The sequence below is a fragment of the Faucicola sp. SE7633 genome (genome assembly GCF_059264685.1).
Map to the genome: position 1 here is coordinate 1 of NZ_JCADBW010000012.1, position 57,448 is coordinate 57,448.

Genomic DNA, 57,448 nt, shown 5'->3' on the forward strand with positions numbered 1-57,448 from the left:
ACGTAACAGGCGCAATCACCTTGCCAGAAGGCGTTGAAATGGTAATGCCTGGTGACAACGTTGAGATGAGCGTTGAATTGATTCACCCAATCGCGATGGACAAAGGCTTGCGCTTTGCGATTCGTGAGGGTGGTCGCACCGTGGGCGCAGGCGTGGTATCGGAAGTTACTGCGTAATTGTGCTTTAGGTGATACACCGCAAAAAGAGCTGCCCGTGGGTGGCTCTTTTTTTTGGGTAATGCTGATCTAAAAAGCATTGCTTTTTGATGGATAGTGGCTTAACGTTTGCCCATCACTTTTGACAGCCGTATCATAGACTTGCGCGACTTGTCATAAATCGCTAAAGCCAATGGCGGTCTTTTTTTGAGAAAAAAAACCCAAGTCAAGGCTTGGGTCTTTGTGACAACATTGCATCAAATGATAAAGCGTATCAATGCACCGCGCTGATAAAATCCGATAAGATTTTGATATCGTTATCAGACAAACGCGAGGCAACCGTTTGCATCATGCCTTTTTCGCCTTTTTTGGCAGAATCGTTCGTACGCAACTGGGTTGGGTCAGACACCTCATCATCACGTCCTGCGGCGCGAAATAGCTTAAGCTGCGTTGCAATATACGCGCTGTGTTGGCCGCCAATACGCGGGAATGCAGCAAAGTCATTGCCATTGCCTTTGCCGCCGTGGCAACCTGCACAAGGTATCACACCACGAGAACTGTCACCGCCGTAAAACAACTTTTGCGCGGCCGATGCAGTTTCAGGGTTGGCGTAGCCCACGCCCCAACGTGGCTGGCTGGCGTAGTAGCCTGCGACGTTTGCCATGTCTTGGTCGCTAAGCGGCGCGACTTGGGCAGACATGATGGGGTTTTTACGATGGCCTGCTTTAAAGTCGGTTAGCTGTTTATAAAGATACTTGACGTTTTGTCCGCCTAGGTTGGGCTGTGCAGGCACGGTGCTTACCCCATCAACACCGTGACACGCGCCACACACCGATTCGGCAATCGCCTTGCCAGCGGCAATGTCATATTTGGGTACCGTCGGCGCGGCATGAACGCTTAGGCTTGCCAACAATAGGCTTGCCGCGGTGATTATTTTTTTCATCATTCACGATTCCTATTCAAATCGCTGGGTCAAATCGCTGGCAACAATCAGCTTGCAATCGGTACATGGGCGGTAGGGCTGGGTTAGCGTGCTTACCTGTACCGTGGCGTGGTCGATGGTCCATGTGCCATGTCTTACGCTGAGTTTACAAAGGTTATCGGCTATTATAGCAAGTGTTGAGACAAATTACCGCATTATTTGTTACACAATTATGGCATGACAAAAATTTATCCGTCATTGGCGCTCAAAAAACGTGCTGACAAGGTCTTTGACTTCCTCCCCTCCCTATCGTTCGGGGATTCCTTCTGCAAGACGGTTAGACCTGCCGCAAACCTAAGACAATGGCAAACGCCCGTACGACACACCGTACATCTTAGGTTCTTATTTTAAGCTAATCCTACCGTTAGGATTGTCTTAGACACGAATTAGCTTAAGTGTGTGTTTGGAAACGTCTTACCAGTTAAGTTACTGCGTACTCGCAATTTAGTCTTAACTTAACTGTGGAATGTAAGACATTGAATATAGTGAGATGAGCATAGCAAAACTCATCGCATTTAACAATTGCCGTAAAACCACCGCCTGAAGTCGCAGGTTTACGGCAACGAATGATAAACAGGCTAACATGCATGCAATTCAACATTTACTTTAGGGGATTATTATGCCATAAACCACCCAGACCTGCTACAATAGTGCCAATTTTTTTAAACCATTGAGTAAGCCTTGACCATGACAGACGCGAATTTTTCTCCCCTACCCGATGCGGCGGACGCTGCGACGCAAGCGGCAAATCGGCGTTGGTTGCAGCAGTGCCAGTTTTTGTTGTCTGCGCCAACGTTTAAGCTGTGTCCGCCTGATACGGGGCGCGAGGTGGCGTTTGCAGGGCGTTCTAATGCAGGCAAGTCGTCGTGTATCAATGCCATCACCAATCAGCGGCAGTTGGCGCGCGCGTCAAAAACACCGGGGCGCACCCAGATGATTAACTTTTTTCATATGGGAGAGCATGCGCAGCGATTGGTTGATTTGCCCGGTTATGGCTATGCGGCCGTGCCTGAGAGCCTAAAAAAAGACTGGCAGACTGAGCTTGAGCGTTATTTGGTGGCGCGTGAAAGTTTGATTGGGCTGGTGCTGCTCAATGATATTCGCCATCCATTGACGCATTTTGACCGCCAAATGCTGCATTGGGCGCATGATGGCAATTTGCCCGTGCATGTGCTATTGACCAAAGCCGACAAGCTGCCATTTGGTGCGGCAAAAAACACCTTATTGCAGGTCAAGCGTGAGCTTGATACATTGCGCCTAGCCAGCAGCGTGCAGCTGTTTTCGGCACACAAAAAACAAGGTATTGATGAATTGGCGGCTGTTTTGGCAAATTGGCTGGATTTTTCGCCGACCCATGGTTAAGATGGCTTAAAACGGTGGGCGGCTTGCACGCGCTCGGTTTGTTGGTTGATGGTGGCGATAAGTGGCGCGGCTTGGGCGCTGGGCAGGGTTTGGGCAAGGCGTTTGGCTTGGCTTAGTGAGGTGACGGCCTCAGTCAGCTCATCGTGCCAGTATTCAACTTGGGCGCGGTAACGCAAGGTATTGGCCTGGTACAAGGCTTGTTGGCTGCCTGCCGTGAGCTTGCTTAAGCGTTCACTGGCTTGGGTGAGGTTTTGCCAAACGTGCAAATCGGTGGGATAGTGGCGGCTGATGGGTAGCATCAAATCCATCACGGCTTGTGCGTTGCTGCGGCTGGGTGGCTGGCGCAAGTACATATCGGCAAGGGCGTATTTGACATCGCGGCGTTCAGGCAACAGTTGGCTTAGGCGCGTAAGCTTGTCTAGCGCGGCTTGGGTATTGCCTTGACGCTCATCAAGCGTGGCGGCAACCATCACCGCCAAGGGGTCAGAAAAATCGGCAATCAGCGGCTGCAAAGGCGCAAGCACACCACGCGCGGCATTGTATTCACGGCTGTCAAGGTAGCTCATGACCAGTGCAAGCCGCGCACCGTTGGCGTTTTGTAGGTTGTGTGCGTTGTTATTGACGGCTTGGATCAGCTCAGCGCGGTTGGTCAGTTTTGCCAAATAACGCGCACGCCATTGGATTTGGTCAAATACAGCGTTGCGCGTGGCGTGGTCAGCGGTGGTTTGCTGGGTCGCGCTGCTGGTGTTGGTGTATGCGCGTGCACGGTCGGTGGCCTCGCTTAGACGCTCAGCGGTCAAAGGATGACTCATGACAAAACTTGGGATAAAGCGTTGGGTCGGTGTGGGGTGCTGCTGATTGAGCAAGGCAAAAAAACTTGGCATGGCGCGCACGTCATAGCCTGTTTGTGCCATGATTTGCATACCCACGCGGTCGGCTTCACGCTCTTGCGCACGGCTAAAGGCCGCCAGTTGGTTGGCGCTGATGGTTTGTGTGCCAATCATCACCGCTGTGCCTGCATCGCCGTCACTGACCTTTGCCGCCAATAACCCTGCCAACAGACCCCCGACTTGGGCGGCAAGCTGTTTGTTTTTTTCATCGCTGCGCTGCTCAAAATGCCGCTGGCTGACGTGGGCGATTTCGTGCGCCAGCACGCTTGCCAGCTCATCGACATTGCGCGCTTTATCCAACAACCCGACATTTAGCCCAATCACCCCCGACGGCACGGCAAACGCATTGATTTGTGGTTCGTTGATGACAACAAGCGCAAGCGGTGCTTCACGGCGCACGCTGGCGTTCATCTGCCAACACAACTGCTCAAGACTGTGTTGCAGCCACGGGTCATCAATCAATGGCGCGTCACGATAAATTTGGCGCAGCGCCCATGCGCCAATCTGGCGGTTTTGCTGCTGGCTGATAAATCCCTCACCGCTGGTCATATCTGGCAGACGGCTTACCCATACGTTGGGCGTTGGGTTGGGCGAGGTTACACGCTGAAATGGAACGGACGCGGCAGGCTGGGTTATAATGCTATCCAGCACAAGCGGATTGGCACTTGGGGTTACAGATGGGACAGCTGCCGATATCGTAGCCAGTGTTGGCAGCACGGTCGCGCCATGCGCCGCCGACCACAGCAAGCTTGCCGCTAGTAGGCTCAAGGGTTGGCAATATTTTGACAGCGGCATAGACAGGGTAACTTAGCTTAGTCGATGTATTAAAATCAGTCGGTGTGTTGGGCGAAAATGTGCATCAGCTAACAGCATAGCATAACCCGTTTTGCGCCCGTGCCACAGTTTAGCCGTTTTTTGTAACCACTTTTACAGCCAATCTTTCGTTGCTCTTTCACTGTATTTATTGCAATCTTTTGATATTTGCTAGGAAATTGTACCTTGATGACCGCCAAATCTTTTGCCCATTTGCCCACCGTTGCCGATGATCTTGCCAGTGGTACGGATTTTACGCAAGACTGGCAGGCATTTGGGCAAGCGTTGGCGGCAGACACCACGCATGGCACGGTGGGCGGTATGGTGCAGCATTATATCGACGGCAAGGCGATGGCCTGCCCGTTACCACTGCTAAAATTAAAAATTGCGCTCAAATCCACCACTTGTGGCAACTGCGTGTATGTCAGCGCGACCGACCCAAACAGCGAGCACGATATTGGCGCGTTTTGTCGTATAGCAGGGCATGGGTTGGTTATCGCGCACACCCCTGCCCCATCCACCGATGCCAACGGGCAAGACACGGCTACAATCATTCACTTGCTGATAACCAAAAATTGCTAAATCGCACTTATCAAACATCCGTGTTTACGGCATACTGTGGCTTAAGCTATCGCGCACATTGATGCCGATGACACCTTTATTTTATCGTATTTCTAAATATTTTATAAATTAATTCTATTAGGCTAGCCATGGCTCGTAAGACTACTGCTAAAACCACTGCGGCAAACACTAACTTGCGCGATGACGATAACGTCACGCCAACGCTGTCCAAACGACGCGCACGCAGCAAACAGGTGGACACTATACCGCCTGATGATGCGCCGCTTAATGATATGGATGATGACATCGATGAGGCTGACGACCTTGATGATTTTGACGCTTATAGCGCGCAAGATGATGATGCCCAATCCTTTACATCGGCGGACTTTACCGACACGCTCAATAACGGTGACTATGATGAGCTGCTAGACGAATTCGACGAAGCCTATGAAGACGAATTTGGCCATGCGCCCAAGCACAAGCGGCGTAGCACAAGCAAAAAATCGCGGCGCTTGTCCACAGCAGAAACCTTGCCCGCCGTATCACCAGCGCAAGCCATCGTGCCTGCCATGCCGACCGCACTGACCGCCCCTGGGGTGAATTTGGGCGCGTATATCAACGCGGTGCACCAAATACCGATTTTAACGCCCGAGCAAGAACAGGAGCTTGCCCACCGCTATACCGATGAAGGTGATTTGGAGGCGGCGCGGCTGCTTGTCATGTCGCATTTACGCTTTGTCATTCATATCGCGCGTAGCTACTCAGGCTATGGTCTGCCACAGGGTGATTTGATTCAAGAAGGCAATGTCGGCTTGATGAAGGCCGTCAAACGCTTTGACCCCAACAAAGGCGTGCGCTTGGTGTCGTTTGCGGTGCATTGGATTAAGGCAGAGATTCATGAATTTGTCATCCGCAACTGGCGTATCGTCAAGGTGGCCACCACCAAAGCGCACCGCAAACTATTTTTTAATCTGCGTTCGCTGAAAAAAACCAATAATCAACTAACGCTTGAAGAAGCCGAAGCGATTGCCAAAGACCTAAACGTCACCGTCAAGCAAGTGCTTGAGATGGAAAGCCGTTTAACGTCGTATGATGCTTCATTTGAGGCGCAAAGCGATGATGAGGACGAAGGCCGCTACGCGCCGCAGTATTATTTAGAAGATGAAGCCAACCCTGCCGATTTGGTCGAGGATGCCGACTGGGAGCAAAGCAACAACGCCGCCCTACAACAAGCCATGCTGACCTTGGATGATCGCTCACGCGATATCGTCCAGCAGCGTTGGCTCAACGAACAAAAATCCACCTTGCACGAATTGGCAGCAGAATACAACATCTCTGCTGAGCGCGTACGCCAGATTGAAAAAAACGCCATGGATAAAATCCGTGAGGCAATGCTTGCCAACACGCACCTGCAATTGGACTTAGAATAATTGGACTTAGAATGATAGCCAGCTTGGCGAACCGTGTTGATAGTGTTGATAGTGTGGATGGCAACTTGATGGATTCGCCTTGCTTTATCAGCTTTAAGCATTTAAGCAGCAATGTGCACTTTAATTAGCAATTATAAATAGACAACTTTAATAAGACGATTGGGATAAAGACAGCAGCATGAACTGGCTAAGCGTGGCAAGCATCAATTTGGCAATCGCAGTAGCAAGCGGTGCGTTTGCCGCGCACGGGCTTAAGGCGCGCTTGAACGCTGAGCAGTTGGCTTGGTGGCATACCGGCACGCAGTACTTTTTTTATCACGCGCTTGGGCTGCTGATCGTTGCTGTATTGATACGTTTGCAGCTTGCGCCCAAATCGGTGGCGTGGCTGATGCAGTTTGGCATGGTGCTGTTTACAGGATCGTTGTATTTGATGGCACTGGGCATGCCGCGTTGGTTGGGCGCGGTTACACCGCTTGGCGGCACGCTTTTTATCGTCGCTTGGCTGTGGCTGGCATGGGCAGTTGCGGCAAATTATTGAGGGTATGGTTGAGTTGTTTAAGGAGGCAGTATGCCACAGGTGAGTTTAAACGGGCGCGTCATGCAGACGTTGCACCAAAATTTACAGTTATTTTTGGATGAAATGGCACAAACCCAAGGTCGCTTTGCGGTAGAAATCAACGGTGAATTGGTGCCAAAAAGCCAACTAGCCAACGTGACTTTGACCGATGGCATGGTGATTGAGGTGGTGCAGGCAGTCGGTGGCGGCTAGGTTTTGCTTTATTTTTGCCAAAAATGCATCAAAAAAGCAGCGTGACGGCTGCTTTTTTTGTTGGTTTACAATCGGTCTATTTGGTCATTTTGAGCAAACGGTTGGCAGTCAAGCCATGGATAAACACGGACAATGCCACCGTAACCACACAAATCACCCAAATTTTGATCTCCTCATTGGCGCTAAACAAATCTTGGTTGATGGTGTATGCGATATAATAAAACGTGCCGATGCCACGAATCCCAAGCCCACCTGTCACCAGACGTTCGCTCCAACTCATGGGTAGGTCAATCAGCCCCAACACGCCAGCAATCGGGCGTACAAGCAGCAAGAACACCAAGCTAACGACATACACTTGCCATGTCACATTTGCCGAACTGGCAAAAATCTGCCCCAGTAGCAGCCCCAAAAACACCATCACCAATGCCATAAACAAGCCTTCGGTTTGCTCGGCAAAGTTGTGCAGTTTTTCATGGTACTTGTTGTCTACCTCTTGGCGGCGAAACGTCAGTGACGCGATAAACACGCCTAAAAAGCCGTAACCGTGCACCAATTCAGACAAGCCATACGAAATGAGCATTAAGGCAATAACCATAAAGCCTTGCTGTACGCAGCCTGGATTTTTTTGAGAAAATAAACACTTTGCCAAAAACTTACCGACCAAAAAACCAACACCCACGCCCGCGCCGATTTTCCACACCACATCTACGCCAAACCAATGCAGCCAGTCATGTAAATCAAAGCCTTGGTTTTGGTTTGCCGATGCCGCCAGCGCCAAGGCCAAAAATACAAACGGAAACGCCAGACCATCGTTCAGCCCTGCCTCGGCAGTTAGGCTAAAGCGCGTCACGTCTTCATCTTCGTTTTGGTTGGGTGGTCCAACTTGAATGCTTGCCGCCAGTACAGGATCGGTGGGTGCCAACGCCGCGCCTAGCAGTACCGCCGCCGCGATACTCAAGCCAAACACATAATATCCCATCACGACCATCGCAAGGATACACAGCGGCATCGTCACCGCCAACAGACGCACGGCAGGTCGCCACGTCTTCCAGCGCAGTGGGCTGTCAAGCTTAATACCGCAGCCAACCAATGACAGCAGCACCACCAATTCGGTGACTTTTTCAATCTCCACGCTGTAATTGAGTGGGTTAAACGCAGGTAAACCTTTGACAAAATAGCCGATCAACATACCGAACACTACCAACATCATCGGCAGTGACACGGGCAATTTTTTGGGAAAATACACAAAAAATGCGCCAAACAAAAACGCCATCCCAACCACCAGCAGCAGCAGGTTGTAATATTCAATCATCCATCGACCCTTATCAATTGGGTTAAAATTTGGTTTACATTTGTTTTAACATCAAAATTTATCTATACCATCAAAATCTTATGAAACACAGCTAGCCACACAGTCGCGCCATCCAAACAGGCAACCAGCAAACAGGTGACAAGCATAGCGTCAAAAAAAAGTTTGCAAACCCCTAAAGTATGTCAAATTGTAGCAATTTTTTGACAAGTGCGAATCGTTATATTTTAAGCCAAATGGGCTAATGGATGGATGAATTAAAGCCGTTGTTTACGCACACTGGATGCCGCAATACCCATCGCCTCGCGGTATTTGGTCACCGTACGGCGTGCAATCGGGATGCCCTGCTGCTGCAAACGCTTGACAATCGCGTTGTCTGATAACGGACGTTTGGGGTCTTCCTCGCCAATCATTTGCTTGATGCGCGCGCTAATCGCGGTTGAGGACACGCCTTCCCCGTCAGCACCAACGTGGCTAGAAAAAAAGTACTTGAGCGTGAATAAGCCGCGCGGTGTCAGCATGGTTTTGCTGGTGGTGATGCGTGAGACAGTTGATTCATGCAAGCCCACGTCTTCGGCCACATCGCGCAGCACCATCGGCTGCATGGCAGTCGCGCCGTGCTCAAAAAAGCCCTGCTGACGGCGCACGATACACCGTGCAACGTTGAGCAAATTGTGGTTGCGCTCTTCAATGGCACGCATAAATAGCCGCGCATCGTTGAGCTGGTCTTTGAGGTACAGATTTTGCGCGCTGGTATCGGCGCGGCGGATTAGACTGGCGTAATAGCTGTTGATACGCAGCTTTGGTAGGGTGTCGGGGTTTAGCATCACCTGCCAGTGCGTGCTGCTGGCATTGGACGATGTTTTTGCGGCCATTACCAAAACATCGGGGATGTCATAGCCGTCCTCGGGCGCGATGTGTGGCAAACTTTGTTCATAGATGATAGCAGGATTTGGGCTCAGTGTGCGCAGCAATGCCAACGCGCCTTTTAAAGCCGCAAGCGTCATCCCTGAGGCTTTGAGCAGGGCAGGCAGTTGGTTGTTGGCAAGTTGGTCTAAATAATCAGGCTGTGATAACAGTGCGCGCGTTTCGGATAAATACGGCGTATCGGCAGGCAGCCGCGCCAGTTGCAACGCCAAACATTCTGCCAAATTGCGCGCGCCCACGCCCGTCGGTTCGCAGTTTTGAATGCGTTTGACGACCGCCTCAATGTCGGCAGGCTCAATATCAATATCGGTGCGCTGATAAAACGCCAACGTGGTTTGGATACTGTGCCACAGCGCATCGGTGGACAGCATAATAAAGCCGCGCTCATCCATGCTGTCAATCAGTTGCTCGGCAATCCATTGGTCTTGCAAGGATAAACGCTTAAAATTCATCTGCCAGCGCACATGATCTTGTAGGTTGTTGGCGGTGCTTGGCTGTGGGTTTGTGCTGTCATTGCCATGCGCGGTGACGTCGCCCTGCCCCATGCCGCGCTCATCAAATTGACGATCATCATAGCCGCTATCAGCAAAACCACCGTCGTTGTCAATGTGGTCATTCCAGCCATCGGCCGCAAAACTGGCCTGGTTGAGATAATCGCTGCTATCACCTGTCTCGCCCCAATCGTCGCCATCGCCATACCCATCTGAGCCATTTGGGCTTATGCTGACAGACGCGGCATTGGTTGGCGCATTTGTCAGTGAATCGCGCCGCTCATCACCTGCCCCGTCGCCATCGCCATCGGTATGCGTTACCATGTGCCATGCTTCGTCATGGGCGTGCGTATCGTCTGGGTCAAATTCGTCCTCACGCTCAAGCATGGGGTTGCTATCAAGCTTAAGCTGCACCTCGGCGGCAAGCTCTAGGCTTGACATCGGTAGTAGCCGAATCGCCTGTTGCAGCTGTGGGGTCAGCCCCGTGGTCAGCCGCTGGCTAAGATTCGCCTTTAGCGTCATGGCACTGCCCCACGCCCGTGCGCGTCATTGACGGCAGGTTGGTTGATTAACCTTTTGAATAAGCAAGCGATTTTATACATAAATCCTATATTTTGTCAGATTACGCTCTAGTATAGTAGAATGCTACATTCGCTTTGAGATGTTTGCCATGTCCATGCCGCGCCTGCTTGCACCCTTTCACACAACCGATACACCAACGCTTGCGCTTGCCGAACTCAATAGCCAAGGCGCGTTGTTTGGCAATTTGTGCCAAATTGAAGCGGCGGTACAAACAGCATCGGCAGGCAACGCCAGTTTGGTGGTGCTGCCAGAAAATGCGTTTTGTTTTGGCAATCAAGCACTTGCCGCGCCATTGTTTGACGCGCTCAAGGACTGGACAAGCCAGCTGGCACGCACGTATGGGGTCTATCTTTTGGCAGGTACGCTGCCTTGTCAATACCGTCCCGATGGCAGCAAAGTTTTTGGCGATAAGCTGCGTCAAGTGTCGTTATTGTTTGACCCTGCAGGGGATTGTATCGCGCGTTACGATAAAATTCATCTATTTAACGCGCAAGTTGCTGACAACACGGGCAGTTATGACGAAAGCCAGACCTTTGAAGCAGGCGATGCGCTAACGGTCGCAGCGACTGAGCTGAGTAACATCGGGCTGATGGTGTGCTATGATTTGCGCTTTGCCGAGCTTGCGATACGGCTGCGTGAGGCAGGGGCGACGCTGATAACCGCGCCATCGGCATTTACCCATGCCACAGGGCGGCTACACTGGCAGACGCTGGTGACGGCGCGTGCCCTAGATAGCCAGTGCTTGGTGGCAGGGTGTGGGCAGTTTGGCGAGCATGTTTTTGACAAACACGGGCAGCGCGAATGCCGCCACACATGGGGGCATAGCGTGATGGTTGATGCCAATGGGCAGCCGCTGCCCACCTCATCGGTCACGTTGCCAGCGCACGATGACCGCGCGGACAAGCACGCCATCGCCACGCGCTATCCGCTAAGCCATGCCGCCAATACTTGGCTACCCACCGCGGCAGACGAGGTACAAGCCATCCCTGCGCCACAGGCAGGGCGTGTACTGCTTGGCAACTGGCAACGCGATGCGCAGCGGCAATTTCGCCAACAACTGGACTTGGCGCACAGCCGCCAGCAGGTGGCAGCCGTGTGGCAAGCCACTACCTCCTAGCAGACTCCCCAAGCACCCTATCCATCCAATTCCTATAGGGCACACATCAGCGATTTAGAGAATAAGATGCAGGACAATTTTACTGATTATCTAAGACAAAGTGCCGTCTTGGCAAGCCTTGAGCCGTATATGCTCAGCATTCTTGCGCCCAAAATGCAGTTTCGTCAGCTAGACAAGCATGAGGTGTTGATTGAAGAAGGCGAATATATGGATTATATTTCGCTGGTGCTGGTCGGTGAGCTGGGTGTGATTAAAAACACACCCACGGGTGAGCAGGTTCATATCGAGAACGTATCGGCAGGCAACTGTTTTGGTGAAGTCGTGCTGATTGACAGCTCAATCAGCGCATTTACTGTGCGTGCCAATGAATTAACGGGCATTGCAACGCTGTCCAAAAAGGCGTTTGAAACCGTATTAACAGATTATCCACGCGTGGCCATTGAGGTGCTGCGCGGCATTGCGCTGATGCTTAGCCTACGCCTGCGGCAAACCAGTGAGCAGCTGGCGCAGCGGTGTTAAGGGGTTGGCAGCACCAATTTTAAAAACCGAATCAATTCGTTTGGCGTTTGGCGCGCGGATGGGCAGTATCGTACACGCTGGCAAGTTGGGCAAAGTCCAAATGCGTGTACAGCTGGGTGGTGCTGATGTCGCTATGCCCCAGTAATTCTTGCACGCCGCGCAAATCACCGCTCGCGCTAAGCAGGTGTGAGGCAAAGCAATGGCGCAACAAATGCGGATACAAGTCTTGCGCGATACCTGCGCGTTTGGCTTGCTGTTTGATACGCAGTTGGACGCTGCGCGTGGTCAAGCGCGTGCCTTGGCGTTCACTGATAAACACGGCAGCGTTATCGTCTTGTAGCCACAACGCGCGCTGCGGTAAATAGTCTTGCAACGCCTGCCAAGCCTTAGCACCCAAAGGCACAATGCGCGTTTTGCCACCTTTGCCCAGCACACGCACACGCTGCCCCGATGGATCGATGTCAGTGAGGTTTAAGCCGACCAATTCGCTGACGCGCAGCCCACTGCCGTAGAGCAGCTCAAACATCGCTTTGTCTCGCCGCCATAGCCGCGCCGCGCTTGCCGCCTCGGGCGCAGGTTGGTCAAGCAGTTGACTGACGGTGTCAGCATCTAAAATCTTGGGCAGTGGTCGCGGCTTGCGCTGCATTCGTAGCGACAGTGTTGGATTGACCGCCACTTGACCATTGGTCAGCAGCCAAGCAAACCACTGGCGCAAGACGGTCAGCTCATGCTGCAAGCTGCGTTCAGCAAGCGCGTCACGCTCGATGCGCAGCAGCATAAAATCTGACAGGTGCTGACGCTTGACGGTTTTGACAGACAGCGCGTGCTCAGCTAAATACGCCAACAACGCTTGTAGCGATTGGCGATAGCTTTTGAGCGTGGCAGGTGTGTAACGCGCACTGGCAAGCGTCTTGAGCCATGTCTCGGCTAGCTGACGGTTGGCCGCATCGGTGGCTGGCGGTTTGGCGTGCGGCTTAGTCATCACACGCTGGGTTATCAGTAGCGATACGGGTTGTAGTCATCGCTGTCAGGCTCGGCATCATAATCATGATGGTCTTGGTACAGCGTTTGCTGGGCGACTTCGGGCGAAAAACCTGCCCCTGCCATCAAGCCTTCGGGGCTAAACACGCCTTCATAGACAAACGTCGCTGGTCCTGTCATATAAACAGAATAGCCGTCTTGCCAGCGAATAATCAAGCTACCACCATATAGCTGGGCGCGGATATCTTCGCCTTCATCCAACCAGCCTTCGCGGATGCCTGTCACCACCGCTGCACATGCGCCTGTACCACACGCTTGTGTTTCGCCCACACCGCGCTCATACACGCGCAGACGGATGTGGCGATTGTTCATGACTTGAACAAAGCCAACGTTTACGCGCTCGGGAAACGCAGGGTGGCTTTCAATAGCTTTGCCAAGTTTTTCGACCTCAGCGGTTAGGATATCATCAACTTTGATGACGGCATGCGGATTGCCCATGTTGGCAACATAGAGGCTGACGGGCGTGCCATCGACGTTGAGGCGGTAGGCGTTTTGCACTTTGGTGATGGCTTTGGGCGTAAAGGGGATGTCTTCAGGCTCAAATTTGGGCTTACCCATATCAACTTGCACCCAGCCATAGTTGTCGGTGGACAGTGTGATAACACCACTGGCGGTTTCAACGCGAATACGCTGTTTAAATGACAGCTTACGCGCTTGCACAAACCGCGCAAAACAACGCGCCCCATTGCCGCATTGCTCAACCTCACTGCCATCAGTATTAAAAATCCGATAACGAAAATCCACATCGGGGCGCGTGGGCGGCTCAACAATCAAAAGTTGATCAAAGCCGATGCCCAAATGGCGATCGCCCAACAGTTTGACCAGCTCGCGCGATAGGTTAAGGCGTTGGGTGACCAAGTCAATGACCATAAAGTCATTGCCCAATCCGTGCATTTTGGTGAATTCAATCAGCATTTTTGTTCCTTAAAAATTTTGTTATTTGGCAATATCTTATCATGCGATAACAAGCTTGATAAGTTGCGTTGTGTCAAAATCCTTAATATGGGCAAAAAGCCGATATTTTTCAATCAGTTAATTTTTATCATCAACGCGCCAAGCCTCATACTCGGCTAAATATTATTTGATGATATGCTCAAGCTGCCACAGACTCTCAACGGTTTCGCGCTCGCGGATAAGGTGTGCTGCGCCATCTTTGATGAGCACCTCACAAGCGCGTGGGCGGCTATTGTAGTTGCTTGCCATGACAAAACCGTACGCGCCCGCGCCCGTCATGGCTAGCATGTCATCGGCAGCAAGGCTAAGCACGCGGTTTTTTGCCAAAAAATCGCCCGTTTCACAAATCGCGCCCACGATATCCCACGTTTTGGCAGGCTCGGCAGATTTTGCGTTAGCTGGCAAGCGCACGGGAATCACACCCATGTCGGCTTGGTATAGGGCAGGACGAATCATGTCGTTCATTGCCGCATCAACCACGGCAAAGTTTTTGTACGCGCTGGGCTTTAGGATATCGACACGCGTCAGCAATACGCCAGCGTTGGCAACCAAACTGCGCCCCGGTTCAAGATAGAGCTTCATGTCAAGGCGTTTGAGCGTCGGTAGCAGTTGCTCGGCAAATTGCGCCACCCCGACGGGCTGCTCATCGATATAGCGCACGCCAAGTCCGCCGCCCAGGTCGATATGCTGTAGCCGAATGCCCGTTTGTGCCAATGCCTCAATCAGCTCGACGATTTTTGCCAACGCATCGACAAACGGCTGTGCGTCTAGTAGCTGTGAGCCGATATGGCAATCAATCCCTATCACGTCCAGATTGGGCAAGCTGGCAGCTTGCTGGTACACGCGCAGCGCGTCTTGGTGACCAATGCCAAATTTGTTTTCTTTTAAGCCTGTTGAAATGTACGGGTGGGTTTGGGCATCGACATCAGGATTGACGCGCAGCGAAATTGGCGCGCGCCTACCCAATTCACCTGCCACGCGGTTGATACGCGCAAGCTCGGCTTCAGATTCAACATTAAAACACGCAATCCCGACTTCCAGCGCGCGCGCGATATCGGCAGGCTGCTTGCCCAATCCTGAAAACACCACACGGCTAGGGTCAGCACCTGCCGCCAGCACCCGCGCCAGCTCACCGCCTGTGACGATGTCAAACCCTGCCCCCTCCTGCGCCAACAGGTGCAAAATCGCCAAGTTACTGTTGGCTTTGACGGCATAGCAAATTTGGTGCGGCACACTGGCAAAACTGTCCGTGTAGGCGCGGTATGCTGCTGTGATTGCCGCCGCGCTATACACATAGCACGGCGTGCCAAACCGCTCGGCAAGCGCATCCAACGCCAGCCCGTCCATGCGCAGCACACCGTCGGCATAGTCTAATGCAGGCACACACGCAACATGGGCAACGGGGTCTAGCGCGATGGCAGAGGGGCTGGGCGAATTAGTAGGCATTGCGGTCATCCTGAATCATGGTGGGGGCAAGTGGGTTGGCGCTGGTGGTCGGTGTGGCAGCAGGCACACTGGCAGGGTCACCAGATTGAGCGCTGTTTTGATACGTCACGTTGGGGTTATCGGCAAGCGACGGGCTGACAGGCTGCGTGGTTGGGTCAGCGGTGGTGAGCGTTGCGCTCGTGTGCTCAGGTAGGTACAAATCGCCTTTTTGCCCACAGCCGACCAGTGCCAAACTGATGCCTAGACCCATGCCTAAACCCAGCCAGCAGCGGTAAGTGGCTAGCCATGTGTTGTGATAAAAACCGTTTGCCATACGACCTCACCCATGCGCACTGGCTTAAAACTATCAGCTTACAAAGCCGAACAACAGGCGCATTTGATGGGCAATTTGCCGCCATCCACACGCCAAAAAAAGATTATTGTAGCGGTTTTTTTGGGCAAAGGCTATGCCAATGCGTGGCTTGGCGGCACAGGCTGCTTTCGTTTGGCTGGATTGGCGCGCAGCTGTATTGCGTTTATTTTAAAAAATCCGTGTAAAAAATCCGTGCCCATCCCGCAGCCAACAGACGCAGCCCAAATTGGCGGCTAAAAATTGCCTGCAATTTGGCTTGACAGCGGCTAGGTTTTGTGGTTTTTTAGCATATATAAATTACACAACTATTACGGACAAACGCGATATTGACACGCCCTATTTGCCAAGGCAGTGACCACAACAGTTCTCATAAATAAAGCTGACAGGTAAGGAAAAAACAGCATGAAAAACCCAATTTTGGTACTCAACTGCGGTTCATCGTCGATTAAATACGCTCTGCTCAACGACGATGACACACCACGGATTCAAGGCTTGGCAGAAAACTTGGGGCTTGATACGGCACGGATTCGCCACACAGACCCAAGCGGTGAGAAGACCGAAATTGCACTGGCAGGGGCAAGCCACCGTTGGGCGTTACAAAAAATTTTGGGTTTACTCAAGGATTATGAGATTGCTGCGGTTGGACACCGCGTGGTGCACGGTGGGCGTGAATTTTCGCAAGCCGTGTTGGTCGATGAGCACGTCCTGACAGAAGTCAAACGCCTAAAAGTGCTCGCGCCCCTGCACAACCCTGCGCACGCGCTTGGCATTGAGGCGGTCAAAGCGTTGTACCCTGATATGCCGCAAGTGGCGGTGTTTGACACGGCGTTTCACCAAACCATGCCGCCAAAAGCCTTCCGTTATGCCATTCCAAAAGAGCTGTATCAAGAGCATTATATCCGCCGTTACGGCTTTCACGGCAGCTCACATGCGTATGTCAGCTCACGCGCTGATGCGCTGTCAAACGCCAGTGCAGAGCGTGGCTGGATTACCGCGCACTTGGGTAATGGCTGCTCGGTCACCGCGGTGGGCAACGGCATCAGCCTTGATACCAGTATGGGTTTGACACCGCTTGAGGGCTTGGTGATGGGCTCGCGCAGCGGCGATGTTGATCCAAGTTTACACTTTCACCTTCACCGCACGTTGGGCTATACATGGGAGCAAATCGAGACCATGTACAACAAGCAAAGCGGCTTGGTGGGCTTGTCGGGTGTATCAAGCGATATGCGCAGTGTGCAGCAAGCAGCCGATGAAGGCGATGTTGATGCCAAACTTGCCATTGATGTGTTTTGCTACAAAGCCGCGCGTTATATCGCCTCGCTAAGCTGTGCGTTGCCTGTATTTACGGGGATTGTGTTCACAGGTGGGATTGGCGAAAACGCGCCACTGATTCGTGCCAAGATTTTGGCAAACTTACCACATTTTGGCATTGCCTTTAATGAAGACAAAAACTCAGCCTTGAGCCGCGGCAAAGAAGGCAGCTTTCACCAAGCAGGCAGTCAGCTACAGTTGTGGGTGATTCCGACCGATGAAGAAGCACAGGTTGCCAAAGAAACCAAAGAAGTGCTCGGCATGGCATAACCAACAAGTACAACAAACCCAACTTTCTTTAAAATAACCAAAAAGGCAAAATTATGCAAACCGTGTTGTTGATTCCCACTGCGCACAGAATCGGGCTAACCTCGGCGTGTCTAGGCGTGATGCACGCACTGGATGCGATTGGTATTAAAGCAGGCTTTATGAAGCCGTTTGCACAAAATACCACACCATCTACCAGCCCTCGGTCAAGCCAGCCCGATGCGCCAGACTTGGCACGGTCAAGCGCGGTGGTAAAAACCGCGTTTGGTATCAATCCACCGCCGTCCATCAGCCGCCACCGCCTTGAGCGCATGTTGGGCGACGCCCAGCTTGATGACCTGTTAGAAGATGTTGTTGCGCAGCGTCAAAGCCTTGCTGATTATGACGTGGTGGTGTGCGAAGGCTTGGTTGCCGATGACACAACCAGCTACAGCCAGCAGGTCAATGCCGCGCTTGCCAACGCGCTCGATGCCAAAGTGATTTTGGTCAGTAGTACCGATGTTGGCGAGGCGCAAGCAGCCGATGCGCTTGCCGACACGCTTGATGTGTTTGCACGGGCATTTGGTGGATTTGGTAGTGAGCGCGTGTTGGGCACGATTTTGATGCGTGTGCGCGGACTTGATGATGCCGACGCGGTGGCAGACCCACCCGTTGCCGCAGGCAGTGTGCGCTTGCCACTTACCGATGACTTTATTCACAGTGTGCAGCAGCAATCACCGACGTTTGGCGGTGAGCAATTTGCCATCATTGGCACAGTGCCGTTTAGCGCGTCGCTGAGCGTGCCGCGTGCGGTGGATGTGGCTGAGGTGCTTGACGCAACATGGCTCAATGAAGGCGCTGCCCAAACACGCCGCGTACTTACCACCAAGCTGGTGGCGCGTTCGGTTGCCAAGGCAGAGGATTTATTCAACCGTGGCACACTGCTTGTCACCCCTGCTGACCGTGACGATGTCATCATGGCCACCGCGCTTGCAGCCATGAATGGTGTGTCATTGGCAGGCTTGGTGCTCACAGGCGGTACTGCCCCAAATGACCACATTTTGCAGTTGTGCCAAGGCGCGCTTAAAATCGGCTTACCTGTGATGACCGTGCCGACTGACAGCTATGAAACCGTGCAAAAACTGGTGCAAGCCAACTATGAAATCCCTACCGATGACCAAAAACGCGCACTGGACGTGGCGCAATTTGTGGCCGCGTATTTGGATTTAGATTGGCTAAAATCCAACTTTAGCCAAAACCAAACAGCACCTCGACTATCGCCATCGGCATTTCGCCATCAGTTGGTCAAAACCGCGCAAGCTGCCAATAAGCGCATTGTGCTACCTGAGGGCAGCGAGCCGCGCACGGTAGAAGCTGCCATCATCTGCCAACGCCGCGGTATCGCCAACTGCGTGCTACTAGCCGCGCCCGATGAGGTGCATAAGGTTGCCGCCAATCGCGGACTTAAGATACCCGACGGCTTAGAAATCATCGACCCTGCGCCCTTGGTTGAACGTTATGTCGCGCCAATGGTTGAGCGTCGCAAAGGCAAACTTGATACCGCCAAAGCACAAGCGCAGCTGCAAGACACCGTGGTATTGGGCACGATGATGCTGCAACTTGGTGAAGTCGATGGCTTGGTATCGGGTGCGGTACACACCACCGCCAACACCGTGCGCCCTGCGTTTCAGCTGATTAAAACCGCGTCGCAATATTCGTTGGTGTCGTCGGTGTTCTTTATGCTACTGCCTGAGCAAGTCGTGGTGTACGGTGATTGCGCGATTAACCCAGACCCCACCGCTGAGCAACTGGCAGAAATCGCCATCCAGTCGGCGCAATCTGCCAAAGCATTTGGCATTGAGCCCAAAGTGGCGATGATTAGCTACTCAACAGGCGCGTCGGGCGAAGGCGCGGACGTGGATAAAGTGCGCCAAGCCACCGAGCTTGCCCGCCAACAAGCCCCCGACCTGCTGATTGATGGCCCTCTACAATATGACGCGGCCTCGGTCAAAAGCGTGGCAAAATCCAAAGCACCAAATTCACCCGTGGCAGGGCAAGCCAATGTGTTTATTTTCCCTGACCTCAATACAGGCAACACCACCTACAAAGCGGTGCAACGCTCGGCAAACGTCGTCAGCGTCGGCCCCATGCTACAAGGCTTAAACAAGCCCGTCAATGACCTATCGCGCGGTGCGCTGGTCGATGACATCGTTTATACGATTGCCTTGACAGCGATTCAAGCCGCTGATACGGGTAAGTAAATGCGCCATCTTAGTCACTGTACAAATAGGGGCAGGGGTGTCATGCCGCTGCCCGTTTTTTTTGTCATCGTATGACAACCACACCCACCCTTCGCGTGTGGCTGGGCGGCTCGTTTGACCCTGTGCATGTGGGGCATGTCGCCATGCTGCAACACGTCTATCAGTGTTTGCACCAAGCTGCGCCCGATTGGCCTATTGTCGCAAGTTTTTTGCCGACAGCAGGCTCACCGCTCAAAAACAGCCCGACGGCTAATGCCCATCGGCTTGCCATGCTTGAATGTGTGCTAGCCGACGTTCCCGACCTTGCGCTTGATGACAGCGAAATTCACCAATCACCACCCGTCTATACCATCGACACGCTAACCGCGTTTGCCAAACGCTACCCCGATGATGTGCGTATTTTTGTCTTAGGCGGTGACAGCGCGGCAAGCCTTGCGCGTTGGCGACATGGCGATGCGCTGCTGGACTGGGCAAATTTGTGGGTCATGGCGCGGACAGGTCAAAGCCATATGACACCCCATGCACTAGCCACAACCCTAGCGCAGTTTTTTGCCGCCAAACAAAACATCCTCACCAAGCAAGCGTATGACTTGATAAATAGCCATACGAACCTCATCTTTATAGATGATTTTGTACCGCCGATGGTTGCTAGCCGTGACATTCGCGCATGGCTTGCTGACCTTGGTCAGATGGACAGGGCGTGCCGTCATGCCACCGCGCCGCGTGATGCGCTATTGGCAATGCTCAACGCCGCCCTGCCAGCCGCTGTACTGGCCTATATTTTGCAGCATGGTTTATATGGGACAAATCCCCACTCGTCTGGCCATCCACGCTAAATGTATTTTAAATTTGTTAAGGAATCAATTCGCCTATGCGACAAAGTCAAACCACTTCTACCGCCAACCCAATGCCTACCGCGCGCGTCGATGCCTGCCTTGCTGTGGTTGCCGACGCACTTGACGATTTAAAAGCCAAAAATATCACCGTGCTGGATGTGGCGCAGCTGACCGATGTCACCGAACGTATTGTCATCGCTGAGGGTACGTCAAACCGCCATCTAAAAGCACTGGCCGACAATGTCGCTGTCAAAGCCAAAGCGCAAGGCTTTTTGCCATTGGGCGTTGAGGGACAAGGCTTGTCTGACTGGACGCTGATTGATTTGGGCGCGGTGGTAGTGCATGTGATGATGCCACAAGCGCGTAAATTTTATGATTTAGAGGGTTTGTGGGGTGCGCAAGCGGCAGCGCATTTGGCCTAATGATTGCAACTTAAGACAACTTGTTTGACTTAATTTATACATCGCATAGGTATGATCTGCCTATGCTTGTTTATTGAAATTTTGCCTAAAATTTTTCTGCAAATTCACTATTTATTTTTACTATTTTTTGTTATGTTACGGGTCTGTGAATGATATAAAAAATGTTAACGTGTGATGGATGCCAAGCAAAATGACAGACTCAGGTTTAAGTGTATTTGATTTATCCGATTATGAAATGTACCGTTTACAATCAATTGATGCCGTGTTGAATACTGATTGGCGTAAAACGGTTCATGATATTCTGCCCAAGCTGAATAAGGAAAGTCGGCAAATCGTTTTTGAACGGATTTTAATACCTCGTGGAATTTTATATGACAAATCAACCAAAAAATTCTATCATCAAAAACCTGCCAGCCTCGCTGATACTCTCCTAAAAACACCCATTGCCAATAACAAGTTATTGCAGATTACCAAACACATGCAAAGTTTGCTTGTGCCGCCTGCCGATGATTTTGACTTGAGGCAACATGCAGATAAAATTGAAGCATTATTGACTCATTTTGGCAAACTGGAATTGGATGAAAATAAAAATGAGCATCAAATTGCCCAAACTATCCGTGAGGCATTTTTGTATGATTTAGCCGCTTGGATTGACCAGCTTAGCATTGCGCAGCCCTTAGGCGTCAGACAGTTAGATGCCCCCATCATCAAGGATTATTTTAAGCTGTGTTTTATCAAGCAACAGTTGCAAGGTTGGGATTTTCGATCTTGGGAAGGTCAGGATATTGATAATCTTGCCATTGAAGATTTTCCAGAGATTTATAAGCAAGCTGCCAAAGAACGCCGCTTTTATATCGTTGAAGCGCCCAATTATTGGTTTTTTGTCGGCCAAACACCGCAAGTTGAGCAAAATCCTTATTCATTTCGGCGTTTTTTGTTTGAGGATCCCAGCAAAGACGGTAAATATGTCTATTTAACCCATGTGGTCGTTAATCGCCAACAGCTCAACGATCCTAATCAGCAACAAAAAACCACCTATGAGCTATCGCGCTTATTTACCATTGAACGCAGTGTGAGTGATGAAGCCAAAAAATTTGTTCAAGCCGCTAAAAATTCTGTCAATAAATATCTCAAACCAATATTGCGCGAGCCGTTAGCCGCTGATGGACGTGAGGCAAATACGCTGATCATTGAGCGTCTTGTGGATTTTGAAAAACAATTTTCTGTCTTGATTCTCAATAAAATACCCAGAGTGTTTAAGTCTGCCTCTCACCAAGTCGGTGACCTAGATTTTTTGTATTTTAATATTGATAGCTTATTCAAGCAGTTGATCGATGCGACCGAGGACTTTAAATTACAACCGCTTGCCAATTTTAGTGATGAGCCACAAAAAATGGTTATGCGCATGACCGCTTTGCGTTTACTTTTGCGTAAAACCCGTCCAATGCTGACAGATCCGAAATTAAATAACTCCCAAAAGCAACAACTGATTGACCAGCCGCTAAGGCTTTTGCAGGAATCGCTTGAAAAAGCCGAAGAGCAAGAGGCTTATTTAGCGCAACTTCAGCAACAATTATTAGAGTTTCAATCAGGTCAGGGCAAAGGTGGTTTATTGCACATTTTCAAGCGTAACCGCGCGCCACAATATACGATGGCAGAATTAAAAGAAGCGGATTATGAAGCTCGAGAAGCGTTATTTATTGATTTGGTTCGCATTGCTAAACAGCAGCGTACTTTGGTGACTTATATGGAATATGACTGCCAACTAATGACCGATGAGGAGCATCGGCATTATGCGTTTCCTGATGGGGAATGGGGTCTTACGCGCTTACCGAAACTGTTTCGTTTACCACAAGATCGAACAGAATTTAAAATCGCTAGCGTACGCCAAACCTTAGAGCGAGATATTTTCAAAAGCAAGCAAGACTGGTAAACCTGCTACCCTAGATTCCAACTCAAGTATTCAATCAGGGACAAAGACATCGATGATGTCTTTTTGTTGCCTATTGTTCCTTATTAAACTTTAACTCAAGCCGCTTGTGCGATTTGGTTATCCGCGCGGCGCATATACACTTGTAGCAGTAGTATAGCGACAATATAAGCGATTTGCGCGCTAATCGTCTGTACGGTCGGATAAAACCCTAGCCACTCAATGGCAGGTAAGCTGACATGCGTCATGCCCAAATGCCCTGTGAGCTGCAGCGCGTGTAAGCTTACGCCCAAAATCTTAAAGCCCAAGAAATAAATCACCCAAGTGAGCACTTGAAACAACTTGGGAATGGGCAGGCGTACCGATGTTTTGAGCAACACCAAGGCAACCGCCGCCAGTAACACCAACGCCATACCAATCCCAAGCCAAAAGTTTTGCATGCTAATGTTTGGCAACACGCCCACATAAAACAAAATCGTCTCCGCCCCCTCACGAAATACCGACAAAAAACTGAGCGCGAACAACGACGTGAAGCTACCTGCCGTCAAAGCCGCGCCCATGTGGCGTTGGATATAGCGGTTCCATGATTTGACCGAGGCTTTGCTGTGCAGCCATGCGCCAATGATAATCATCATTATCACCGCGACGATGCCAATATAGCCTTCAAACATCTCACGGTTGGCACCCGATGTCGCTGCTGGAAAGAGCTGCTGCAACGCCAAGGCAGCGGCGATACTTGCCAATAAGCCCGTGACAACGCCGCCATACACCCATTTTTTGCCGCGTGGTTGGTTGGCAGCGCTCAAGGCGGATAGCAGCGCAACAACCACCAACAACGCCTCTAAGCCCTCACGCAACAAAATCAACATCGAATCAAGCGCGGTGTATTGCGCGGCTGGGTTGATTTGAGCAAGCTCATCAATCAAGGCTCGTAGGTTGGCTTGTTGCTCAGGTTTTTGTCCGTTTGCCATCACCACAGGCACTTGGCTTTCTACGCGGCTATATAAGGCTGGGTTACGCGTGCTGACATCGCCCTCAATGCTTGGCCACAGGCTGATAAACTCGCCCAATTTGGCTTGTCCCGTTGCGTTGTCGCCTGCTTGGTAGGCGGCCAGTCCGTCACGCAACAGCCCAATACCGCTATCGAGTGTCGCGCCTTGTGGTACGGTCGCGTCTGCTGTTTCGCCTGCGTTGTAGCTGTCCAAATTTTGTTTTAGATTGGCCAGTTGGGTTTGGATTTGCGCGTAATTGACGGGGTTGGATGCTAGCGACACACGAATTAACGCCAGTGCGGTTTCGATTTTGCCATAATGCCCCATGCTGGTGTTACGCACGACGCGCTCATGCGCCAGCCACGTGCTATACAGCTGGTCATAGGCAGCGCGAAGTTTGGCAATGTCTTGTTCACCGCCATTGACGATTTGGGCAAACTGTTCATAAGCAGGCACGATTTTGGCAGCAAATGCCTTGCGTTTGGCAGAATAATCAACAGGATTTTGTTCTTTTTCAAAGGCGTATAACGCGCTTGATGCTGCCGATAGGTTGTCGCTGGTTGGATTTTGGGTGGCGGTGGTGATGGCTTGCGCTGCTGTTTGCCCAAGTTGTGATGATGTGGTGTTAAGCGCATCAAATTCGCTTTGCACTTGGCGCATAATGGTTTGCGCGTGTGCGGTATCACCTGCCTTGATTGCGCCCATCGCGTCAGAGAGTTGAATAAAAATCGGGCTTAGGTTGAGTTTTTTGTCGGCTGCTTGTTTATTCGTCTCGGTGCTGGCTGGTGTCGTCACTTGGGTCGGCTGGCTTGCGGTTGTGACAACGCTTGCACTTTGTGTATCGGGCTGTGCGGCAGCGGCATGGTTGAATGTACCAAGTCCACCGACTGCCAACGCGCCTGCCAACGTGAGGGTTTTACCAAATTGGGTGAATGTCATGATTTACCTTGCTTTATACCAATAAAGTGGTTGTGAGGTGCTTATAGCTACGTGAGCGTATCGCCAAACAGGATGAGTTCAGCTTAAGCCAGTTTTTCGGCTTGTTCAAACAGTGACTGCCCGATATATTCCCCCTGCTGCACGCCTCCAAAACAGGCAAACAGCCCACTGCCGATATGCGTGGTGTATTCATTCATTTTATCAAGCCGCCCAAGGGCATTTTGAATACCGATAAACTGCGCAGGGCTTTTTTGAAAGGAGATAAACAGCAGCCCTGCGTTAAATTGCCCTGTTTTAGGATCAATACCACTGGCATATGAATATGAACGGCGCAAGATGTGTAAGCCTGTGCGCTTAGCAAGACTCATGTGCGAAATTTCTGGAATCAGTGGCTTGCCATTGGGCGCGCTGGCATTGACATCAAAGTCATCAAACTCACCTGTTTTGCCGATGGCCGCACCTGAATCACGGTGCCGCCCAAAGGTTTCTTCTTGCCCTTTAAGTGAAGTGCGATCCCACGTTTCTAGGTGCATTTGGATCAAACGCACGACCAAATAGGTACCATCTTTGAGCCAACCTCGGTCAATCCAGATATTGTCATTCGGTGCTTTGATGGTGTTTTGGTTTGCCGTGCCATCTTTGAACGCAAATAGATTGCGTGGGGTTTCATTGCCGCTATCAAAGCTGACAAAACCCATTTGACTCCAGCGCATGGTGATATTGGAACGCGCTTGGCGTACCAACTGACGCACGGCATGAAACGCCACTTGCGAATCTTCTGCGCACGCCTGAATACAGATGTCACCGCCTGCTAGCTCTGGGCGAATTTGGTCACGTGGAAACGCAGGCAGGCTGGCAAACTCGGGTGGTGCCAGTTTTTCCATGCCCAGTTTTTTCAAAAAACTTGGGCTGATACCAAACGTGATGGTCAAACCATACGCGCCCAAACTGTCCGCTTCACCTGTATCAACAGGGGGCACAAACGGGCTGTCGTTATAGGGCTTGATGTTGTCGCCTTGGGTCAGTTTGGCGGCATAATCGGTCCAATCTTTGAACATTTGGACAATCGCCGCGCGGTCGGTGGTATGCAAATCAAGCACCAAAAAGTAGTTTTGGCGTTGAGTTGGTGTGGTGATGCCCGCTTGGTGTTGTCCATAAAAATCGTATTGGCTATCGGCAAAACAGTTTTTGGTACTATTGGCATCACTGCCTGCGTGTTTGGGATTTTCGTTTTTATCAGCAACTTGACTGGTATTGGTGGCTGTGGGATCATCATTGCTTGCGCTTGACGCGGTATTTACTGCCGCTGTGCCGCCAGATTGACTTGTAGGCTGACAAGCCGATAAACCCAATGCACCTGCTGCACCCGTCGCACCGATTACCCCCAAAGACGTTAAAAATCGGCGGCGGTCTAGGCGTGGTGTGTCAGCATTAAATGTTTGATTGGTGTGTTGGCGCAAGTCAGTTGGTATGCCTTCGCTATTTGCCTGTTGATTTTGCCGTGTTGCCATACCTGTTACCTCTTTATTAACCACTACTTTCACCAACTTACCAATGTAGCCCTATTTTGGCTTTATCTGCCCACGTTTTATAAAATCACACCCATCCGTGCCAATGGCTCGCCCAATTTATTGACCGCTTCTGCCAGTGCCTTGGTGTCCTCAGGCTTAAGTTCGGTATAAGAGACGTAGTCATTGGTACCGATCTTGTATTGATCCAACAAGGCATCAACTTGGGCAAAATGCGTTTCAAGCTCGGTCACCAGTGCTGGGTCTTTGGCTTGGATTTTAGGCTTTAAAATCTCAAAAATCTTTTTTGCCCCGTCAATATTGGCGCGAAAGTCGTACAAATCGGTGTGTGAAAAAATCTCTTCCTCGCCTGTGATTTTGCTAGTAGACACTTCATTGAGCAAATCCACCGCACCTTGCACCATCAAGTCACCATCGACATCTGCGGTAGGTATTTTGGCGCGTAGCTCTTTGATATCAGCAAGCAGTTGATCGGCGTATTTCTCAGTACCTTTGGTGGTGTTTTGTGTCCACAAGATTTTTTCGATGGCGTGAAAACCTGTCCAAATCTCATCAGGCTCAAGGTCTGCCTCGCGGTTGTCAATGCGTGGGTCAAGATCGCCAAAACTTTCGGCGATTGGCTCAGAGCGCTCATACGGCATACGCGCGATGGGGTACAATGCCTTGGCTTCTTCAAGCTTGCCTTCTTTGAGCAAGGTGGTGAATCTTTCGGTATCAGCAAGTAACTGGTCGATCTGCCCTTCTACCCAAGCTTTGTACTCAGCGGTTTCGGCAGATAGATCCACCGTGCTGGTGGCGGTGCTGGCATTGGCTGCGGTTGTTGTGGTGGGCGCAGCGGCTTCGGTTGCCGTTGGCGCGGCGGCTGTTTTGGGTTTTTGTTGGCAACCAGTTAGCAGCAGTGCCGCCCCAAACGCCCCTGCCAAAGCCCACTGATAAAATCCATACCGCAACATTTGTCCCTGTTTTGCCATTGCCATCACCTATTGACGAAGAAAATACCTTGCATTTAAATGGTTATTATAATTTAGATGATAATAGTTATCAATCTTTAGCGAAAAAATTTAGCATTCAGCGTCTAACAGGCCAAAAAAACCGCCTATCACGGATAGACGGTTTGGTAAAATTTATAACGATTTTAACACTCAAACAAGGCTTAACCAAATTTACCTTCGATATAATCTTTGGTTTCTTTACGTTCTGGGTTGGTAAAGATTTTTTGGGTAGGCCCCATTTCCATCAAATCGCCTAAATACATATACACCGTATAGTCTGAAACACGCGCCGCTTGCTGCATGTTGTGCGTCACAATGGCGATGGTGTATTCGTGTTTTAAGTCATTGATCAAATCTTCAATCGAACCTGTTGAGATTGGGTCAAGTGCTGAGGTCGGCTCATCAAGCAGCAAAACCTCTGGACGCGTTGCCACACCGCGTGCGATACACAGACGCTGCTGCTGACCACCCGATAATGACAAGCCTGATTCGCGTAGCTTATCTTTGACCTCATTCCACAATGCCGATTTTTTGAGTGCCCATTCTACACGCTCATCAAGCTCTGCTTTGTTCAATCGCTCATACAAACGCACACCAAATGCCACGTTGTCATAAATTGACATCGGGAACGGGGTCGGCTTTTGAAATACCATGCCCACACGCGCGCGCAGTAGGTTTAAATCCACCGATTTATCCAAGATATTTTGCCCATCAAGGTTAATCTCGCCTGTGGCGCGCATACCAGGGTATAGGTCATACATACGGTTAAAGGTACGCAACAGCGTTGATTTACCACAACCCGACGGCCCGATGAAAGCGGTAACCTTTTTGTCAGCGATGTCTAGGTTGATGTTTTTAAGCGCGTGAAATTTGCCGTAATAAAAATCCAAGTTACGGATTGCCATTTTGGCGGGTGTGCCGTGGGCTGCCGCCGCGTCATTTACTGTCGCAGGAGTAGCTGCTGTCGTGTCATTAACGATCATATCAAATACCTGTCTTTTTTTTAGCTGTTTGATAGCTGTCTGATAAAATGTTTAGCCAATTAGCCGCCATTAGTGAGATTTTTGCTCTTTACCACCTAGCAAGCGTGCGATGATGTTAAGCGCCAATACCGCAAGCGTGACCAACAACGCACCCGCCCAAGCCAATTGGTTAGATGAGGGGTAAGGCTGGCTGGCGTACTGATAAATCACGTTGGGCAAGTTTGCCATCGGTTGGCTCATGTTGGTGCTAAAGAACTGGTTGTTGAGCGCGGTGAACAAAAGCGGCGCAGTTTCGCCCGAAATCCGCGCAAATGCCAACAGCACGCCCGTCATGACACCTGTCTTAGCCGCACGCAAAGTCACCGAGCTGACCAGTTTCCACTTCGGTGTGCCCAGCGCATAGCCTGCTTCACGCAAGGTATTGGGCACTAAGCGCAGCATGTTTTCGGTGGTACGCACAACCACGGGAATCACCAACAACGCCAACGCCATCGCACCTGCCCAACCCGAGAAGTTGCGTCCTTGCACCATCAAGGCAAAGATAAATAGACCGATAACAATCGACGGCGCTGACAGCAAAATGTCATTCATAAAGCGTGTCATCTTGCCAAGCCAGCTGCCTTCAGCAAATTCCGCCAAATAAATCCCTGCCATGATGCCAATTGGCGTACCAACCAGCAGCCCCAAACCTGTAATCATCACCGAGCCGACAATCGCGTTACGCAACCCCCCAACATCATTGGGTGATGGCGTATCTTGGGTAAAAATTGGCATGGTAATCATCGCATGCGCGCCTGCGGTGAATAGCTTAATTAAAATCAGCCCCAAAAACACCAAACCAAACGCCACCGAGCAGCCTGCAAAGATAAGCCCCAACGTGTTATAACCTTGACGGCGTTTATAAAGTGCGTTATTACGTTCCATACAATCTCCTAAGCCGTGCGGCGTGGTTATTTTTTGCCTTGGTTTTGATCCATGCGCGCCAACATGATCTTAGAAATCACCAGCACGATAAAGGTAATGATAAACAGCAAGAAGCCCAAGTGCAGCAACGATGACTGATGCAAACCCTCTGACTCAGCAAATTCATTGGCAAGCGATGAGGTGATCGACACACCTGACTGGAACAAACTTGGGCTGATGTTGTAGGCGTTACCAATCACAAACGTCACCGCCATCGTCTCACCCAGCGCGCGCCCTAGACCCAAGATAATACCACCGACCACACCCGCTTTGGTGTAAGGCAACACCACCTTAGTCATCACCTCCCACGTCGTCGCGCCCAAGCCATACGCTGATTCTTTCAGCATTTGTGGGGTAATCGCAAACACATCGCGCATCACCGACGCGATAAATGGGATAATCATCACCGCCAAAATCAAACTGGCGGTAAACAAACCAATCCCCATCGGCGCGCCCTGAAACAGCTTGCCGATAACAGGCACATTGCCTAAATGCTCAATCAACCACGGTTGAATGTATTGACCAAACCATGGCGCGAACACAAAAAAGCCCCACATACCATAGATAATCGATGGAATACCTGCCAACAGCTCGATGGCGATACCCAATGGACGCTTAAGCCAACCGGGGCATAGCTCGGTCAAAAACATCGCAATCCCGAAACTGACAGGCACCGCAATACAAATTGCAATCACAGAGGTCACCAGCGTGCCATAAATTGGTGCCAATGCACCATAAACATCCGAACCTGTGTCCCATTCTGAGCTGGTGTAGAACGACAGCCCAAATTCCTTCATACTCGGCCATGCGCCCAAAAACAATGAAACCAAAATACCGCCGAGCAAAAGCAATACCAAAAACGCAAAAAAGCGCGTCGCATTGACGAACAGCCAGTCATAACGCTGCTGCTTGGCTAATTGTGCTTGTAAATCCGACATAACCCGCGTGCCTTCAAAAATACTGGAAAAATGGCGAAAAGAAAAATCGTGACAAAAACCGCAAAACCAGATAAAGCCAGCGACTGACCGAAGCCAATCAATCTTTGACCAAAAAAAAGCGTAGAGCCGACGTTGTCTGGTAGTGCTCTACGCTTTGCGGTGAGAAAATAGCGTTTTAACGGTACTCTCTCATGGTCTATGTCATGAACATGCGTCCAACATCAATGAATCATTAAGAGGCTGGCGCGGCGGCTGATGCCACAGCAACGGCGGTGTTATCGCCCATAGTGGCTGAGCTGGTGTAAACAGGCTGACCGTCTGCACCCACCACTTGCTTCCAGCTATCGCGGAACGCTGCTTTACTGGCTTGACCAAATGGTACAAAGTCAAGTGATTTGGCAGCGTCATCACCATTGGTGTACGCCCAATCAAAGAACTCCAATACCGCTTTGGCTTTGGCAGGATCGGTTGGTTTTTTGTGTACCAAAATGAAGGTCGCAGCAGAAATCGGCCATGCGTTGGCATCGGCTTGGTTGGTTAGCACGATATTAAAGCCAGGTGTATTTGCCCAATCAGCGTTACCTGCTGCTTCAAAGGTTTCAGCGGAAGGCTGAACAAAGTTACCAGCCGCATTTTTCATTTGGGTATATGCCATGTTATTTTGCTTGGCATAGGCGTATTCAACATAACCGATTGAGTTTTTGGCACGCATCACGTTACTTGCCACGCCTTCGTTGCCCTTACCACCTGCACCCGTGGCTGCAGTTGGCCATTTGATTGACGCATCTGCGCCAGGACCTGCTTTCCACTCTGGTGATACAGATGATAGATAATGCGTGAAGTTAAAGGTTGTACCTGAACCGTCTGAACGGAAAATCGTGGTAATTGGCGCATCTGGCAATGTCACACCTGGATTTAGCGCGACAATCGCTGGATCATTCCATTTGGTAATTTTGCCCAAGTAAATGTTTGCTAGCGTCGTGCCGTCAAGTTTCAATTGACCAGGTTGAACGCCGTCGATATTCACCACAGGCACTACCCCACCGATTACGGTTGGGAACTGGATCAAGCCGTCTTTTTCCAAGTCTTCTGCGGACAAAGGCTTGTCCGACGCACCAAAATCGACTGTGTTGGCAATGATTTGCTTAATACCGCCTGATGAACCAATCGACTGGTAGTTCACTTGCCCACCTGTTGCGGCTTTATAATCACCCGACCATTTGGCATAAATCGGTTGTGGGAATGATGCACCTGCGCCAGTGATGGTTTGACCAACGGCTTGGTTACCGCCTGCAGGCGCAGTGGTGTTAGCGGTATCAGCACCTGTGGTTGCGGCGGTATTGCCGTTGTCGGCTGGTTTGTTACCACAGGCAGTTAGTGCCAATGTAGCAGCGACGATTGCGCTTAGCAATGAATAACGCATGGAAACTCCTTAATATATAATGTTCGTGTGCACACAAATATCCCAAAGTAGGATATTTAGAATAGATGACAGAATTGTGATGTTAAGTAAACAACTTTAAAGAAACACGCAAAATTTTGCATATTTTTACAATAAAGTGTGACATTATTATGACAAAAATGTGACAAGGTCAATATCAGAGCAATTTAGTCAAGTTTTCTGTAAGCAAATTTTTCATAATAGCATGGCGTCGCCTAAAACTTTATTTGAACTTTTTTTGGATCGTATGACATCGTAAAATCAACTTGTCTAGATAGATACAATGTTTGCCGTTACAAAAAATTTAATATTTTGCTTGTTATCTTTAAAATTTACTTTATACTGGCGGTCAGCTTGTCAAGGATTGCCGCGCGCAATCGGCATCTATAATGATGCACCGCATTATGTTAAGTCTGTTTTGAAGTATATTTGTGTATCCTTTTTTCCTAGATTTTGATTGATGTTGTTGGCGTATGCTCGGTCAAACTATGATGTTTGGCGGCTGTGATACGCGTTGGATACAAGCTGAGTGACGATGAGCGTGATTTTTACAACAACGGCTCGTTATGATTTAGGACGCTCAAATTTGAGCAGAGATTGGATACTGGTATGTCAAATACAGTCAGCGGTACGGTTAAGTGGTTTAACGAAGCCAAGGGTTTTGGTTTTATTCAGCAGGATAATGGCGGTAAAGATGTGTTCGCACATTTTAGCCAAATTGCAGGTTCGGGTTTTAAAACTTTGCATGAAGGGCAACGCGTGTCATTCACGGTTAGCAATGGTCAAAAAGGCGAACAGGCCAACAATATTGTGGCGCTATAACTTGACGTGATCGGCTCAATCTCAACCGCCGATCAGGTAAAAAATAAAAGGCAAATGACATTCGTTTGCCTTTTTTTGTGCCTTGTATCTTGTTTATTTTTTCTTTTACCCTATTTAAAACTGCTATTAGCTAACGGCTGTGTCCACTGCAGGCAATTCGGTCATATCCCAACGCGGCAAACAGCTGACCGCCAAATCATCGTGTTGCCCTGCGCGTAGCCGCTGCCAGCCTGTAAACGCAATCATCGCGCCATTGTCGGTGCACAGGGCAGGCGGTGCATAATATACCGTGCCACCGATGGCGGTAAGCTGCTGCGCAAGCGCTTGGCGCAAACGTGTGTTGGCACTCACCCCGCCTGCAATCACCAGTCGGCGCATACCTGTAGCTTGCAGGGCTTTGCGGCACTTTTTTACCAATGTATCCACAACAGCGTGTTCAAAACTTGCCGCAATGTCGGCACGGGTTTGGTGGTCGGCAGGGTTATTGGGATCGGTTGGGTGGTGAGCAATGAGGTTATGCACGGCAGTTTTCATACCGCTAAAAGAAAAATCCAACCCTTGTCCAAGCATGGGGCGCGGTAGGTCATAGGCGTTGGGGTCGCCCTGTTGGGCTAAGCGTGAGATGTTCGGGCCACCTGGATACGGCAATTCTAGCATTTTGGCGGCTTTGTCAAAGCATTCACCTGCCGCGTCATCAATACTTTGCCCCAGTATCTGATAACGCCCGATACCCTCAACCGCCACAAGCAACGTGTGACCGCCCGAAACCAGCAACGCGACAAACGGAAATTCGGGCGCGTCCGTTGACATCAACGGCGCAAGCAAATGCCCTTCCATGTGATGCACGCCGATGGCAGGCACGTCAAGCGCGTACGCAAGGCTGCGTCCAAATAGCGCACCTGTCATCAAAGCACCGACCAACCCCGGCCCTTTGGTATAGGCTACCGCGTCAATGTCGCGTTTATTGAGCCCCGTTTGGGCAAGTAGCTCATCAAGCAACGGCACCAATTTGCGGATATGATCGCGGCTTGCCAGCTCTGGCACCACGCCCCCATAGGTAGCGTGCAGCTCGATTTGGCTATACAACACCTGCCCGATGATCCCAGCGGCAGGATCGGGCACATGGCCATCAAAAATTGCCAAACCAGTTTCATCGCAAGATGTTTCAAGCCCCAATACGCGCATGGCTGCTTCCTTTGTTTGATTGAATATGACAGGCTAACTATGAGGGCAACGTGAGCAAATTTCAGCCTTTGATGGGCAACAGTACAACGGGCAACAGTTGGCTTGGCTTTTACTTGGCTAGGTCTGCCGCGTTATTGTTGTACCAAAGGCATGGCATGGTTGCTATCAGCAGGCAGGCGCGGCTTGATGCCGTCATTGACGATGACGACATCGATAGTCAGCCCGTGCGCAAACGGCTCGGCAAATACATAAGTATAGCGGCTAGGCTTGATGCGCGGTGTGGTATGAACAATAAACTCACTGGTTTTGCCTGCGGTTAGCTCGTGTGAGACATACGCAGTGCCAATTTGGTCAAGCACTTTGGCAAGCACTTCATTGACCGCCATACCCACCGTGAGGTTATAGCGCGCGCTGTTGGCGTCGACGTGATACGCATCGGCATAGGCTTGCACAGGCTTGCTATCAAGCGCAAATGGGTAGTCAAACGTATTTTTGTCCACCGCAGTGACGCCCGAATCAATTTTTGTCCAATCTAGCGCTTGCGACAAGCGCGCGTTGGTATCAGCGGTGGCAACTTGGGCAGATGCGTGGGCTATACTAGCAACGGGGGCAGAGTCGGCAGAGCTAGTAGCTGCCGACTCTTGGGCAGGTTGGCACGCGCTTAACATACCTGTGATAATAAACAGCCATAGTAAGCGCGGACGGTACAAGCTTGGCACAGCACGCATTATGCCGTGACCTCGGTGGTGCTGACAGGCACACTTAGCAAGTGGCGATTGGCGCGGCGTTCAATCACACGAAACATCGCAATAAACACCGATGCCAATATCAGATACAATACCCCTGCGGCAAAGTACATCTCAAGCGTGGCATAGTTTTTGGCAATCAGCGTTTTGGCTTGCCCCGTCAAATCCATGATAGAAATTGTTGAGGCCAACGCACTGCCTTTGAGCATAAAAATCACCTCGTTGCTGTAGGCAGGTAGCATGATACCAAACGCGCGCGGCAAAATAATACGGCGCAGCTTTTGGCGGTACGACATACCAAGCGCGTCCGCGGCTTCATTTTCACCCTTTGGAATGGCTTTGACCGCACCGCGGATAATCTCTGCCGTATAAGCAGCGGTGTTGAGGGTAAACGCGACAATCGCCCAAAAATACGGCTTGGCAAGCACCTCGTCCCACAACCAGCCATGCTTCATGCTATCAGGGATAAACGGCCCGATGCCATAATAAATCAAAAAAATCTGCACCAGTAGCGGCGTGCCACGAAAAAAGAACATATACGCAAACGGCAACGCCGCAACATACGGACGCTTAGACAGCCGCGCCAACGCCAATGGCACAGCCAGTATCAACCCCAAAATTCCCGATATCACCACCAAACCGATGGTAACCAACGACGCATTTAACAGCGCAGGTAAGCTATCCCAAATGACTTGCCAATTCCACGACATCTTAGTTCCCCATCGCTGTCAGTTTGCGGTCGGTGGTTTGGCGCAGCAAGCGTTTGGCATAACGCTCGGCAGGGTTGTTGTACCACTCAAGTGCCATCAAAATCGCGGTTATCACCACCGTCATCAGCAGATAAATACACGCCGCTGCCAAATAAAACGCGAACGGGCGCTGGGTAGAAGTCGCTGCCACTGTCGATTGGCGCATCAAATCATCAAGCCCAACCACCGACACCAACGCTGTGTCCTTGAGCAGCACCAAAAATAAGTTCCCCAAACCCGGCAACGCAATGCGCCACATCTGCGGCAAAGTAATCCGCCAAAAAATCTGCCATGGGCGCATACCAAGCGCCTGCCCCGACTCGCGTTGCCCGTGCGGAATTTCTTGAAACGCCATGCGAAATGTCTCGGTGGCATACGCACCAAACGCAAACGACAGTGCGGCCACGCCTGCCCAAAACTGGCTGATTTCCACATAGTCGTTGTAGCCAACGCGTTTGAGTACCGCCATCAGCAGCATTGAGCCGCCAAAATAAATAAACAGCACCGACAACAGCTCAGGAATTCCGCGCACCAGTGTGGTATAAGCGGTTGCGATAGCACGCAATACGGCAAAGCGCGATAGCTTGGCACTTGCGCCCAATAGCCCCAATAACAAGCCGATGACAAGACTGGTCAGCGCAAGCTTGATGGTAATCAGCGAACCGCTTAGCAGTAAATGCCCATAGCCTTGTAAATCAAACACTGGTTTGCCTCTGCTGTCTGTTTATCGGTTAATGATTGTCAAAATCACGGATTGGTCGCACTGGCAGGCGCGGTGATTTGCTGCCCTGCCGCACTGGCGGCTGGCGATGTTGTGGTAGCACTTGCGCCCAAATTGCCAAAATGCTGCGCCACAATGCGGTCATACGTGCCATTGGCACGGATAGTGGCCAACGCGGTATTCAGCTCCTCTTTGAGAGGATCGCCACGGCGCACCGCAACCGCCAATTTATCTTGGATATCAATTGGCGCACCTCTTTGGCTAAAGCCTTGACCCGATGGCGTTTGTAGCCACACCAATGCAGGCGCACGATCCGCCACCATGGCATCAGCGCGACCTGCTGCCAAATCCATAAATGCATTATCAAGCGTATCATACAGCTTGACGTTGGCATTTGGATGCTTGTCAGCAAGCCACTGCGCCGAGATCGTTGAACGCTGCGCGGTCAGGGTATGGCTATCAATTTGTGCCGTATCATCGGGGTTAAAGGTGCTGTCATCACGCGCCAAAAACACCAACATATTATCAAAGTATGGCTCGGTAAAATCCACCTGTGCCGCGCGCTCAGGCGTAACCGACATCGCCGACACAATCGCGTCATATTTGTGCGCGTTTAAGGCAGGAATGATGCCGTCCCAATCTTGCGCCTTGATGGCACACTGCGCCTTAAGCTCCGCGCACAAGGCTTTGGCGATATCGACATCAAAACCCGCCAAGCTGCCATCGGCATCGGTGTAATTAAACGGACGGTACGCGCCTTCAGTGGCGATACGCAGCATCCGACTGCCTGCGCCTGTACTGCTCGCGCCTTGTGCATCGGCACTGCCTGTAGGGTTGTTGGCAGGCTGACACGCGCCCAGCAACACCGCGCACAACGCACCCACCCAAAAGGGCTTGGCGGCGTGTACCTTGGATGAATGGTTTAGCCCAAAACGTTTTAGTAAATTCATTGCACTCATGTGTCAGTCCTTGACGGGTCGGGTCAATCAAAGTATTTGCCGTTTGATAGCATCTGATTTATTGATGAATATCGGCAAAATATTGATGGTACAACTTGTCGTATTTACCGTTGGTTTTTAGCGCGGCTAACGCGTCGTTAAACTGCCCCACCAGCGGGTCGTTTTGGCGCATGGCGATGGCGATTTTATCGTCAATTTTAATGGGCTCGCCCTTGACCTCAAACCCCTGTCCACGGTCAGTTTTTAGCCAATGCAAGGCAGGTGCGCTGTCAGACAACATCAAATCCGCCCGTCCTGACGCAAGGTCAAGATAAGCGTTTTCTTGGTTATCATAGCTTTTTACCACCGCATTGGGAAAATGCGTTGCGATATAGTCCGCCGCGGTGGTCGAACGCTCAACGGCAATGGTTTTACCTGCCAAATCATCCGCGCCTTTGTCCACGCCTTTTTTGCCCAATATCACCAAGTTATTGATAAAGTAGGGCTCGCTAAACGTCACCACCTCGCGGCGTTTGGGGGTGTCTGACATACTTGCCATAATCGCGCTGTACTTTTGCGCTTGTAAGCCTGGAATCAGCCCATCCCAGTCTTGTGAGATGATTTCACAGCGAATTTTGGCTTGCTCGCACAGCGCATGAGCAAGGTCAATCTCAAAGCCCACCACGTTGCCTTGCGCGTCTTTGTAGCTAAAAGGCGCGTAGCTTGATTCGGTAGCAATGCGAATTTGCGGCCAGTTGGCGCTGTCAGTGGCATTGCCAGCCGCGCTTGCCGTGGCAGGCGTATTGGCGGCAGCAGAATCTGCCGATTGTTGGCAACCACTGACCGCAAATGCCGCCAGTCCTGCCAATAGCCCCGACACGCACACGCTGCGCCACATTGGTGCTGTCCGATTCATCCCCATCACTGTCATATTCACCCCACCTACTGTTAGATTATTGCGCAAAATGTCGCTGTTGTAGCTTGGCAAGCTCGCCGTTGTTTTTCAGCGTCGTCAAAGCGTTGTCAAGCTCGCCTTTGAGTGCATCCCCCCGACGCACTGCCATGGCAATGTTGTCATTGTTGTCGATTTCATCCCCAACAATGGCAAACTTATCACGGTTTTGCTTAAGCCACTCAGACGCGGTGACTTTCTCTGCCAACACGCTATCAACGCGCCCCGATTTTAAATCCATAAAGGCGTTGTCATAGGTGTCATACAGTTTTAGGTCGTTATCGGCTTTAAAATGGTCTTGCAAGTATTGCCCCAGTGTGGTTGAGCGTTGGGTGGCAAGTTTGTAGCCTTTGATGGTCGCAGGGTTGAATTTACCTGTGGTTGGTGCAAGCCACACGATGGTGTTTTTGTAGTAGGGTTGGGTAAAATCAACCTGCGCGGCACGCTCAGGCGTGACCGACATACCCGAGACAATCGCATCATACTTGCCTGCCAACAAGCCTGGGATAATGCCATCCCAATCTTGCGCGACGATTTGGCAATCGGCTTTGAGCTCAGCGCAGACGGCTTTTGCCACGTCCACATCATACCCTGCCAAGCTGCCATTGCTGTTGGTGTAGTTAAACGGCTGGTACGCGCCTTCGGTGGCGATACGGATTTTTTTGCCGCTGGTGGCTGTGCCATTGTCGGCAGTGCCAGCGGCATCGCTGGTGGTTTCATTGGCTTGTTGGCACGCGCCAAGACTAACAGCGGCAACACACAACGCCACACGAGACAAACGTCCGAGTGGTTGCGCCGAACGCGCGGCATACGACATCACAGACATACTCATTCCTTGCTTGCCCGATGGGCGCGATGGATAACGGTTATCATCTCAACCGCTAATTTTTAGCTTAAATAGAGCCATTATGACAAATGGGTTAAAAGTAACATAAAATTACCAAAATGCAAGCAAAAATCATCAATCCTTGCTGGCAACCGCTTGGCAAAACAGGCTAAAACGATTGATGGCTTGCCATAAACTCACGCACACGCGCCGATTTTGGCGCGTCAAACACCTGCTCAGGCGTACCCATCTCCTCAATCCGCCCTTGGTGCAAAAACACCACTTGGCTTGACACATCACGGGCAAAACGCATCTCATGGGTCACAATCAGCATGGTGCGCCCCTCTTCTGCCAAGGACTTCATCACCGCCAACACTTCATTGACCAGTTCGGGGTCAAGCGCGGACGTGGGCTCATCAAACAGCAACACCTGCGGCTGCATGGCAAGCGCGCGCGCAATGGCAATGCGTTGGCGTTGTCCGCCCGACAGGTTATCGGGATACGCGTTTTTCTTGTCAAGTAGCCCAACGCGCGTAAGCAGACGCTCAGCTTCAGCAATCGCTTGGTCTTTGGGGATTTTGAGCACCTGTGTTGGGCCTTCAATGATATTTTGCAAAATCGTGCGGTGCGGCCACAAATTAAAGTTTTGGAACACAAACCCCATTTTGCTACGAAACTGCTCAAGCTGCCGCTGATTGGCGGCGACCAATTCGCCCGTTTTGTTGCGGCGCAGCTGCAGCTGCTCACCGCCCAAAAAAATCTCGCCCTGTGAGGGGTTTTCTAACAGGTTGATACAGCGCAGCAAGGTTGATTTGCCAGAACCACTTGAACCCAAAATACTAATCACATCGCCATCGTGCGCTTGCAAGGACACGCCTTTTAACACCGACAACGCGCCAAAATTTTTGTGAATATCATTGAGTTGTAGCGCGACTGGACGCTCGGAAACAGGCGTGATAATCGAATCTGGCATGGTGGTCATTGGGTCTGGCTAGGCTCGCGTTGGTGAATGAATGGGCGTTTGCGCGGCAGCAATACCGCCAAACGGGCTTAACAACTTGGCTAAAATAGGCTAAAAAAGTTAAAAACGGGATATTTTCCCGTAAAACGCCGCAAAAGGCAAACATTTCCCACAAAAATTGTCGTTAAATCATCACAAACGTTGGGTGGGCGCGTGCAGACAGTTGTAATTTGGCGGCGGATTTTTTACCATGCAGGTTGGGCGGTGTTATATCGTTGATTTTTTTATGCCCTATTTTTTTTTGTTCTTTGGCTGATTAAAGGCGCTGCCATGACCACCTCGACCCCTAACGCTTTAGCTTCCACTGCGGATTTATCCACAACCGCTTCTACAACGGCCGATGTCACCGATGTTGGCGCGTATATGCACACACTTGGCGAACGCGCCAAAACCGCTGCCTTTGCCCTGGCAAACGCTGATACGCGGCGCAAAAACCATGCCCTACAAGCCATCGCCGATGCCCTACAAGCCGCAAAAGCCGATATTTTGGCCGCCAATGCGCGCGACGTTGCCAACGCTGCGGCCACAGGGCTTGATGCGGCATTGCTTGACCGCTTGACCTTGACCGAAAGCCGCTTTGCCGCGATGTTGCACGGTTTGCATGATGTCATCGCCTTGCCTGATCCCATCGGCACAATCACTGATTTGCAATATCGCCCATCGGGTATCCAGCTGGGCAAAATGCGTGTGCCGCTTGGCGTGGTTGGTATGATTTATGAATCACGCCCCAATGTCACCATTGAGGCGGCAAGCCTTGCGCTCAAATCGGGCAATGCCATTATTTTGCGCGGCGGCTCAGAGGCGTTTTATTCCAATCAAGCATTGGCGGCGTGTGTGCAACAAGGCTTGCAAGTGGCAGGTTTGCCCAGTGACGCGGTGCAAGTTGTCGCCACCACTGACCGTGCGGCCGTGGGTGTGTTGGTGACGCTGACGGACTTTGTGGATGTCATCGTACCACGCGGCGGCAAAGGGCTGATTGAGCGTATCAGCCGTGAGGCGCGCGTGCCTGTGATTAAGCATTTGGACGGTAATTGCCACACGTTTATTGACCGTTTTGCAGATATTGCGATGGCAACCGACATCTGCGTGAACGCCAAAACCCAGCGTTACGGCACGTGCAACACGATGGAAACCTTGCTGATTGATGCGGCGATTGCCGAACACGCGCTGCCTGTGGTGGCGCAGGCGATTGTTGCGGCGGATAACGCCATGCAGCTGCGCGTCTGCCCCACATCGCTACAACTTTTACAACCGCTGCCTGCGCTGCACGGTCATCTCACGCCAGCGGCCGCCAGCGACTGGGATGCTGAATTTTTAGCGCCGATTTTGGCCATCAAGGTGGTGGCAGACATCGATGCCGCCATCGCACACATCAACCGCCACGGCTCAGCGCATAGTGACGCGATTGTCACCGCGCACTACCCACACGCGCTACGCTTTTTGCGTGAGGTGGACTCTAGCAGCGTGATGATTAACGCCTCAACGCGCTTTGCTGACGGCTTTGAATACGGCTTGGGCGCAGAAATCGGCATTTCTACCGACAAAATCCATGCCCGTGGCCCTGTGGGCTTGGAGGGTTTAACCAGCCAAAAATGGGTTGTATTTGGGCATGGTGAGGTGCGCGGATAAGCTGGCAGTTGAAAGACTATTAGCCCAAAGGCTCGCCCAAAAACATCAAACGGCGGATACGGTGTTTAATTGTTTAATACTGCACCTTATTCGCTGTGTAAAAATTTTAAACCAAAAATTTAGCTAGCCTCAACCTCGGCTTGTTTTTTCTCACGAATCAACACACGCGCGGCGACCAGCCCCAGCTCAAACAACAGCCACATCGGCACAGCAAGCAAAATCATCGACAAGCCATCGGGCGGTGTGACAAACGCCGCAATACCAAAACAGCCAACGATGATATAACGACGCTTATCGGCCAATGACTGCACCGACACCACGCCTGCCAACACCAACAGCAGCGTAACCACAGGAATTTCAAACGTTGCTCCAAACACCAAAAACAGCTTCATGACAAAATGCAAATAACTGTCAATATCCGTCATTGGCAGCACGCTGGTTGGCGAAAATTTGATAAAAAAGCCCAGCACACTTTTGAGCACAACAAAATACGCAAACGCCACACCCGTATAAAACAACACCACCGATGACACCAACACAGGCACGGCAATGCGCTTTTCATGCTTATACAGACCGGGCGCGACAAATGACCAAATTTGCCACAAAATATACGGCATGGCAAGCATGGCGGACAGATACAGCGTAAGCTTAATCGGTGCTAAAAACGGTGAGGTAATATCCGTAGCAATGATGCTTGAATTTGGCGGCAGCATAGCCACCAGCGGCACCGAAAACGCGTCATAAATCTGCCGCGCAAACCCAACCAACGCCAAAAACACCACCAACACAGCAGCAAAAATATGAATCAAATGCTTGCGCAGCGCAATCAAATGCTCGGTAATCGGCATATCCGCCAGTGCTTGCTCGCTGGCGGCTGCATCACGCAGACGATCTTGGGCAAGCTGTTCGGGCGTTTTTTTGGTTTTTAGCAGTTTCATTGCACGCCCCTAGCCTTGTTGTGCTGTGTGGGTGGGTTGGGCATTCATCAGCGGCAACGCGCGACGATTGGGCAGGCGCGGCGCAGGTGGTAGGCGCAAGTTGCGTTCATAGTCGCTGATTAAAAACCAACGGTTGGTCATCGGGCGTGTGCGGTCGGTGCAAAATTCGGCACTGACATCGGCAGCGTGTGGGTTTGACGTAAAATTTGGCGCGGTTGGTGCGTCACTGTCGCTTTTATCGGCATCGGGTTTGCTCAGGCTGACTGGCTGACTGGCTGGCTCAGGTTGCGCTGTCTTAGGGTTCAATGTTTCTGCCAACCGCCGAGACTGGTCTTGCTGCAAATCGCTCAAGCTATTGCGTAACGCGTCCATCTCGCGCTTCATGTCCGCTTCGGCTTGTTTGATTTTGGCAAGTTCGGCTTGCATTTGCTTGCGCGTTTCTGCCAAATCAAGCTCGGCCTCAATCTCGCGCTGCAGATTGCTCACCGTACGACGAAATTTGGCATAGTATCGCCCTGCCGTACGCGCCGCTTGCGGCAATTTTTCAGGCCCCAAAACAATCAAGGCGATGGCGCCAAAAATCAGCAGCTCGCTAAAGCCTATATCAAACATGATGACGCACTAGCACCCAACCAAAAAAAAGACCAATCTGCCAACACAATGCCGCGTTAGACGCGGGTTTGTTCGTTTTGGGTTTGTGTGGTCGTGGTGGTCGTCGTCGTGGTAGTACCTGTTGGTGACACTTCGACTTCTTCATGCTCAATCACGCGGGTTTTGTTGCCTGCTTGGTCGTTCTCGTCGCGTACCGCGTCTTTAAAGCCTTTGACCGCACCGCCTAAATCTTTGCCTGCGTTTTTAAGTTTTGAAGTGCCAAACAACACCACAATAATCACCAACAAAATTAACCAGTGTGTAATCGACAATCCGCCCATATTTTACCCCTGTTATTACTCAATCTATCGCGCGTGCTACACCAAACTTGATGCAACCCATTAGCCGTGCGTGCGGCTGCGTTTTTCATCCAATCCCGATAAGCCAAACCGCCGTGCCAATTCTTGCGTCACCGCATCAAGCGGAATATTAAACCACGCCAATGTGACCATTGTATGAAACCACAAGTCGGCGCATTCATAAATTAGCGCGGCACGGTTCGCGTCGTCATCGGTTTGTTGGTAGGTTTTGGCGGCCAAAATTGTCTCAACCGCCTCTTCGCCAACCTTTTGCAAAATCTTATCTGCACCTTTGTGATACAGGCTTGCCACATAGGAGCTATCTGCGCTGGCGGTTTTGCGTTGGTGGAGCACCGTCTCTAGTAGCGGCAAAACGTCGTTTGCCGTCGGCGGTGTGGTTTGGTTGTCGGCCACGTTTGGCGCGTCGTTATGGGCATCGTGGGCGTGGTTTTGCGCCTGTGGCTCATGCGTTTTTGCGCCATAAATCGCTTGTGGGTCTTTGCGCACCGCGTCGGTGGTCACCCATGTGTGCGTGCCATTGTCATCGGTCAAAAGCTGATAAAAACACGACTCACGCCCGGTATGGCAAGCGATACCACCCTCTTGCGTGACCGACAGCACGATTGCATCACTGTCGCAATCTAGCCGAATCGCATGTACCTGCTGCCAATGCCCCGATGTTTCGCCCTTGTGCCAAAGCTGCTGACGTGAGCGCGACCAATACACCGCATGTCCTGTGGCAACTGTTTGTGCCAACGCCTCACGGTTCATCCATGCCAGCATCAGCACGCGCCCTGTGGTGTGGTCTTGCGCGATGGCAGGCATTAAGCCATTGGCGTCAAATTGCACGGCATCTAGCCAGCGCGTGTCATCCGTGTTCATGGTGCTGCTCGTCTATGTGGCTGATTGGTTTGGTGATGAATTCAATGCGGTTAAATGTCGTTGATTATAGCCTTGTTTGGCACGCTGCTTCAACCTTAAGCGCGGCTTCGGCGTTTAGGGCATGGCAAAATGTCGGTGGGCTTGACCGTCCTTTTGACCATTTTGTAGAAACCATCACCTATCTTTCTTTAGGGATGAAGTCAGACAACAAATGGCTTAACGTCCAACACCTCAACCAACTCGGGCGACAATTTGGTGGGCTGCTGGGTGCGATAATCATACGCCACAAAGCCCATCGCCGCTTGCGCCACCGCGCTGCCATCAAACATACGGCTGACTTTAAACACAAAATCGCCACCGCTGTCATGTAGCCCATACACGCCAACTTCAAACAACAACTCCTCACGCGCGCGCACACGGCTGACAAACTGTGCTGACACATCATCAATCACCAAGCCTGTGTAATCGGCGGCAATTTCCTTGACATCTTTAGAATACAAAAACCGCGCCCGTGTCTCAGATAGCAGCGCAATCAACGCCTCTATCGTCATATGCTGCCCAACACCGACCTCACTGCTGCGCACACGTATGACCGTCTCAAACACAAAATTGACCTCATCCATAGGGATTGCTTCGACGCGCCGATTGGGTAACATAACGTCTCCTTAAGCGTGGGGGCAAATCATTAAGCGATTTTTTTCAATGCCAGTAAACGCGGTCAGCTTACGGCAAAATGTGGCAAAAATTTGTGTATTGATAACATATTTAATAAGAAAAAACTACCTTTCGTCGTGTTTTTGAGCCATTTTTTGTTGTCTTGCTGGATTTTAAGCCACATAAGTTGGCATCCGCCCCCAGACAAAATTTTTGGCAAAAAATGTTCGCATTGCGCGGCAGGTTTTGCTAAAATACCGCCTCCCACCTTCAGGCACTTGTTTTTTGAGGTGTTTTGCCAGCAAAAACAGGTGACGAACAGGTCAGTAACTTTTAAGAGGTCAGTATGAAACTCAAAACCCGTCGTGGTGCTGCCAAGCGTTTTAAACGTACCGCCAATGGTTTTAAGCGCAAACAAGCGTTCAAACGCCATATCCTAACCAAAAAATCTCCAAAACGTATCCGTCAGTTGCGTGGCTGCAAACTTGTCCACCCATCAGATGAAGCACGTATCTTGCGTATGTGTCCTTATATCTAATCGTTGCCAACGATTATATTTAAAAAATTTTAAATTTTGGAGTAAATTATGGCTCGTGTAAAACGTGGTGTACAGGCAAATCGCCGTCATAAAAAAGTCTTGGCGCGTGCAAAAGGTTATTACGGTGCGCGTTCACGCGTGTATCGTGTGGCCGTGCAAGCGGTTACCAAAGCAGGTCAATACGCGTATCGTGACCGCCGCAACAAAAAACGTTCATTCCGCCGTCTGTGGATTGCGCGTATCAACGCTGGCGCGCGCATGAATGGCCTAAGCTACAGCCGCATGATTAATGGCTTGAAAAAAGCTAATATCGATATCGACCGCCGTGTGTTGGCGGATATCGCCATGCATGATGCAGCAGCGTTTACGGCTTTGACCGAAAAAGCCAAGCAAGCGTTGGCAGCTTAATGGCGTTTGCCACACGCCGCCAACGGGGCGAATTTGTGCGTTGTGGGGGCTAACCCCCCAAAACTTTAGTAAAAACAATGCCGCCCAACAAAAAAAAGCCATTTTGGTCTGCCCAAATGGCTTTTTTTGTGGCGTTTTTTTGGGTAAACTAACGCATTGTTGCTGATGTTTGATTTTATTTTTATTGGTTTAATCACTGCCCGTTTTGGTTTATCGCCCATCATGGATTGGCGGTTGTCATCCCAAGGCGGATGTGGGATTTAATCTGTTATTTTTTTAATTCATTGTCGTGGGCTATGACTGATTTAACTACCTCGTCTGATGCGCGTTTTGACGCATTTTCTTTGACCTTAAACGCGCTTGACGAAGCACAGCTACAAGCGTTTGGTGACGGTGCGGTCGCATGGGTGGCCAAGGCAAGCACACCACAGGATTTGCAAGCAATTCGTGTGGCTTTGACAGGCAAAAAAAGCCATTTGACGACGTGGTCAAAACAGTTGGGACAGCTTGACGCGGATGGCAAAAAAACCGTCGGCGGCTGGTTGCACGCGCTGCGCACGCGTATCATGACCGCACTGGATGACGCGCAAAACGCGCTCAATGCACAAGCCTTGGCCGCCCGATTGGCAAGTGAAGCCATTGATGTCACCCTGCCTGCGCGTGGCCAGCATGTCGGTAATTTGCACCCTATCACCCAAACAGCCGAGCGCATGCAGGCGTTTTTTTTGCAGGCAGGGTTTGAGGTTGCCACAGGCCCTGAGGTTGAAAGCGATTATTACAACTTTGAGGCGCTCAATATCCCATCCCACCACCCTGCGCGCGCCATGCATGACACGTTTTATTTTGACGCAAGCTATGTGCTGCGCACGCACACCAGTTCGGTGCAGATTCGTACGATGGAACAAGGCAATTTGCCCATTCGTATCATCTGCCCAGGGCGTGTGTATCGCAACGACTCTGACCAAACCCACTCACCGATGTTTCATCAGCTAGAAGGCTTGTATGTCAGCGAATCAACGAATTTTGCCGAGCTAAAAGGCTTGATTGATGCGTTTTTGCAGGCGTTTTTTGGGCGGAAATTACACATTCGTTTTCGTCCGTCGTACTTTCCGTTTACCGAGCCATCGGCAGAAGTCGATATTTGGGCAGAAGGTAACGCAGCAAGCGGCAAGGGTGGGCGTTGGCTTGAGGTCATGGGCTGCGGCATGGTGCATCCACAGGTACTAAAAAATTGCGGCATCGACCCATCGCGCTATCAAGGCTTTGCGTTTGGCATGGGTATTGAGCGGTTTGCGATGTTGTACTATGGCGTGCAGGATTTGCGTTTGTTTTTCCAAAACGATGTGCGGTTTTTAAAGCAGTTTGCCTAAATTTAGTTAAATCTATTTTAAAAAATTACCCAGTCGTTGAAGCTCTTACGGGCAATAAGCGTGGCATACTAAGGTAAAAGTATCGGTGTTAGTTGAGCGTTTGGCACACACTGTTGATGACAGCGATAGATTAAGCTGCCCGATGAGACTCGATTACCAGCATGATTTTTTATACATAGACTTTAGAAATATTTTATAAATGGCTTTTACACGCCCAAGCAATAAAGTTAGAGACAATTTAGCATGAAAGTAAGCGAAAACTGGCTGCGCCAATGGGTCAATCCTGCGTTATCTGCCGAACAAATCAGCGAACAGCTAACCATGGCAGGCTTGGAACTTGATGACTTGACCAAAGTTGCGCGTGATTTTAGCGGTGTTGTGGTCGGGCAAGTGTTGTCGGTTGAGCCACACCCCGATGCCGACAAGCTGCGCGTGACGCGCGTTGATGTCGGTGAGCACAGCCGTGAGCCGTTACAAATCGTGTGCGGTGCGCCCAATGTGGCGGCAGGTATCAAAGCGCCCGTGGCGTTAATTGGGGCAAAATTACCGCCTGCTGCTGGCGATGACAAACCGTTTAATATCAAAAAAGGCAAGCTGCGTGGGGTCGAGTCACACGGGATGCTATGCGGTGCCAGTGAGATTGATTTACCCGATGAAGTCGATGGCTTGCTGATTTTGCCCGACGATGCGCCGATTGGTATGGATGTGCGCGCGTATCTGGATTTAGACAACCATGTGCTTGATATTGCCATCACGCCCAACCGCGGCGATTGCTTTAGCGTGCGCGGTATTGCGCGTGAGTTGGCTGCTCTTAATGACTTGCCATTTGCCCTACCCTTTGACCCGGCAAGCCCAACACCGACCGATGACACCAAGCCTGCGGTCACGGTAACCACCGACGCATGTCCACGCTACTGGGCGCAAGCGGTCAGTGGTCTGGATGCGATGCGCCCGTCGCCTATGTGGATGAAACAAGCGCTTAACGCGGCTGGTGTGCGTCCGCGCAACTTGTTGGTTGATGTGACCAATTATGTGTTGCTGGAGCTTGGACAGCCGCTACATGCGTTTGATGCCGATAAAATTCGTGGTGATATCGTGGTGCGCTTGGCAAACACGGGCGAGACTTTGACCCTACTTAATGAGCAGACCATCACGCTACAAGGCGATGAGCTGCTGATTGCCGATGATGAGGGCGCGATTGCGCTGGCAGGCATCATGGGTGGGCAGCGCACAGCGGTGACCGATAGCACCACACGGGTGGTGATTGAAAGCGCGTTTTTTGACCCATTGGCGATTGCAGGGCGCGCGCGGCGATTTGGGCTGCATACCGATGCGTCACAGCGTTATGAACGCGGCGTGGATTTTGACTTGCCCAAACTGGCACTTGACCGTGCGGTCAGTCTGTTGGCGCAGTTTGGTCAGGGTGTGGTGGGGCAAGCGACGTTGGTCGAACGCGCCACAGCGCTGCCAACACGCGCGGCGGTTCATTTGTCTGTTAAAGAAATTGCGCGGCTATTGGGCGAAACGATTACCCTTGACACCGCGGTCGCGATTTTACAGCGGTTGGGTTTAGGCGTTGAGGTGGTTAGGGATGGTGATGCGGCGCAGATTGTCGCCACGCCACCAAGCTATCGTTATGACATCAGCCTGCCAGAGGATTTGATTGAAGAAATTGCGCGCATCTATGGCTACAACCGCATTGCCAATCAGCTGCCCAAGTTTGCCGCCAATTTTGCGGACACCAGCGCTCAACGTTGGCTACATGACCTCAAGCACGGCTTGACCCAACAGGGTTATTTTGAGGCGGTTAGTTTTAGCTTTAGTGATGCCAAAATCGAGGCGTTGTTTGATGACACCGACGGCAAGACAGCCGCGCCGCTTGCGTTGGCAAATCCAATTTCGGCAGACTTGGCTGTCATGCGCCGTACGCTGCTAAGCAGTCTATTGCCGTGCGTGCAGTACAACTTAAACCGTCAGCAAACGCGTGTACGTTTGTTTGAAACGGGTCTGCGCTTTATGGGCAGCGACATTGCCACACTGGCACAAGTCAATAGCTTGGCGTTGGTGGCGGTGGGCAATGTGTATCCTGAGCAGCCCGATGGCAACCGCGCGATGGATTTTTATGACCTCAAGCACGATGTGGAGAGCGTACTACCGCCGCAACTGCTAGCCAGTGGCGCACTTGGCTACCAACGCAGTGCGCAGGCATTTTTGCATCCAGGGCAAAGTGCGGACATCCTTTGGCACACCGATAGCGTCAGTACCGATAACGTCAATGCCGCGCGTCCTGTCGGTTGGCTGGGGCAGCTACACCCACAAATTGCCAAGGCGTTGGATTTGCCGACCACGTGGGTTGCCCAGCTTGATATGGCTATGCTTGCCGAGCTGCACCAACGGCCAACCACCATCGCACCGCTTAGCAAATTTCCGCAAGTGCGCCGCGATATCGCGCTGGTGGTCGCACGTGATATCACGGTACAAGATATCTTGGGTGAAATTCGCCGCCTTGGTGGGGATTTGCTGCACGCCAGCTGGCTGTTTGATGTGTACACGGGTGACCAACTGCCTGCCGATAAGCGTTCATTGGCGTTTGGCTTGGTGTGGCAAGACCCTGCTGCCACGCTGTCAGACGACGTTGTCAATGCCGCGATGCAGCGGATGGTTGATGGCTTAGGCGAGCGTTTTGGCGCGGTATTGCGCTAAACTTGTTGAATTGTGGGATATTTTGGTTAGATTTTCTTAACTGCTAAGACTGTACTATGCGTAACTCAACTGCTGTAACGGCTGCCGACAAGGCATGTCACACATTAACCAAGTCTGAAATGGTCAGCCATTTGGTCGATGATTTGAATTTGACCCGCCAGCAAGCGCGGCAATTCGTCGAGCGATTTTTTGATGAGCTGTCCAAAAACTTGATCAGTGGGCATCAGGTCAAGCTCTCAGGCTTTGGCAATTTTGACATCAAAGACAAAAAACGCCGCCCTGGGCGCAACCCCAAAACAGGCGAATTGGTTTACGTCAGCGCGCGTCGTGTGGTGACATTCAAGGCAGGGCAAAAGCTGCGCCGCTCTGTGGAAGACAATTTGTTTGCCAGCTGATTTGTCGCCCATAACACCCCAAACGCCGCGTTTGTCGCCCGATTTTAGCCGCCCCCAGTTTGTCCTTGCGCCCATGCAGGGCTTGACTGACCCGTTGATGCGGCAAGTATTGACGGGCGTGGCACGGTATGACTGGGCGGTGAGCGAATTTATTCGTGTGACCCAAACGCTGCTGCCTGCCCATGTGTTTTATACGCATGTGCCCGAGCTGCTACACGAGGGTGAGTTACGCGGCAAAACCATCCACGGCACGCCTGTGCATGTTCAGCTTTTGGGCAGTGAGGCGGACTTGATGGCGCAAAATGCCTACCGCGCGGTCAGCCTTGGCGCGCAGGCGATTGATATCAATTTTGGCTGCCCTGCCAAAACTGTCAATAACCATCGCGGTGGTGCGGTGCTGCTCAATGAGCCCGACAGCGTCTATAGCATCATCCACGCGGTGCGCCGCGCGCTGCCTGCCCACGTGCCTGTTTCGGCAAAAATTCGTTTGGGCTATGCCGATACCAGCTTGACCCATGAGATTGGCGATGCGGTGCAAGCGGCAAACGCCAGTTGGCTGACGGTTCATGCGCGTACCAAAACCCAAGGCTATAAGCCACCTGCCTACTGGTCGCTGATTGCGCCATTGCGCGCGCGTCTGCGGCTGCCGATTATCGCCAACGGTGAAATCTGGACACCTGCCCAAGCAGCACAATGCCGTATTGAGGCAACCACACCGCACTTGATGCTGGGGCGTGGGGCGGTGACACGCCCCGACTTGGTCGCCCAAATTCGCAGACAAGATACGGGCGCGCCGCTATCTGCGCTAACTTGGCAGGACTTGCTCACGATACAGCGCGAATTTTTGGCAGGACAGGCTAAAAACGACACCGTGTTGATTGGACGCTACAAACAGTGGCTTGCCATGCTGACCGATGGCTACCCCGAGGCACAGACTCTGTGGCAACGTGTCAAACGCATGACAGCACGGGACACCATTTTAGCCACCTTACTCACCGCTCACGAAATGCCGCTCCACCTCACACCCTAGGCCATGCGATACACCAAATACATCAATAGCAGCGGACACGCCAGCCCCAATGCCCACACCGCCGAGCGAAAAAACGCCCAGTTGGCGATATATGCCAATCCATACAGCACACGCAAAAGCACATACAGCCACGCCAACGCGCTGACCACTGACAGCGGCACAAAATACACCAATGCCAAACTAGCCGCCACCAAAAACAGCGGCAAGGTTTCATAGCTGTTTTGCTCGGCTGCCCGTGCGCGCGCCGCCGCTCCTGTGGCATGTGCCATAAACTCACGCGGCGCGGCATTATCCTTGCCGCTAAAGCCTGCCAACATTTTGCCAATCGCCACCCACAGTACAGGCAGCAGGCTTGCCACCACCATTGCCACCACCACACTGCCTGTGGTTGCAGGCAGCCAATGTAACAGCGTAAACATCCCCACCCCCCTAGCTGTTTTGATTCAGCTGTTTTGATTTAGCCGTTTTGACCCAGCTTACATCCGTTACGCTGTTTCGATGATTTCAAAATCGTGGGTGATATTGACGCCACCTGCCACCAACATGCGCGACGCTGAGCAGTATTTTTCTGCCGACAGCTCAATCGCCTTTTGCACCTGTGCAGGTTTGATGTTATGCCCTGTCACGACAAAATGTAAATGAATATCGGTAAACACCGCAGGAATCGCGTCCGCGCGCTGTGCCTCAACGTGGCAGCGCACATCCGCTATGGCTTGGCGCGATTTTTGTAAAATGCTCACCACATCATAGCTGGCACACCCACCCAAGCCCATCAAAATCAGCTCCATCGGCTTAGCGCCCAGCGTCTGCGCCGAGTCCATCACCACGCGATGCCCCTGTGCGCTTTTGGCAGCAAAGTTAATCGCATCGTCATTTTTTAGCCATTCGATATCAACGTTCATCGTTTTCCCCATTATCTGTCACACACGTGCTAAGTGTGCCCATGATTGGGCTTATTATGCCGATTTCATCATCTTGAAACAATTTATAGCAAATAAACATTACACTTTTTGCCCAAAAACTGGTTTAATAGCCCCAAAGGACAGTCAAAGCATTGTCAATATTTTTATTGTGTGGTAAATGCTGTTTTAGCCAGCGCGTTGTAACGCGTATTTTGTAAAAAGTGGTATGACAACAATAACAGGCGCACAACGTCTGAGTATCGCGGTAAATACAAGCGGCTTGGGGCGATGTTTGACCCACCTCAAGCCAACCGTTTGGTGATTTGGATTAAATTGCACTAAGGTTCGCCAATGCCCATGCGTCAGATTTTTGACCCCATGCACACACTGGTACACGCGTATGCCAACGTTGGCTTGCGCTGATTGGTTTAATCTTGCCTCACGGCCACTGCCCGATACGACCGCGCGCGAATGTTAGCTATGAGATGACGTGTTTTTCATCTATACACCGCGCAATCACGCTAAAATACGACAATGTCAGACTGTGTATTAAACCGTACTACATGATTTAATCACAGGTAACCGTCATGATTGATGCAGATGGCTTTCGTGCCAACGTCGGTATCATCTTGGCCAATACACACGGGCAAGTGCTGTGGGCAAAACGTGTCGGGCACAATGCCTGGCAATTTCCACAAGGTGGCATTGATGCGGGCGAGTCGCCCACCGATGCCATGTATCGCGAGTTGTGGGAAGAAGTCGGGCTTTACCCCAAACACGTCAAACTGTTGTCGCAGACCCAAAGCTGGCTGCGCTACCGTTTGCCAAAGCGCTACATCCGCCAAGGGCAATATCCGTTGTGTATTGGGCAAAAACAAAAATGGTTTTTGCTGCAGCTGGATGAAAAAAATACCGAATATATCCGTTTTGATACCGCCAAACCCGAGTTTGACCACTGGGAATGGGTCAGCTATTGGTATCCATTGAACCAAGTGGTGTCATTCAAGCGCAACGTCTATCGCCGTGCGCTGCTTGAGCTGTCACCGCAGTTACCGCTACGCTCAGAGCTGTTATTGCCGAGTGTACGCGAACGCTAACGGGTTGAATAAAATTTAATCGTTATAAAAAACCGCGTCAGCCAATCGACGCGGTTTTTGTTAGCGTGAGGTGATTGTATCGCCATCATTTTATCATGCGTCTGATCAAGCCATCTTTACGAATCCATTGGTGATACAACGCGCCCAAGATATGCAGCCCCGTGAACGCCAGCAACGCCGGCCACAAGATATCCTTGTGCCAACCAAGCAGCGTCCGCGCCAAATCGCGATTGGTTGCAACCAGCGTTGGGATGTCAAATAAACCAAAAAAACTCACATCGTAACCGCGATACATGGTGGCAAACCAACCTGCCAGCGGCATGGCAAGTAGCAGCACGTATAGCATGGCATGGGTAAAATACGCCAGCAGGGTGTGCCAACGCGGCATGGGCAGTGGCCTGGGCGCGTGACTAACGCCGCGATTGATCAGCCGTGCCAGTGTCCAACACAGCATACTCAACCCAAACGCCTTGTGTAAGCTGATAAAATCGCCGTCAAAGTTTTCATCCAACACAATCATCAGCCACGTCAGCAGCAACAGCAGCACACTGACCCAATGAAAAATACGCGCGCTTAATGCCCAGCGGTAGGTATTGTGCGGCGTCAGCGCTTGCGGCGCTTCACGATATGAATACAATGCCATTTGTGTCCAATGTCCTGCTTATTTGCCAGATGATTTTATCAACTTATCAAAAACTTGGGCAAAATCTTAGCACAGCGTTGGGTGTCTGCACCATCTTTATTTATTGGCGTTGTTTTATCCATCGCGGTTTGGCACAAAGACGGTGATCTGCATCAGCTGTCTAAGTCCACCAAAAAGTGCGATAGCTTGTCTAAATTGGGCACGATACACAGCTCATCCTGAAACATAATCGGCTGATAAACATAATCTTGCCGTGTGGCAATCGGCGTATAGTTCGCCCCTGCGACCACAGGTGCGGCTACGACTGGCGATGTGGGCGCGTCGGCATCTTGGTGTGACGCAGCGTTTGTGTCATCGTCCAAGGTTACGTCTTTGATATCAGCAATCCGCACGGTGTGGTAGCTGATTTGCCCTGCAATTTGTAACCCCAAGCGGTGCACATCGGTCGCGCTTTCTACCACGACAATTTGCGTCGGCTCGATGGATTTGGGCAGTAGGTGATAGACCGCAACGTCCTGCCCGCGCCACAAATACGTCCAAATACGCTCGTTAAAATCCTCCACCGCCAAAACCAAGTCACGTGGAATGATCCAATCGGGCGCATCCACCGCAGGGATACGCACAATGTCTAGCTGCGCGCGTGTGATGTTCAGTGAGCTAAGCGCTTCTTTGTCTGAAAAAGCTCTGATAAAGTTTTGTGCCATGCTGGTTATCCACGATTTTTAGCGTACATCATTTGTCTTGCCCGTCAGGCTTGTGCGGTATAATGCGCCAATGCATTCAACAATTCTTGCTCTTGGAACGGCTTACCCATGTAGTCAGTCACACCGATAGCCAACGCGCGCTCACGGTGTTTTTCGCCTGTACGTGAGGTGATCATGATAATCGGCACGTCTTTGAGGCGCGGATTGTGGCGCACTTGGGTTGCCACCTCAAAGCCATCCATGCGCGGCATCTCAATATCAAGCAGCATGATATCTGGCGTGAGGGTTTGCAGTTTTTCAAGCGCATCAACACCGTCATTGGCGGTTTGGGTTTCATAGCCGTTGCGCTCAAGCAAGCGTGAGGTTACTTTACGCACCGTCACCGAGTCGTCGATAATCAGCACGACAGGTTTTTGTGAGGCAGATTTTTTTGACTTGGTGTCGCTGCGTTGCGGGCTTGCGCCCACGTTACGCATCAGCGCAATCAAATCCAAAATCAGCATGACCGAGCCATCACCCATGATGGTGGCAGCAGAAATGCCTGCAATGTGCGATACTTGCCGCCCCAATGGCTTGACAACCATTTCGATACGCGAGCCTGCCAACCCATCAACTTGCAGCGCCAAGCGTTGTCCCGTTTCGTTACGGATGATGATAACAGGCACGCTGGTGGTTTGTTGGTGTAGCGCCTCTAGCGGATCGCTGCCGTACAGGATTTGGTTGAGATAGCGCAAACGATAATCCGCGCCATCAAGCGCAAGCGTGTTGGCACTTGAACGGTGAAAATTGTAAATCATCTCAGGATTGACGCGCACGATACGCGCAATCTGCACAAGCGGAATGGCAAAGTAGCGATCACCTGCGCGTACCATCAAGGCATCGGATACCGCAACGGTCAGCGGCAAGCGCATGGTAAAGCGTGAGCCTTTGCCAAGCTCTGACTCAACCACAACGACACCACCAAGCTGCTTGACCTCGTTTTGCACCACGTCCATCCCCACGCCGCGCCCTGAAATCTGCGTCACTGAAGCGGATGTGGATAAGCCTGCGTTAAAGATATACTGCATGATATCAAGCGGTTTGAGTGAAGTGTCATCGGCATCAATCAAACCACGCTCAACCGCTTTACGGCGGACAGCATCAACGTTAATGCCGCGCCCGTCATCGGTCAGATGAATCACAATCTCACCGCCTTCACGCAGCACCTCAAGTGTGATTCGCCCTATACGGGGCTTGCCCTGCTCGATACGCTCGGCACTGTTTTCAATCCCATGATCGACGGCGTTACGCAGCATATGCTCAAGCGGTGAGGTAATGCGCTCTAGGATGTTACGGTCAATCTCGCCTTCATCATTGATGATACGCAGCTCCACCGCCTTGCCCAAGTCTGTCGCGGTTTGGCGCACAATCCGCTGCAAACGTGGTGTGATGCGCGAAAACGGTACGGTTCGTGAGTTCATCAAGCCGTCTTGTAGCTCAGTTTGCGTGCGCGATAGCTGAAGCAATAGGTTTTCGGTATCACGGGTTTTGTCAAGCATCGTGTTGTTGATATCAAGTAAGTCCGATGCTGATTCTGACAGCGATTTGGATAGCTGGTTTAAGGCTGAATACTGATCCATCTCTAGCGGGTCAAAGTCATCTTGCATCGCCGCTGCTTGGGTGTCACCGATTTGCGCCAAAATCTGCACCTCAAGCTCAGTCTCCATCCGCCGTAGCTGATCGGCAAGCCGCTGTACGGTGATGCCCATTTCCTCAATGGTATTGGTGAGGCTTGAAATCCCCATCTCGATACGCGCGCGGTTGATGGCAGACTCCCCTGATAGGTTAATCATACGCTCCATCAAGCCTGCCGAAATCCGCAGCATCTCAGCATTGGTGGTCGTTTGCTCTTGCACGACTTCAAAGTTGCCCTGCATCGATGGGATAACCGACAAATCGCGCTCGATGTTTTGTGTGCTTTGTGCCAACGCGGTGTGGTACAGCTCGATTTGCTGAATTTGTTTTTCTAGCGTGGTTTGCGGAATTTCATGCAAGCTGTCGGGGTCACGCAAAAACGCTATCAATGCTTCAATCAGCGCGGTTGGGGTTTGTGGGTTGTAGTTATTTTCTAGCACAAACACAGCGCTTGCCAACCAGTCATGACAGCTTGCCAATAGGTTGATAATCATACGCGTCGCAGGCTTACGGCGGCTGCCAAGCTCTTCGTAGATGGTTTCCATCTCGTGGGCAAGGTTTGCCATGCCTTCAGCGCCAACCATGCGCGCGCCGCCTTTGATGGTGTGGAGCTCGCGTTGTAGGGCTTGTAGCGCATTTAGGTCGCTGTTGTTGGTGCGAAACTCTTGCAAATGCTCACTGCTGCTGTCGATTAGCTCGCGCGCTTCTTCTAAGTACACGCCAAGCAAATCTGGGTCAGGCTCTTGCCCGTGCCAAGTCTCTAACCGCCGTGCCTCCAGGTTATTGACCACCTCGGGCGTGTATTCGGCAATGGCTGGCAAATCAATGACATCAATCGTTGTCGCCTCAGACGCTTGTGCCGCTTGTCGCATCTGCTTGACCAAGGGTGGTACGCGCAAGCGCAAACCATGCACGTGCTGGCGACCGCTGGCAATGTTGGCAAGCTGCTCAATAAAGCGCGTGGCAAAAAATGTGCGTTGGTGCTGGGTCAGCTGATACAATTGCGCATCAAGGGTCTCATGCACTTGCTGCATGACCTCGACCATCTCAGGGCTAGCCTCAAGCTGCTTGATGGCAAGCGCGTGATACAGCATTTCGGCATAGCGCGCCAATTCAGCAATGCTTAGCAGCCCAATCATGTTGGCACCGCCTTTGAGCGTGTAAAAATAACGGCGTAACTCCACCACAGGCCCTGTGGATTCAAGGGCGTTTTGCCACTGTACAAAACTGGTTTGGATGGCTTCACGCAGACCTTGCGCCTCTTCAGTAAACACGTCCACCAAGTCGATGTCGGTGTCTATCGGCTCATAAACCAAGTCAGCAAGCTGTGCTGCGTCATCAAGCGTTTCAAGGCGGTTCATCAGCGTCTGAATGCTTGACTCATCAATATTGATATTTAGGCCAGCCGCGATGGCATCACACATTGCAATCAGCTGCTCATGTAGCTTCGCTAACGCATTGGTCAATGCCAAATCCTGCAAAAATTCA

56 protein-coding genes and 1 pseudogene (1 of these 57 cut by a window edge) are annotated in these 57,448 nt (G+C 51.2%); 23 read left to right on the top strand and 34 right to left on the bottom strand.

Annotation, left to right across the window (positions count from 1 at the left end; all coding sequences use genetic code 11):
• Positions 1-176, top strand: a 176-nt coding sequence (locus tag AC5L4R_RS06080) for an EF-Tu C-terminal domain-related protein (protein WP_494478035.1), incomplete at its 5' end; no start/stop codon positions are given.
• 253 nt (positions 177-429) lie between these two features.
• On the opposite strand, the gene AC5L4R_RS06085 is transcribed toward AC5L4R_RS06080, so the two are convergent.
• The gene (locus AC5L4R_RS06085) at positions 430-1,098 is read right to left on the bottom strand and encodes a c-type cytochrome (protein WP_494472609.1); all 669 of its coding nucleotides are present in this window, start codon (positions 1,096-1,098) and stop codon (positions 430-432) included.
• A 726-nt stretch (positions 1,099-1,824) separates the two neighbouring features.
• Here AC5L4R_RS06085 and yihA point away from each other — a divergent pair.
• Entirely contained in the window at positions 1,825-2,499 is a 675-nt protein-coding gene (yihA, locus tag AC5L4R_RS06090) for a ribosome biogenesis GTP-binding protein YihA/YsxC (protein WP_494472600.1), read from the top strand.
• On the opposite strand, the gene AC5L4R_RS06095 is transcribed toward yihA, so the two are convergent.
• A complete protein-coding gene (locus AC5L4R_RS06095) occupies positions 2,496-4,184 on the bottom strand; it encodes a M48 family metalloprotease (protein WP_494472599.1) in 1,689 nt (562 codons plus the stop codon). The two genes, yihA and AC5L4R_RS06095, sit on opposite strands and share 4 nt — an antisense overlap.
• Positions 4,185-4,391: 207 nt before the next feature.
• Between AC5L4R_RS06095 and AC5L4R_RS06100 the strand changes: the two genes are divergently transcribed.
• The 4 genes from AC5L4R_RS06100 (at position 4,392) to thiS (ending at position 6,962) form a co-directional block, all read left to right on the top strand.
• Complete coding sequence (locus AC5L4R_RS06100) at positions 4,392-4,784, top strand: sulfurtransferase TusA family protein (protein ID WP_494472598.1); 393 nt, start codon at positions 4,392-4,394, stop codon at positions 4,782-4,784.
• Between the two features lie 128 nt (positions 4,785-4,912).
• Positions 4,913-6,193, top strand: a complete 1,281-nt coding sequence (gene rpoH / locus AC5L4R_RS06105; RefSeq protein ID WP_494472597.1) for an RNA polymerase sigma factor RpoH — start codon at positions 4,913-4,915, stop codon at positions 6,191-6,193.
• A gap of 178 nt (positions 6,194-6,371) precedes the next feature.
• Positions 6,372-6,731, top strand: a complete 360-nt coding sequence (locus AC5L4R_RS06110; RefSeq protein ID WP_494472596.1) for a DUF423 domain-containing protein — start codon at positions 6,372-6,374, stop codon at positions 6,729-6,731.
• Positions 6,732-6,761: 30 nt separating this feature from the next.
• On the top strand, positions 6,762-6,962 hold the full coding sequence (gene thiS / locus AC5L4R_RS06115; protein ID WP_067059407.1) for a sulfur carrier protein ThiS: 201 nt from the start codon (positions 6,762-6,764) through the stop codon (positions 6,960-6,962).
• 76 nt (positions 6,963-7,038) lie between these two features.
• Here the strand turns inward: thiS and AC5L4R_RS06120 are convergent, their stop codons facing one another.
• Together AC5L4R_RS06120 and rpoN are read right to left on the bottom strand one after the other, a co-directional pair.
• Positions 7,039-8,274 carry a cation:proton antiporter gene (locus tag AC5L4R_RS06120; RefSeq protein WP_494472595.1) on the bottom strand — a complete coding sequence of 412 codons (1,236 nt, stop codon included), beginning with the start codon at positions 8,272-8,274 and terminating at the stop codon, positions 7,039-7,041.
• A gap of 254 nt (positions 8,275-8,528) precedes the next feature.
• Positions 8,529-10,211 (bottom strand): RNA polymerase factor sigma-54, encoded by a 1,683-nt coding sequence (gene rpoN, locus AC5L4R_RS06125; protein ID WP_494472594.1) that lies wholly within the window; start codon positions 10,209-10,211, stop codon positions 8,529-8,531.
• A gap of 148 nt (positions 10,212-10,359) precedes the next feature.
• On the opposite strand from rpoN, the gene AC5L4R_RS06130 reads away from it, so the two are divergent.
• A complete protein-coding gene (locus tag AC5L4R_RS06130; protein WP_494472593.1) occupies positions 10,360-11,388 on the top strand; it encodes a nitrilase-related carbon-nitrogen hydrolase in 1,029 nt (342 codons plus the stop codon).
• Positions 11,389-11,454: 66 nt separating this feature from the next.
• On the top strand, positions 11,455-11,907 hold the full coding sequence (locus tag AC5L4R_RS06135; protein WP_494472592.1) for a cyclic nucleotide-binding domain-containing protein: 453 nt from the start codon (positions 11,455-11,457) through the stop codon (positions 11,905-11,907).
• 31 nt (positions 11,908-11,938) lie between these two features.
• Here the strand turns inward: AC5L4R_RS06135 and AC5L4R_RS06140 are convergent, their stop codons facing one another.
• The 4 genes and pseudogenes from AC5L4R_RS06140 to lptM all read right to left on the bottom strand — a co-directional run bounded on the left by AC5L4R_RS06140 (position 11,939) and on the right by lptM (position 15,661).
• A complete protein-coding gene (locus tag AC5L4R_RS06140) occupies positions 11,939-12,889 on the bottom strand; it encodes a tyrosine recombinase XerC (RefSeq protein WP_494472591.1) in 951 nt (316 codons plus the stop codon).
• Positions 12,890-12,990: 101 nt separating this feature from the next.
• Positions 12,991-13,863: pseudogene (dapF, locus tag AC5L4R_RS06145) on the bottom strand (diaminopimelate epimerase); the annotation flags it as partial.
• Between the two features lie 162 nt (positions 13,864-14,025).
• On the bottom strand, positions 14,026-15,357 hold the full coding sequence (gene lysA, locus AC5L4R_RS06150) for a diaminopimelate decarboxylase (protein ID WP_494472590.1): 1,332 nt from the start codon (positions 15,355-15,357) through the stop codon (positions 14,026-14,028).
• Positions 15,338-15,661, bottom strand: coding sequence for an LPS translocon maturation chaperone LptM (lptM, locus tag AC5L4R_RS06155; protein ID WP_494472589.1), 324 nt, complete (start codon positions 15,659-15,661; stop codon positions 15,338-15,340). The genes lysA and lptM overlap by 20 nt, the downstream gene beginning before the upstream one ends.
• Before the next feature lie 12 nt (positions 15,662-15,673).
• Between lptM and AC5L4R_RS06160 the strand changes: the two genes are divergently transcribed.
• The 6 genes from AC5L4R_RS06160 to AC5L4R_RS06185 all read left to right on the top strand — a co-directional run bounded on the left by AC5L4R_RS06160 (position 15,674) and on the right by AC5L4R_RS06185 (position 22,709).
• The gene (locus AC5L4R_RS06160) at positions 15,674-15,937 is read left to right on the top strand and encodes a hypothetical protein (RefSeq protein WP_494472588.1); all 264 of its coding nucleotides are present in this window, start codon (positions 15,674-15,676) and stop codon (positions 15,935-15,937) included.
• A 165-nt stretch (positions 15,938-16,102) separates the two neighbouring features.
• A complete protein-coding gene (locus AC5L4R_RS06165; protein WP_494472587.1) occupies positions 16,103-17,281 on the top strand; it encodes an acetate/propionate family kinase in 1,179 nt (392 codons plus the stop codon).
• A gap of 53 nt (positions 17,282-17,334) precedes the next feature.
• On the top strand, positions 17,335-19,518 hold the full coding sequence (pta, locus tag AC5L4R_RS06170; RefSeq protein WP_494472586.1) for a phosphate acetyltransferase: 2,184 nt from the start codon (positions 17,335-17,337) through the stop codon (positions 19,516-19,518).
• A gap of 71 nt (positions 19,519-19,589) precedes the next feature.
• On the top strand, positions 19,590-20,354 hold the full coding sequence (locus AC5L4R_RS06175; protein ID WP_494472585.1) for a nicotinate-nicotinamide nucleotide adenylyltransferase: 765 nt from the start codon (positions 19,590-19,592) through the stop codon (positions 20,352-20,354).
• 71 nt (positions 20,355-20,425) lie between these two features.
• Complete coding sequence (gene rsfS / locus AC5L4R_RS06180; RefSeq protein WP_494472608.1) at positions 20,426-20,776, top strand: ribosome silencing factor; 351 nt, start codon at positions 20,426-20,428, stop codon at positions 20,774-20,776.
• 190 nt (positions 20,777-20,966) lie between these two features.
• On the top strand, positions 20,967-22,709 hold the full coding sequence (locus AC5L4R_RS06185; RefSeq protein ID WP_494472584.1) for a hypothetical protein: 1,743 nt from the start codon (positions 20,967-20,969) through the stop codon (positions 22,707-22,709).
• 95 nt (positions 22,710-22,804) lie between these two features.
• Here AC5L4R_RS06185 and AC5L4R_RS06190 read toward each other — a convergent pair whose 3' ends face one another.
• The 7 genes from AC5L4R_RS06190 to pstS all read right to left on the bottom strand — a co-directional run bounded on the left by AC5L4R_RS06190 (position 22,805) and on the right by pstS (position 31,465).
• A complete protein-coding gene (locus AC5L4R_RS06190) occupies positions 22,805-24,637 on the bottom strand; it encodes an FTR1 family iron permease (protein WP_494472583.1) in 1,833 nt (610 codons plus the stop codon).
• Positions 24,638-24,720: 83 nt separating this feature from the next.
• Positions 24,721-26,148 carry an iron uptake transporter deferrochelatase/peroxidase subunit gene (gene efeB / locus AC5L4R_RS06195; RefSeq protein ID WP_494472582.1) on the bottom strand — a complete coding sequence of 476 codons (1,428 nt, stop codon included), beginning with the start codon at positions 26,146-26,148 and terminating at the stop codon, positions 24,721-24,723.
• Positions 26,149-26,225: 77 nt separating this feature from the next.
• Complete coding sequence (gene efeO, locus AC5L4R_RS06200) at positions 26,226-27,137, bottom strand: iron uptake system protein EfeO (RefSeq protein ID WP_494472581.1); 912 nt, start codon at positions 27,135-27,137, stop codon at positions 26,226-26,228.
• Between the two features lie 182 nt (positions 27,138-27,319).
• A complete protein-coding gene (gene pstB, locus AC5L4R_RS06205; RefSeq protein ID WP_494472607.1) occupies positions 27,320-28,063 on the bottom strand; it encodes a phosphate ABC transporter ATP-binding protein PstB in 744 nt (247 codons plus the stop codon).
• Positions 28,064-28,210: 147 nt separating this feature from the next.
• On the bottom strand, positions 28,211-29,065 hold the full coding sequence (pstA, locus tag AC5L4R_RS06210; RefSeq protein ID WP_494472580.1) for a phosphate ABC transporter permease PstA: 855 nt from the start codon (positions 29,063-29,065) through the stop codon (positions 28,211-28,213).
• Positions 29,066-29,091: 26 nt separating this feature from the next.
• Positions 29,092-30,042: a phosphate ABC transporter permease subunit PstC gene (gene pstC, locus AC5L4R_RS06215; RefSeq protein WP_494472579.1), complete on the bottom strand. Its 951-nt coding sequence runs from the start codon at positions 30,040-30,042 to the stop codon at positions 29,092-29,094.
• Between the two features lie 232 nt (positions 30,043-30,274).
• A complete protein-coding gene (pstS, locus tag AC5L4R_RS06220; protein ID WP_494472578.1) occupies positions 30,275-31,465 on the bottom strand; it encodes a phosphate ABC transporter substrate-binding protein PstS in 1,191 nt (396 codons plus the stop codon).
• Positions 31,466-32,092: 627 nt separating this feature from the next.
• Here pstS and AC5L4R_RS06225 point away from each other — a divergent pair.
• Positions 32,093-32,305 carry a cold-shock protein gene (locus AC5L4R_RS06225; protein WP_067059043.1) on the top strand — a complete coding sequence of 71 codons (213 nt, stop codon included), beginning with the start codon at positions 32,093-32,095 and terminating at the stop codon, positions 32,303-32,305.
• A gap of 126 nt (positions 32,306-32,431) precedes the next feature.
• On the opposite strand, the gene tsaD is transcribed toward AC5L4R_RS06225, so the two are convergent.
• The 8 genes from tsaD to AC5L4R_RS06265 form a co-directional block, all read right to left on the bottom strand.
• Positions 32,432-33,490 carry a tRNA (adenosine(37)-N6)-threonylcarbamoyltransferase complex transferase subunit TsaD gene (tsaD, locus tag AC5L4R_RS06230; RefSeq protein ID WP_494472577.1) on the bottom strand — a complete coding sequence of 353 codons (1,059 nt, stop codon included), beginning with the start codon at positions 33,488-33,490 and terminating at the stop codon, positions 32,432-32,434.
• A gap of 131 nt (positions 33,491-33,621) precedes the next feature.
• Positions 33,622-34,218, bottom strand: coding sequence for a hypothetical protein (locus AC5L4R_RS06235; RefSeq protein WP_494472576.1), 597 nt, complete (start codon positions 34,216-34,218; stop codon positions 33,622-33,624).
• On the bottom strand, positions 34,218-34,946 hold the full coding sequence (locus AC5L4R_RS06240) for an ABC transporter permease (protein ID WP_494472575.1): 729 nt from the start codon (positions 34,944-34,946) through the stop codon (positions 34,218-34,220). Before AC5L4R_RS06240 ends, AC5L4R_RS06235 begins: the two co-directional genes overlap by 1 nt.
• Position 34,947: 1 nt before the next feature.
• Complete coding sequence (locus AC5L4R_RS06245) at positions 34,948-35,688, bottom strand: ABC transporter permease (RefSeq protein WP_494472574.1); 741 nt, start codon at positions 35,686-35,688, stop codon at positions 34,948-34,950.
• 44 nt (positions 35,689-35,732) lie between these two features.
• On the bottom strand, positions 35,733-36,665 hold the full coding sequence (locus AC5L4R_RS06250; RefSeq protein ID WP_494472573.1) for a transporter substrate-binding domain-containing protein: 933 nt from the start codon (positions 36,663-36,665) through the stop codon (positions 35,733-35,735).
• Between the two features lie 58 nt (positions 36,666-36,723).
• Entirely contained in the window at positions 36,724-37,560 is an 837-nt protein-coding gene (locus tag AC5L4R_RS06255; protein ID WP_494472572.1) for a transporter substrate-binding domain-containing protein, read from the bottom strand.
• Positions 37,561-37,597: 37 nt separating this feature from the next.
• A complete protein-coding gene (locus AC5L4R_RS06260) occupies positions 37,598-38,413 on the bottom strand; it encodes a transporter substrate-binding domain-containing protein (protein ID WP_494472606.1) in 816 nt (271 codons plus the stop codon).
• 178 nt (positions 38,414-38,591) lie between these two features.
• Positions 38,592-39,395: an ABC transporter ATP-binding protein gene (locus AC5L4R_RS06265; protein ID WP_494472571.1), complete on the bottom strand. Its 804-nt coding sequence runs from the start codon at positions 39,393-39,395 to the stop codon at positions 38,592-38,594.
• Positions 39,396-39,806: 411 nt separating this feature from the next.
• On the opposite strand from AC5L4R_RS06265, the gene AC5L4R_RS06270 reads away from it, so the two are divergent.
• Positions 39,807-41,072 (top strand): glutamate-5-semialdehyde dehydrogenase, encoded by a 1,266-nt coding sequence (locus AC5L4R_RS06270; protein ID WP_494472605.1) that lies wholly within the window; start codon positions 39,807-39,809, stop codon positions 41,070-41,072.
• 119 nt (positions 41,073-41,191) lie between these two features.
• Here AC5L4R_RS06270 and tatC read toward each other — a convergent pair whose 3' ends face one another.
• The 6 genes from tatC to AC5L4R_RS06300 all read right to left on the bottom strand — a co-directional run bounded on the left by tatC (position 41,192) and on the right by AC5L4R_RS06300 (position 44,929).
• Positions 41,192-41,920: a twin-arginine translocase subunit TatC gene (gene tatC, locus AC5L4R_RS06275; protein WP_494472604.1), complete on the bottom strand. Its 729-nt coding sequence runs from the start codon at positions 41,918-41,920 to the stop codon at positions 41,192-41,194.
• Between the two features lie 99 nt (positions 41,921-42,019).
• Positions 42,020-42,622 (bottom strand): Sec-independent protein translocase protein TatB, encoded by a 603-nt coding sequence (gene tatB, locus AC5L4R_RS06280; RefSeq protein ID WP_494472570.1) that lies wholly within the window; start codon positions 42,620-42,622, stop codon positions 42,020-42,022.
• A gap of 56 nt (positions 42,623-42,678) precedes the next feature.
• Complete coding sequence (tatA, locus tag AC5L4R_RS06285) at positions 42,679-42,942, bottom strand: Sec-independent protein translocase subunit TatA (RefSeq protein WP_494472569.1); 264 nt, start codon at positions 42,940-42,942, stop codon at positions 42,679-42,681.
• Between the two features lie 60 nt (positions 42,943-43,002).
• On the bottom strand, positions 43,003-43,842 hold the full coding sequence (hisIE, locus tag AC5L4R_RS06290) for a bifunctional phosphoribosyl-AMP cyclohydrolase/phosphoribosyl-ATP diphosphatase HisIE (protein WP_494472568.1): 840 nt from the start codon (positions 43,840-43,842) through the stop codon (positions 43,003-43,005).
• A 200-nt stretch (positions 43,843-44,042) separates the two neighbouring features.
• The gene (locus tag AC5L4R_RS06295; protein WP_494472567.1) at positions 44,043-44,498 is read right to left on the bottom strand and encodes an acyl-CoA thioesterase; all 456 of its coding nucleotides are present in this window, start codon (positions 44,496-44,498) and stop codon (positions 44,043-44,045) included.
• Between the two features lie 62 nt (positions 44,499-44,560).
• Positions 44,561-44,929: a hypothetical protein gene (locus tag AC5L4R_RS06300; protein ID WP_494472610.1), complete on the bottom strand. Its 369-nt coding sequence runs from the start codon at positions 44,927-44,929 to the stop codon at positions 44,561-44,563.
• Here AC5L4R_RS06300 and rpmI point away from each other — a divergent pair.
• The 6 genes from rpmI to AC5L4R_RS06330 all read left to right on the top strand — a co-directional run bounded on the left by rpmI (position 44,843) and on the right by AC5L4R_RS06330 (position 50,940).
• A complete protein-coding gene (gene rpmI / locus AC5L4R_RS06305) occupies positions 44,843-45,034 on the top strand; it encodes a 50S ribosomal protein L35 (RefSeq protein ID WP_067059371.1) in 192 nt (63 codons plus the stop codon). The genes AC5L4R_RS06300 and rpmI overlap by 87 nt on opposite strands.
• Positions 45,035-45,082: 48 nt before the next feature.
• The gene (gene rplT / locus AC5L4R_RS06310) at positions 45,083-45,442 is read left to right on the top strand and encodes a 50S ribosomal protein L20 (protein ID WP_067059356.1); all 360 of its coding nucleotides are present in this window, start codon (positions 45,083-45,085) and stop codon (positions 45,440-45,442) included.
• A gap of 296 nt (positions 45,443-45,738) precedes the next feature.
• Positions 45,739-46,812 (top strand): phenylalanine--tRNA ligase subunit alpha, encoded by a 1,074-nt coding sequence (pheS, locus tag AC5L4R_RS06315; protein ID WP_494472566.1) that lies wholly within the window; start codon positions 45,739-45,741, stop codon positions 46,810-46,812.
• Between the two features lie 243 nt (positions 46,813-47,055).
• Positions 47,056-49,515, top strand: a complete 2,460-nt coding sequence (gene pheT / locus AC5L4R_RS06320) for a phenylalanine--tRNA ligase subunit beta (RefSeq protein WP_494472565.1) — start codon at positions 47,056-47,058, stop codon at positions 49,513-49,515.
• 56 nt (positions 49,516-49,571) lie between these two features.
• The gene (locus tag AC5L4R_RS06325; RefSeq protein ID WP_494472564.1) at positions 49,572-49,910 is read left to right on the top strand and encodes an integration host factor subunit alpha; all 339 of its coding nucleotides are present in this window, start codon (positions 49,572-49,574) and stop codon (positions 49,908-49,910) included.
• Positions 49,911-49,983: 73 nt separating this feature from the next.
• Entirely contained in the window at positions 49,984-50,940 is a 957-nt protein-coding gene (locus AC5L4R_RS06330) for a tRNA dihydrouridine synthase (protein WP_494472603.1), read from the top strand.
• Here AC5L4R_RS06330 and AC5L4R_RS06335 read toward each other — a convergent pair.
• Entirely contained in the window at positions 50,937-51,359 is a 423-nt protein-coding gene (locus tag AC5L4R_RS06335) for an MAPEG family protein (protein WP_494472563.1), read from the bottom strand. The genes AC5L4R_RS06330 and AC5L4R_RS06335 overlap by 4 nt on opposite strands.
• A gap of 66 nt (positions 51,360-51,425) precedes the next feature.
• Positions 51,426-51,842: an OsmC family protein gene (locus AC5L4R_RS06340; RefSeq protein WP_494472562.1), complete on the bottom strand. Its 417-nt coding sequence runs from the start codon at positions 51,840-51,842 to the stop codon at positions 51,426-51,428.
• A gap of 587 nt (positions 51,843-52,429) precedes the next feature.
• Here AC5L4R_RS06340 and AC5L4R_RS06345 point away from each other — a divergent pair.
• Positions 52,430-52,939 carry an RNA pyrophosphohydrolase gene (locus AC5L4R_RS06345; RefSeq protein ID WP_494472561.1) on the top strand — a complete coding sequence of 170 codons (510 nt, stop codon included), beginning with the start codon at positions 52,430-52,432 and terminating at the stop codon, positions 52,937-52,939.
• Between the two features lie 85 nt (positions 52,940-53,024).
• On the opposite strand, the gene AC5L4R_RS06350 is transcribed toward AC5L4R_RS06345, so the two are convergent.
• The 3 genes from AC5L4R_RS06350 to AC5L4R_RS06360 all read right to left on the bottom strand — a co-directional run.
• Entirely contained in the window at positions 53,025-53,582 is a 558-nt protein-coding gene (locus AC5L4R_RS06350) for a cytochrome b (RefSeq protein ID WP_494472560.1), read from the bottom strand.
• 152 nt (positions 53,583-53,734) lie between these two features.
• The gene (locus AC5L4R_RS06355) at positions 53,735-54,286 is read right to left on the bottom strand and encodes a hypothetical protein (protein ID WP_494472559.1); all 552 of its coding nucleotides are present in this window, start codon (positions 54,284-54,286) and stop codon (positions 53,735-53,737) included.
• A 44-nt stretch (positions 54,287-54,330) separates the two neighbouring features.
• A protein-coding gene (locus tag AC5L4R_RS06360; protein ID WP_494472558.1) for a hybrid sensor histidine kinase/response regulator crosses the window boundary here: on the bottom strand, positions 54,331-57,448 show its 3' portion. It continues 2,681 nt past the right edge of the window; the window shows 3,118 of its 5,799 coding nt (coding positions 2,682-5,799); its start codon lies beyond the right edge, outside the window; its stop codon occupies positions 54,331-54,333.

Bases quoted from the DNA above. Each gene is read 5' to 3' on its own strand.
- pheS (WP_494472566.1), top strand. From the start codon at position 45,739: ATGACTGATTTAACTACCTCGTCTGATGCGCGTTTTGACGCATTTTCT.
- pstS (WP_494472578.1), bottom strand. From the start codon at position 31,465: ATGCGTTATTCATTGCTAAGCGCAATCGTCGCTGCTACATTGGCACTA.
- pstB (WP_494472607.1), bottom strand. From the start codon at position 28,063: ATGGCAATCCGTAACTTGGATTTTTATTACGGCAAATTTCACGCGCTT.
- AC5L4R_RS06110 (WP_494472596.1), top strand. From the start codon at position 6,372: ATGAACTGGCTAAGCGTGGCAAGCATCAATTTGGCAATCGCAGTAGCA.
- AC5L4R_RS06100 (WP_494472598.1), top strand. From the start codon at position 4,392: ATGACCGCCAAATCTTTTGCCCATTTGCCCACCGTTGCCGATGATCTT.
- AC5L4R_RS06270 (WP_494472605.1), top strand. From the start codon at position 39,807: ATGCACACACTTGGCGAACGCGCCAAAACCGCTGCCTTTGCCCTGGCA.
- AC5L4R_RS06355 (WP_494472559.1), bottom strand. From the start codon at position 54,286: ATGGCACAAAACTTTATCAGAGCTTTTTCAGACAAAGAAGCGCTTAGC.
- AC5L4R_RS06175 (WP_494472585.1), top strand. From the start codon at position 19,590: ATGACAACCACACCCACCCTTCGCGTGTGGCTGGGCGGCTCGTTTGAC.
- AC5L4R_RS06250 (WP_494472573.1), bottom strand. From the start codon at position 36,665: ATGAGTGCAATGAATTTACTAAAACGTTTTGGGCTAAACCATTCATCC.
- AC5L4R_RS06345 (WP_494472561.1), top strand. From the start codon at position 52,430: ATGATTGATGCAGATGGCTTTCGTGCCAACGTCGGTATCATCTTGGCC.
- rplT (WP_067059356.1), top strand. From the start codon at position 45,083: ATGGCTCGTGTAAAACGTGGTGTACAGGCAAATCGCCGTCATAAAAAA.
- AC5L4R_RS06190 (WP_494472583.1), bottom strand. From the start codon at position 24,637: ATGACATTCACCCAATTTGGTAAAACCCTCACGTTGGCAGGCGCGTTG.
- AC5L4R_RS06260 (WP_494472606.1), bottom strand. From the start codon at position 38,413: ATGTCGTATGCCGCGCGTTCGGCGCAACCACTCGGACGTTTGTCTCGT.
- AC5L4R_RS06295 (WP_494472567.1), bottom strand. From the start codon at position 44,498: ATGTTACCCAATCGGCGCGTCGAAGCAATCCCTATGGATGAGGTCAAT.
- AC5L4R_RS06340 (WP_494472562.1), bottom strand. From the start codon at position 51,842: ATGAACGTTGATATCGAATGGCTAAAAAATGACGATGCGATTAACTTT.
- pstC (WP_494472579.1), bottom strand. From the start codon at position 30,042: ATGTCGGATTTACAAGCACAATTAGCCAAGCAGCAGCGTTATGACTGG.
- tatB (WP_494472570.1), bottom strand. From the start codon at position 42,622: ATGTTTGATATAGGCTTTAGCGAGCTGCTGATTTTTGGCGCCATCGCC.
- AC5L4R_RS06140 (WP_494472591.1), bottom strand. From the start codon at position 12,889: ATGACTAAGCCGCACGCCAAACCGCCAGCCACCGATGCGGCCAACCGT.
- tsaD (WP_494472577.1), bottom strand. From the start codon at position 33,490: ATGCGCGTATTGGGGCTTGAAACATCTTGCGATGAAACTGGTTTGGCA.
- AC5L4R_RS06095 (WP_494472599.1), bottom strand. From the start codon at position 4,184: ATGCCGCTGTCAAAATATTGCCAACCCTTGAGCCTACTAGCGGCAAGC.
- tatC (WP_494472604.1), bottom strand. From the start codon at position 41,920: ATGCCGATTACCGAGCATTTGATTGCGCTGCGCAAGCATTTGATTCAT.
- AC5L4R_RS06165 (WP_494472587.1), top strand. From the start codon at position 16,103: ATGAAAAACCCAATTTTGGTACTCAACTGCGGTTCATCGTCGATTAAA.
- rpmI (WP_067059371.1), top strand. From the start codon at position 44,843: ATGAAACTCAAAACCCGTCGTGGTGCTGCCAAGCGTTTTAAACGTACC.
- AC5L4R_RS06120 (WP_494472595.1), bottom strand. From the start codon at position 8,274: ATGATTGAATATTACAACCTGCTGCTGCTGGTGGTTGGGATGGCGTTT.
- efeB (WP_494472582.1), bottom strand. From the start codon at position 26,148: ATGGCAACACGGCAAAATCAACAGGCAAATAGCGAAGGCATACCAACT.
- AC5L4R_RS06240 (WP_494472575.1), bottom strand. From the start codon at position 34,946: ATGTCGTGGAATTGGCAAGTCATTTGGGATAGCTTACCTGCGCTGTTA.
- AC5L4R_RS06085 (WP_494472609.1), bottom strand. From the start codon at position 1,098: ATGAAAAAAATAATCACCGCGGCAAGCCTATTGTTGGCAAGCCTAAGC.
- AC5L4R_RS06325 (WP_494472564.1), top strand. From the start codon at position 49,572: ATGCGTAACTCAACTGCTGTAACGGCTGCCGACAAGGCATGTCACACA.
- pta (WP_494472586.1), top strand. From the start codon at position 17,335: ATGCAAACCGTGTTGTTGATTCCCACTGCGCACAGAATCGGGCTAACC.
- AC5L4R_RS06350 (WP_494472560.1), bottom strand. From the start codon at position 53,582: ATGGCATTGTATTCATATCGTGAAGCGCCGCAAGCGCTGACGCCGCAC.
- AC5L4R_RS06225 (WP_067059043.1), top strand. From the start codon at position 32,093: ATGTCAAATACAGTCAGCGGTACGGTTAAGTGGTTTAACGAAGCCAAG.
- pstA (WP_494472580.1), bottom strand. From the start codon at position 29,065: ATGGAACGTAATAACGCACTTTATAAACGCCGTCAAGGTTATAACACG.
- pheT (WP_494472565.1), top strand. From the start codon at position 47,056: ATGAAAGTAAGCGAAAACTGGCTGCGCCAATGGGTCAATCCTGCGTTA.
- AC5L4R_RS06255 (WP_494472572.1), bottom strand. From the start codon at position 37,560: ATGAATCGGACAGCACCAATGTGGCGCAGCGTGTGCGTGTCGGGGCTA.
- AC5L4R_RS06265 (WP_494472571.1), bottom strand. From the start codon at position 39,395: ATGCCAGATTCGATTATCACGCCTGTTTCCGAGCGTCCAGTCGCGCTA.
- rpoH (WP_494472597.1), top strand. From the start codon at position 4,913: ATGGCTCGTAAGACTACTGCTAAAACCACTGCGGCAAACACTAACTTG.
- AC5L4R_RS06160 (WP_494472588.1), top strand. From the start codon at position 15,674: ATGCGCACTGGCTTAAAACTATCAGCTTACAAAGCCGAACAACAGGCG.
- tatA (WP_494472569.1), bottom strand. From the start codon at position 42,942: ATGGGCGGATTGTCGATTACACACTGGTTAATTTTGTTGGTGATTATT.
- AC5L4R_RS06330 (WP_494472603.1), top strand. From the start codon at position 49,984: ATGCAGGGCTTGACTGACCCGTTGATGCGGCAAGTATTGACGGGCGTG.
- yihA (WP_494472600.1), top strand. From the start codon at position 1,825: ATGACAGACGCGAATTTTTCTCCCCTACCCGATGCGGCGGACGCTGCG.
- AC5L4R_RS06135 (WP_494472592.1), top strand. From the start codon at position 11,455: ATGCAGGACAATTTTACTGATTATCTAAGACAAAGTGCCGTCTTGGCA.
- thiS (WP_067059407.1), top strand. From the start codon at position 6,762: ATGCCACAGGTGAGTTTAAACGGGCGCGTCATGCAGACGTTGCACCAA.
- rpoN (WP_494472594.1), bottom strand. From the start codon at position 10,211: ATGACGCTAAAGGCGAATCTTAGCCAGCGGCTGACCACGGGGCTGACC.
- lysA (WP_494472590.1), bottom strand. From the start codon at position 15,357: ATGACCGCAATGCCTACTAATTCGCCCAGCCCCTCTGCCATCGCGCTA.
- AC5L4R_RS06185 (WP_494472584.1), top strand. From the start codon at position 20,967: ATGACAGACTCAGGTTTAAGTGTATTTGATTTATCCGATTATGAAATG.
- AC5L4R_RS06335 (WP_494472563.1), bottom strand. From the start codon at position 51,359: ATGTTTACGCTGTTACATTGGCTGCCTGCAACCACAGGCAGTGTGGTG.
- AC5L4R_RS06235 (WP_494472576.1), bottom strand. From the start codon at position 34,218: ATGCGTGCTGTGCCAAGCTTGTACCGTCCGCGCTTACTATGGCTGTTT.
- rsfS (WP_494472608.1), top strand. From the start codon at position 20,426: ATGCCTACCGCGCGCGTCGATGCCTGCCTTGCTGTGGTTGCCGACGCA.
- hisIE (WP_494472568.1), bottom strand. From the start codon at position 43,842: ATGAACACGGATGACACGCGCTGGCTAGATGCCGTGCAATTTGACGCC.
- lptM (WP_494472589.1), bottom strand. From the start codon at position 15,661: ATGGCAAACGGTTTTTATCACAACACATGGCTAGCCACTTACCGCTGC.
- AC5L4R_RS06130 (WP_494472593.1), top strand. From the start codon at position 10,360: ATGTCCATGCCGCGCCTGCTTGCACCCTTTCACACAACCGATACACCA.
- efeO (WP_494472581.1), bottom strand. From the start codon at position 27,137: ATGGCAAAACAGGGACAAATGTTGCGGTATGGATTTTATCAGTGGGCT.
- AC5L4R_RS06300 (WP_494472610.1), bottom strand. From the start codon at position 44,929: ATGGCGTTTGAACGCTTGTTTGCGCTTAAAACCATTGGCGGTACGTTT.